This window comes from Priestia flexa NBRC 15715 (assembly GCF_001591565.1).
GTDB classification, from domain to species: domain Bacteria; phylum Bacillota; class Bacilli; order Bacillales; family Bacillaceae_H; genus Priestia; species Priestia flexa.
The window spans coordinates 1-57,671 of the sequence record NZ_BCVD01000003.1 but is presented as its reverse complement, the minus strand read 5'-3'; the positions used below and the strand labels follow the sequence as shown (position 1 = coordinate 57,671).

The following is a 57,671-nucleotide window of genomic DNA, read 5'->3' as shown; positions in this document are numbered from 1 at the left end:
AGGAATGGTTTGTACTTTTTCAAGGAGTGGTTTAAGCATCTGAGTAGCTTTTTCACTGTTTTCGTCCTCTTGGCGTTCAAGCATGCTTTTTAAGGTCATAAATACTGCTTCGCGACTGCTACAAGCTTCGCGCTGCAATGTTAAAATTGCAAAGGAACTGCTGGGTAAATTTGAATGTTGCTTAAATGAAGTGATTTGATCATACAACTCTCGTTCTTCAGATGAAAACTCAACAGGAACGGTTTGAACAATTCGTTTTGTCCATTCAATACCTGTGTCTTGCCTGCGGTTTCGAATCATCACTTTGTTAACGAGTTCCTTTAAATACTCATCATTTTGAACAGAACGTTTCTTAGCAGAAAATAAATCAGCAAAATAATCTTTGTTTCCTAGGTGGCCTGGTTTTAATAACGAAACTAAGTTGAAAATCTCTTCTACTCGATTTTGAATTGGTGTCGCTGTTAATAATAAGCAGAACTTTTTCTTTAAGCTTTGAACAAACTCATAGTTTTTTGTTTTATTATTTTTTAGTTTATGAGCTTCATCGATGATGATAAGGTCATAATCTTGTTCTAATACAATTTCGCGATGAGGAGAGCGCTTGGCTGTATCAATGGATGATACTACTACGTCGCATTGCTCCCACACGTATGTTTTCTTTTGTGGAACAGCAGGAATAAAAAATTTATGGTTAAGTTCCATTGCCCATTGGGATACAAGTGATGCTGGTACAAGAATAAGGGCTTTTTTCACAAGACCACGAATCATATATTCTTTTAAAATGAGTCCTGCTTCAATTGTCTTTCCAAGCCCCACTTCGTCAGCTAAAATCGCTTTTCCATTCATTTCTTCTACCACTTTTTTAGCTACTTCTAACTGGTGTGGATGCGGGGTTAGGTCTGTTAAATGGCGAGGTGCTTGCAGACCTTCAAATTCAGTAATTAACGTTTGCTCCTCGATTTCATATGCTAATTTATACATTTCCCAATCAGACCAAGAGCCGTCTTGCTCAAGTTTATTTAAAAAAGTAGATTCCCATGCTTCATCTTTCTTCATACTGATGTTCATCGTTAGTTTTGCTCCTTTCTGAAAGTTTTTATTGAACTGCTGAACAGAATCATGTAGGATAAAAATATATTTTAGAAAATTTAAAATAGAAAATAGATTGTCACTAAATGAACTATTTTGTTATTGATGTGTGTAAGTAATAGTTTCTTAGTAGTATGCCCAAAATTACAAACTTTATAGAGGCGAATGATGACAAGGGGAGAGACTGCTTTAAAGTGGCGCCGAAGGAGCAAACAACATGTGAATCTCTCAGGCAAAAAGACTCTTGTTGGACGCAACTCTGGAGAGCGTCTATTTCGAATAGACCACCCACGAGGCAAACCTATTTAACGGGTAAACTTTCAGGTGAAAAGGACAGAGACTTCCTGCTATACAGCAGGGAGTTCTCTGTCCTTTTTTATGTGTAAAAAAGATACGATGATTCCCCGAAACCAAAGCAAATGGCCTTATATGAGGAGGATGTTAAATGACTGAGCTAAACAAAACACCACTTTACGATGTCTATCAACAGTACGGTGGAAAGATTATTGATTTTGGAGGTTGGGCTCTTCCAGTTCAATTCTCATCTATTAAAGAAGAACATCATGCGGTTCGTACAAAAGCTGGCCTGTTCGATGTTTCTCACATGGGAGAGTTTGATGTAAAAGGGACAAATAGCTTGGCATTTTTACAAAAAGTTATGACGAATGATGTTTCAGTATTACGTCCAGGTAAAGTACTATATACCGCAATGTGCTATGAAGATGGGGGCACAGTGGATGATCTCCTTGTTTATCAAAAAGGAGAAGATGACTACCTGCTTGTTGTAAACGCAGCAAATATTGAAAAAGACTTCGAATGGCTACAGCAGCATAAGCCAGAGGATATTGAGCTTGTAAATCGTTCAAGTGAGTTTGCTTTACTAGCTTTGCAAGGTCCAGCAGCACAAGGTGTTTTGCAGAAATTAACATATGAATCATTATCTGACTTGAAACCATTTACATTTAAAGATGATGTAGAAGTAGCAGGTGTGAGAGCGCTTGTTTCACGTACAGGCTATACAGGCGAGGATGGTTTTGAACTGTACTGTTCTGCATCAGATGTAGTAACGCTTTGGACTGAGCTTTTAAAAAATGAAGAGGTAGTTCCATGTGGATTAGGAGCACGAGATACGCTTCGTTTTGAAGCAACTTTAGCTTTATATGGTCAAGAGCTTTCAAAAGATATTACGCCAATTGAAGCACGTATCGGATTCGCAGTGAAAACGAATAAAGAAGATTTTATCGGCAAAGAGGTATTAAAGCGTCAGCGTGAAGAAGGACCAAACCGCAAGCTTGTTGGGCTTGAAATGATTGATAAAGGAATTCCACGACATGGATATGAAGTGTTTAGTGAGGAAGAAGAGATTGGCTTTGTTACAACAGGCACACAATCGCCAACTTTAAATAAAAACATTGGTCTTGCACTTATCGATGCTAAACATGCTGAGCTAGGTACAGAAGTGTATGTGCAAGTGCGAAAAAGACGTTTAAAAGCAAAAGTCGTGAAGACACCTTTTTATAAGCGTTCAAAATAATGTTGGGTAATTAAAGAGAGGGGACAAAAGAATGGTACATCGTTATTTACCAATGACATCAGAAGATCAGCAGCAAATGTTAAAGGCAATTGGCGTGTCTTCAGTGGATGAGTTGTTTTCAGATATCCCAGAAAGCGTTCGTTTCCAAGGGGAATACAATATAAAAAAAGCGGCATCAGAATCTGAGCTAGTAAAAGAGTTAACAAACTTAGCTACTAAAAATAAGAACGTAAAGGAATACGCTTCATTTTTAGGAGCAGGTGTTTATGATCACTATATGCCAATTATTGTTGATCACGTTATTTCGCGTTCAGAGTTTTACACAGCTTATACACCATATCAGCCTGAAATTTCGCAAGGAGAGCTGCAGGCTATCTTTGAATTTCAAACGATGATTTGTGAGCTAACAGGAATGGATGTTGCCAATTCATCCATGTACGATGGTGGTACAGCACTTGCTGAGGCAGCCATGTTAAGTGCAGGTCAAACGAGAAAGAAAAAAGTGTTAGTTTCAGAAACAGTTCACCCTGAATCACGAGCTGTGTTAGAAACGTACGCAGCAGGTCAGTACATTGAAGTAGTAGAAGTACCAAGCAAAGACGGCGTAACGGATCTGACGGTGCTGAAGGAGCGCATGGATGATGATGTAGCGGCTGTCATCGTTCAGTATCCAAACTTCTTTGGTCAAGTAGAACCTTTAAGAGAAATTGAAGCCATTGCTCATCAAGGAAAAGGAATGTTTGTTGTATCAAGCAATCCACTATCTCTTGGATTGTTAACTCCTCCGGGTCAGTTTGGTGCTGATATTGTTGTAGGAGATGCACAACCTTTTGGTATTCCAACACAGTTCGGTGGTCCTCACTGCGGCTACTTTGCTACAACGACAAAGTTAATGCGTAAAATTCCAGGACGCTTAGTTGGTCAAACGATTGATGAAAATGGTAAGCGCGGCTTTGTCTTAACGCTTCAAGCACGTGAGCAACATATTCGCCGTGATAAAGCAACTTCAAACATTTGTTCAAATCAAGCGTTAAATGCACTTGCAGCTTCAGTAGCGATGACTGCCTTAGGAAAGCAAGGGGTAAAGGAAATGGCTACGCAAAATTTATCAAAAACGCATTATGCATATAACGCATTAAAAGCAAGCGAAGTAGATGTTGTTTTTAATGGGGCATTTTTCAATGAGTTGGTTGTAAAACTACCTCAACCCAGTAAGGAAGTAAATCAAAAGTTATTAGCGAAGCATATCATTGGTGGCTATGATTTAGGCCGAGACTATCATGAGCTTAAGGATCACATGCTACTTGCTTTTACTGAACTCCGTACAAAAGAAGAAATCGACCAACTTGTGAAGGAATTGGGGGATCTTTATGCATAATCAACATCAATCGCTTATTTTTGAAATGAGTAAAGAAGGACGCGTTGGCTATTCATTACCAGAACTAGACGTGCCGGAAGTAACCAGTACAGAAGTGTTGCCAGCAGAATATGTACGTACCGAAGCACCAGAACTTCCAGAAGTGTCTGAGCTAGACATTATGCGTCACTATACTGCTCTTTCAAAACGTAACCATGGAGTAGACTCTGGCTTTTATCCGCTTGGTTCTTGTACAATGAAATATAATCCAAAAATTAATGAATATACAGCCCGTATTCCAGGCTTCGCTAATATTCATCCACTTCAGGATGAAGAAACGGTTCAAGGTGCTCTTGAGCTCATGTATGATTTGCAGGAGCACTTAACAGAGATTACAGGCATGGATGAAGTTACGCTTCAGCCAGCAGCAGGTGCTCATGGTGAGTGGACGGGGTTAATGATGATTCGTGCCTATCATGAAGCAAACGGTGATACGAAGCGTACGAAAGTAATCGTTCCTGATTCAGCTCATGGTACAAATCCAGCCTCGGCAACAGTAGCTGGATTTGAAACAGTTACTGTAAAATCTAATGAGCATGGTTTGGTAGACTTAGATGATCTTCGTAAAGTAGTAAACGAAGAAACAGCAGCTCTTATGTTAACAAACCCAAATACGTTAGGTCTTTTTGAAGAAGATATTTTGGAAATGGCAGAAATCGTTCATGCAGCTGGTGGTAAGCTTTATTATGACGGAGCGAACTTAAATGCTGTATTAAGTAAAGCACGACCAGGCGATATGGGCTTTGACGTTGTACATTTAAACCTTCATAAAACATTCACAGGTCCACACGGTGGTGGTGGTCCAGGTTCTGGTCCAGTTGGTGTAAAAGCAGATTTAATTCCATTTTTACCAAAACCGGTACTAGTCAAAACGGAAAGCGGCTTTACTTTCGACTACAATCGCCCACAGTCCATTGGCCGAGTTAAACCGTTTTACGGCAACTTTGGTATTAACGTACGTGCTTATACGTACATCCGCTCTATGGGTCCAGATGGTTTAAAAGCGGTAACGGAAAATGCGGTATTAAACGCAAACTACATGATGAGACGATTGTCAGAGCATTATGATTTACCGTTTGATCGTCATTGTAAGCATGAATTTGTTTTATCAGGGAAGCGGCAAAAGAAACTCGGTGTTCGCACGCTGGATATTGCGAAGCGACTGCTTGATTTTGGGTATCATCCACCGACAATTTACTTCCCTCTTATTGTCGAAGAGTGCATGATGATTGAACCAACTGAAACGGAATCAAAAGAGACGCTTGATGCGTTTATTGATGCAATGATTCAAATTGCAAAAGAAGTGGAAGAAAATCCGGAAATCGTTCAAGAAGCACCTCATACGACGGTTGTGAAGCGATTGGATGAAACGCTTGCAGCAAGAAAGCCTGTACTCCGCTATCAAAAAGAAAGTTAAAAACAGCCCCTTCATCTAAGAAGGGGCTGTTTTTGTGGTTTATTTTTTTGTTTTAATTTTGCCGTTCCAAGCTTTGAATCCGCCTTTTAGGTCATGAATCTCTTTCACACCATGCTTGCGCAAGAGCTGAGCAGCACGACCAGTTCGCATGCCACTTTGGCAGTAAATATAAACAGGTTGATCAGTACGGAACTCCTTTATACGCATACGGAACTGTGAAAGAGGAATATTTCTTGCTCCTAAAATATGTCCGTTTTCAAATTCATTTGGTTCGCGAATATCAACTAGCTGTGCTTTACGATAACCGCTGCGGAATTCTTCTTCCGTTAACGTTTTCATAATGCGACGTTGGTAAAAAAACATTACGACAGAATAAATAATAATTGCCGCAAGTACAATGATTAGTGTCCACATGTTGTTTCTTCCTTTCTTCGACAAAATACATAGTCTTATTATATAAGTGAATGAAATTAGAAGTAAAGGGATTCTTCTTGAAGTCACGATAGTTTTTACGAAAGAAAAGTAAAAAATTACTGCTTCACTTTTCTTTTCCTTCTGCTTATCTTTTGGTAGACTAAAAAACGGATTAAGTTTATTACATATGTAAATGTCTACTATACTAGTTAGGGATGAGAAAAATGAAGCAAAAATGGAGATTCATTGATTCAAAAGAACGTTCGCCATATTACAATATGGCACTTGATGAAGCGCTTTTAGAGTGGCATAGCACTGGTCAAATACCACCAACGATTCGATTTTACGGCTGGAATCCTCCAACATTATCAATTGGTTACTTTCAAAAAGCTGAAAAAGAAATCAATTTTGAACAGGTAGATAAATTAGGATTAGGATTTGTGCGTCGACCAACAGGGGGACGAGGCGTTTTGCACGACGAGGAGCTTACTTACAGCGTCATTGTATCGGAAGACTATCCAAACATGCCTAAGACGGTGACAGAGGCGTATCGTGTCATTTCAGAAGGGTTATTAGAGGGATTTCGTTCGCTGGGTCTGGAAGCATATTTTGCAATCCCTCGCACAGAAGAAGAAAAAAATAGTTTGAAAAATCCACGTTCATCTGTTTGTTTTGATGCACCTTCATGGTATGAGCTTGTGGTAGAAGGGCGTAAAATTGCTGGAAGTGCACAAACTCGTCAAAAAGGTGTAATTTTACAGCACGGTTCTATTTTATTAGAGATTGACGAAGATAAATTATTTAGCGTATTTAATTATCCAAATGATCGTGTGAAAGAGCGAATGCAGCGTGCGTTTCGTTCAAAAGCTGTTGCAATCAATGCTATTGCAGGCCGTAAAATCCAAATGGAAGAAGCGAAGGAAGCATTTTATAAAGGCTTTGCTAGCGCTTTAGATATTGACTTAGAACCTTATGAATTAACAGAACAAGAAGAGCGTTACGTAGAAGAATTAGCACAAAAGAAATATGCTTCTGTTGAATGGAATTTTAGAAGATAACGATTGCTTAGGAGCACACTATTTAAGCTGTGCCCCTAAGTATTTTATCTAGCTGAAGAAAGTAATTGATGTAAAAGTCAAATACTTTTTTTAATGTAAAAAAAATATTTTTCTTGACATCTATCTATATGTAGGTGTTTGGGTTTTGATTGAATACTACATGTTGAATTTGTCCAATCCGTGTGGTAAGTTATTGATAGTTGAAATTTTGCTTTTTCCAAAATGAGGTAAATGATTGGTAAAATAGAGCACGATTGGTAAGGGAGTTGTCAGAATGACTGTTATAGTTAATCAAAAAGTAAATATGAATATTGAAAAGCTTAATCAAGATATTGAACGCTTTCCACAAGTACACCCAATTACACCAGATATGAAAATTACTCATAAAGGCGTATCTCGACTCGTAATGTTAGACCGTTATGCGTTTAAAGACACGGAAAAACTTACGTTATCAAAAGGAGACTTTGTTGTTTTAACCGTAAAGGAAGACCCTAAGTTTCCAGCTCGAGGACTTGGCTATGTGGAAAGCATTAATTTTGACCAAAAGATGGCAGTCGTAAAGGTTGAAGATGAGTTTCGTGGAGCGTTAGCACCTGAAGAAGCAGAAAGTGGACTTATTACTCGTTCATTAGACGTAATTGAAAAACCACTTGAAATCTTCTATGAGCAAATTGCAAAGCGTAACGCTACTGGGTTAGCTTCCGCTGAACAAACGGAAGAGAAGCGAAAAGAATGGTTTGAAAAATTCTATCAAGAGCTTGTTCAAATGAACTTTGTACCAGCTGGACGCGTTCTGTACGGAGCGGGAGCTGAAACGGATGTTACATACTTTAACTGCTATGTAATGCCGTACGTAAAAGATTCTCGCGAAGGAATCTCCGAACACCGTAAGCAAGTCATGGAAATCATGAGTCGAGGTGGAGGAGTTGGAACAAACGGTTCAACCCTGCGTCCACGCAACACACTAGCGCGTGGTGTAAACGGTAAATCATCAGGATCTGTCTCTTGGTTAGATGATATTGCGAAACTTACGCACCTTGTAGAGCAAGGCGGTTCTCGTCGCGGTGCTCAAATGATTATGTTAGCGGATTAAAAAAACAAATAAACTTTTCTGGGTGATTTCATGGATATTTCTAAAGAGCTTCTAAGAAAGTTATATCTTGAAGAAAATCACAGCATGTCTCAAATCGGAGAGATTTTAAACGTTTCTAAGAATGTTGTTAAAAGAAAACTTAGAAAGTATGGTTTGAGAAAGACTCAATTAAAGCTAGGTAATGAGCATTATGACAATAAAGAATGGTTATATAATGAATACGTTGTAAAGAAAAAAGGATATACGATAATTGCAAGAGAGTTAGGGGTTAGCTCTACAGTTATTAGAAATCGAATTCTGTACTTTGGATGGCCTGTTCGTGGCCATGCTGAGATAGATAAAGGAGCTCCTAGACGTGGAGTAACTCATAGCAGTGAAGCTATCGATAAGATAAAGAATAGCCGGCAAAAAAAGCGAATAACCTGTGTTTGTAATTATTGTAGTAGTCAGCTTGAAGTGGTCCATTCTAAATTTAAATACAATAATAAAAATTATTGTAATGCATATTGTTTTCGTGAGTTTTTAAAAGAAAACAGAGTGGAGTGTATGGACATAACGAATTCTGCTGAATACAAAGAGTGGAGAAAATTGGTCTATATTCGCGACGGTTATCGGTGTAAAATGCCAGGCTGTAACTCTACGTCGAGACAGATAGCTGCACATCATATATATCCTAAGAAAAAGTATCCTGATAAACAATTCGACTTGTCTAATGGAATTACTCTTTGTCGTCAATGTCATGAAAAAACTTATGGAAAAGAACAACAGTTTATAGATATGTTAGTCCGCGTTATTCAGAAATGAATAACTAGAAAATTGGGTGAATTGCGGGGAAATCCTTAGAGTCAATCAAGCTACAACGTGATTGGAAACGATGAGCGTGAATGCTTAAAAATTGATTGAATTGGACAATCCGCAGCCAAGCACCGTTTAAGGTGAAGGTTCAACGACTATCGAAAATTTGCTAGTGCAAAGAAGTAGAGTAGGGATAACTCCCGAAGTGCCCAACCCCTAACAGGATATGCTGAGGGTGATGATATAGTCTAGTCCGTCTGCTATAAGCAGAGTTTAAGTATCTCGAAAGGGACGGTATTTACGTGGCATCCAGATATTGTTGAGTTTATTATCTCTAAAATGCAAAATCCACGCATTTTACGATTCTTAATTGAAAACACAAATGATGAAATGATTAAAAAACATGCCCAAGATAAGCTGAAATTTACGCCGCTTACGGAATCTGAAAAGGACATGTACCAAGGAATTATCAATTATAAGCAAATTCCAGGTCTTGGTGGATTCAGCGAGAAAATTATTGCAGATGCTGAAGAAAAACTACAAACTGGTGGAACGTATAGCGTTCATAATTCTGAATTTTTAACAGGAGCAAACATTTCTGTTTGTTTAACAAAAGAGTTTATGGATGCAGTTGAAAACGACGGTGAATACGAGCTTCGCTTCCCAGATGTAGAAAGCTATTCGAAAGAAGAAATGGCACACTACAACGAAAACTGGCATGAGGTAGGAGATGTTCGCGAGTGGGAAAAACAAGGTAATAAGGTTCGTACGTATCGTAAAATTCGTGCAAAAGAGCTTTGGAACTTAGTTAATATTTGCGCAACGTACTCAGCAGAGCCTGGTATCTTCTTCTTTGATAATGCAAACGACATGACAAATGCACAAGCATACGGTCAGCATGTTGTAGCGACAAATCCATGTGGAGAACAACCACTTGCACCGTTTTCAGTTTGTAATTTAGCAGCTGTAAATTTAGCGCAAATGGCAGATAAAGAAAAGAAAACAGTAGACTTTGAAAAACTTCGTCAAACGGTTGAAACGGGTGTGCGCATGCAGGATAACGTTATTGATGCAACGCCTTACTTCTTAGAAGAAAATCAAAAGCAAGCTCTTGGTGAGCGTCGTGTAGGTCTTGGTGTAATGGGTCTTCATGATTTGCTTATCTACTGTGAAACAGAGTACGGTTCTGAAAAAGGAAACGAACTTGTTGATCAAGTATTTGAAACAATTGCAACAACAGCATATCGTGCGTCTGTAGAGCTTGGGAAAGAAAAAGGAAGCTTCCCATTCTTAATTGGTGATACTAAGGAAGAAACGGATCGTTTACGTGAAGCTTTCACAAACACAGGGTTTATGAAAAAGATGCCTGAAGACATTCGCGAAAGCATCAAAGAGCACGGTATTCGTAACTCACACTTACTAACAGTAGCACCTACTGGTAGTACAGGAACAATGGTTGGTGTGTCAACAGGTCTTGAGCCATACTTCTCATTCTCTTACTTCAGAAGCGGTCGGTTAGGGAAATTTATTGAAGTAAAGGCAGATATCGTTCAAGAATATTTAGACCAACATCCAGAAGCGGATCCAAACAACCTTCCAGAATGGTTTATCTCAGCAATGGAATTGGCTCCAGAAGCTCATGCTGATGTTCAGTGTGTCATTCAACGTTGGATTGATAGTTCAATTAGTAAAACGGTAAATGCACCTCGTGGCTATACAGTTGAACAAGTTCAAAAAGTGTACGAGCGTTTATATAAAGGCGGTGCAAAAGGCGGTACGGTTTATGTAGACGGTAGCCGTGATGCTCAGGTATTAACGCTAAAAGCAGAAGAAAATACATTTGATGAAGAAGTAAAAGAAACAAAAGCAGAAAAACCACACGTTGTATTAGTCGATACAATCAACGAAGTAGGATCAACCGATGTAACGATTGGTTCTGAAATTGGAAATACGTGTCCGGTTTGTCGCCAAGGAACTGTTGAAGAAATGGGTGGCTGCAACACATGTACAAATTGTGGCGCTCAGTTAAAGTGTGGTTTATAAGAAAGTCATAAAAAGGCTGATGTAGTTTTGAAATAAAGTTGCGATGTTTATAAAAAAGTCGCGAAGAAATGCCTCTTTGGATATTATTGTCTAAAGGGGTGTTTTTTTATGTCTAAAAGAACAAGAACATCTAAAATCGATAAATGGATTAAAGAAGGTCGTGGCTCTGGAATTGGCGCAGATTATAAACCGTGGTTAAATATTCAAGATGTCTCTTCGGTAGGTCGCTCTACTCGATTAAAAGGAATCAAAACAGGAAGGCAACACGAATTCTTGTCCGATTTGGAACGAAATTACTTTTATTTAACTGAATACTCGGATTTTGTTATTGATATAAGAGAACAATTTCCTTTATTTCCGTTGGAAGACACAATTGTCATTGCAGATGAGTTAGGTATTAAACATCCTACAGATCCTTACCCTGATGAATTGATCTATTCGGCTATCAGCCGATTTCATTTTTATAGTGGTAATACAAGTTTTGTAGAAACATTAGAGGAATTATTCCAAAGTCGAAGTCTTGTACCGAGTATAGAGTTTGGGAGTCATTTCTCTACATTGGTGCAAAATTTAGGAAGTAACTATTCAGTTGAGAGCTTATTAGCTCAAAATACCATATATCCGTATTTCGCTCCATTTATTACGATTGAGCGTCAAAAGAAATTGTTTGAAGATGTTAGTACAAATGGACAAGGTATACATGGGAGATTGGGAATTTCAGGTGGTAAAATTAGTAGAAAACAAGGATTATTTTATTGTTCAAAGTGCGCTAACAACGATATTAATATATTCGGTGAACCATATGTTCACCGTGAGCATCAGCTTCAAGGAATTGAATATTGTCCACACCATGAATTGACACTGAAAATGTATCCTGTTGATTACAGAGAATTTAGCAGAAATGGGTACATAAGATTTGATAGAAGACAAATGGATTTATCTGAATTACAAGAGATTGAATCGTGTGAATTCAAAGAGGTACAAGTTAAGTTAGCCAAAATGGCTTATCGATTACTGCAAATACCAATCAACCAATTTAGCATCGAAAAAGTCTTTAAAAAGTATAGAACGCTCTTGAGAGAAAATAATTGGTTAATGACAAATACTAGACTAAAAAGAGAAGAACTTTTCAGAGCCTTTATATCAAAGTTTCCACAAGGTTTTTTTAGAAAAATATGAGTCGCTAGTAACAGTTAATGGACAAAACCAATGGTTGCAAATAATGCTTACTAACTATTTAAGAAGTAGTGTACATCCATTTCGTCATTTGCTTTTACTGTATTTCTTTGATCAAGATATAGACTCGTTTTTAGAAATAAAAGAAGATGATGGTCCATTCGGGCGAGGTCCGTGGCCTTGTTTGAATAAAGCAGCCAAGCATTATAAAGATTTGGTTATATCAGAGGTAGAAATAAACACTAGAGATAAAGTCCTGATTGGAAAATTTTCATGTTCGTGTGGTTTTGAATATACAAGGGTAGGCCCAGATAAGAGCGAAGATGATAAGTGGAGTAAAAGTCGTATAGCAGCTTACGGTAAAGTATGGGGAGAGAAGTTTGAAAAGTTAGTATCTTTAAATGTAAGTCGTGAAAAAATTGCATTAGAGCTAGATGTAAGTCTAAAGACAATTTATAATCAAATTGCTATTAAAGAAACATCCCCAGAACTAACAGAAAAATATCGTGCAGAATTATTAGATTGGCGAGAGAAATTCCCGAATGCTAACCGAAAGCAATTTCAAACGGAGTTAAAAAAAACTTTTACTTATTTATATAATCACGATAGAGAATGGCTTGATGCCAATTTCCCTTCAAAACGTGATACCCTGCATACACCGAATAATCCAAATATTACTTTAAAAAATAATACTGAAAATCGTATTGAATACTATCGATCCTTGTTATTAGATGCAATAAAGGAATGCCCTGATGTTACAAGAACACAGCTAAGTCAAAAATTCCAAAGAGCATATAAGTACCTATCTGAAAATGATAAAGAATGGTTCGATGCTAATTTACCTCAGAAACGTCAGGCAACAACGATAACAAATGCAACTGACTGGAATAAGCGCGATCAAGAATATTATCAAAAGATAAAGGTAGTTTATCCCGAATTAATGGCATTAGAAAAGCCAGTTAGAATTACAGGTACATTATTTAGCAAACGATTAAATATATTCAACCTCGCAATAAAAAGTTATGTAGAAAAATTGCCAAAGACTAACAAGTTACTTAATGAAATTACAGAAACAGTTCAAGAATTTCGAATTCGGCGTTGTTGCCTAGTGATAGATCAAATGTTGGAAGAAGATAATTGTGTAAGATTTGAGAAATTGAGGGAATCTTGTGCAATAGAAACCAAGAATTTTTAAAAAATTAAACCTTACTTAGAGGAATATATAAGTAAGAAGCAGACAAGTAAATAAAAAGGATATGTGATGTTATGGTGTCTGCCCTAATCTTTATTTTGCAAACGGAACGGACCATTATCCAGAATAATACAAAAATACATTAGATTTTTATAATAAAATATAGATAAAAATTTGAATTACTGGTACTTATGCCAAAAGGCACTCAGTATAGTGCAAGAAGTTATATATACTTAATTAACTTGACTTTTTTTTGTTGAAAACATATAATCAACAATGTATTTTATAAACTATAAGGAGGATTATTAAAAAATGACACATTCTATGAGACTACGTTCCCTAACTTTGAACAAGTAATTAAATACGTTCAAAGGCTCTGTTTGTGTATACAGAGTAAACGGGATTAGTCTGTCTTTTTTTAATAATCTTCATTTCATATTTGTAAAAGTCACCCACTCCATATTTGCAGTTAGTCTACCTATTTAGATGGAGGCTCTTTACTGCTTGATTTATGTTGGGATGAAAGTATGTCATGTTGAGAAAGGCGGCTTGTTCTGCCTTTCTTTATTTTTATCTTCATTCACCTTCTTAGCTATGCTAAGTTAGGTTTATTTAGTGAAGGCTTTCTACTAGCTACAAAAAAATAAGGATGGGTATCTTTCCCTTTACTCTAAAGTCACAGGCAGATGCTTGTGATTTTTTTATTATTTGGAGGTAGGGAAAATGGAAAATAAGAATTGGAAACGGAAATTTTTAGCGATTTTTACAGGGCAGTTCTTTTCATTATTAAGTAGTGCTGCTGTTCAATTTAGTATCATTTGGTGGTTAACAGATACAACAGGAGGTTCGCCACTGATTTTAACGCTGGCAGGTCTGGCTGGATTTATGCCACAAGCCTTGTTAGGTCCGTTTGCAGGAACTATTACGGATCGGTATTCACGAAAATGGATCATGATCTCTGCAGACATGATGGTTGCACTTGGAAGTTTCGCTTTATTTGTATCGATGTATTTTTTTAAACCAAGTATTCTTTTGGTCATACTTGTGTTAATCATTCGTTCCATAGCAACTGCATTCCATATGCCGGCCATGCAAGCGTCCATGCCACTAATGGCCCCAGAAGAGCATTTGACAAAAGTTTCTGGATGGGGGCAGACAGTGGCTTCTATATCAAATATTGCTGGTCCAGCAGTGGGGATGTCATTACTAGCGATAAGCTCCATTGAGTGGGTTCTATTACTAGATGTCTTTGGGGCAGTAATTGCTAGTAGTATTTTGCTATTTATTCACATTCCAAATGTGCAGAGATCAGAAACTGTTGATTCCTCTAGTTTTATAAGCGAAATGAAAGAAGGATATTACGCACTTGTAAAACATCCTGTTTTATTAAGGTTAACAGTCACGATTACGATTGTTTCGGTGCTGTATATTCCGCTAGGCACTTACTTTCCGCTTATGACACGAAATCATTTCGAGAAGGGCGTAGTTGAAGCAGGAATAATCGAAATTGTTTTTGCTGTTGGCCTCATCTTTGGTGGTATATTAATGGGGGTTTTCGGTGATCGATTTGAAAAATTGAAACTCATTGTTATCGGAATGATACTGGTGGGGATTGCCTTATTCATTTCTGGCACACTTCCATCAACTTTATTCTATGGATTTATCGTAATGGCTGGTCTAGTGGGATTGTCTGGCCCATTATTTTCAGCACCGTTTTATGCTCTTATCCAAACCGAAATTGAACCTCATTTACTTGGGAGAGTGTTTAGTTTTGTTGGAAGTTTGGCATTACTTGCAACACCGATTGGGTACGCATTTGCTGGGGTTCTGATCCAATTAACAAATGTGGCCGTATTATTTTTGATTACAGGTATTTTAATTGTATTAAATGCTGTTATCGCAAGGAAAGCAAAATAGGAGGGGAATTCCATGCAATTTTTACTATTCTTTTGATACGAGCTTGGTTTTGAGAAAGAGGCTCGTATCGATTCTAGCTATCGATACGAAATAAAAATATTTCGGAGGTAGTGAAAGATGGAACAAATCTGTTTTGAATTAGAAAATGTAGAAGTGACATATTTAGATAAAGAGGTTTTAAAGATTGAAAGATTAGCTGTACACCAATTTGACCGTATCGGCATAGTCGGTAAAAATGGTGCAGGTAAAAGCACGTTACTAAAATTACTGGCGGGTATCATTCAACCAACAACGGGAAAGGTGAATCGCCTTGTTGAGAATGGTTATTTTGAGCAACTTGAAACTCCATCAGTACGTGATGCTGATCCAGCGTTACTTGGAAAATTAGACGTACCAAGAGACTCTAATCAGTTAAGTGGTGGGGAACAAACAAGGTTGAAGCTCGCTCAATTGTTTACTCATTATTATGAAGCTTTATTAATTGATGAGCCGACTACTCACTTAGACCAAGAGGGTATTTCGTTTTTGCTCGATGAACTTAGGTATTACTACGGAGCGCTTGTATTAATTAGTCATGACCGTTCTGTATTAGATGAACTTGTTACGACAATTTGGGAAGTTCATGAAGGCAAAGTACGAATCTATTCAGGAAATTACAGCGAATACTTGGCACAAAAGAAGTTAGAACGTGAACAGCAGAGTCAAGCACATGAACAATTCATAAAAGAAAAGAGCCGGCTAGAAAAAGCGGCACAAGAAAAAATGAAGAAAGCTGAAAAAGTTGCACAAGCAGGTCGATTGTCAAAAAAAGAAGCAAATGCAAAACCGGATAAGTCCTTTATGACAAAATCCAAAGGTACAAGCCAAAAAGCTATGCAGCGTGCAGCAAAGGCTATTGAACAACGAATGGAAAAACTTCAGGAAGTCGATGCTGTAAAAGAGGATAGATCCATAATCTTCCATCGATCGAGAAGTTTAGAGTTGCATAATAAATTTCCTATAATGGCAGACCGATTTACTCTTCAAGTGGATAACAAAGTATTATTAAATGAAGTAAGTTTTCAGCTGCCACTTGGTAAAAAAATAGCGATTACGGGTAAAAATGGTAGTGGTAAAAGTACTTTACTCCACCATATTGCAATCAAAGCACCCGGATTAACTATTTCACCAAAAGCAAAAATTGGCTACTTTCGTCAAATGAGCTATCAATTTACAAAGGATGAAACCGTATTAGAATTTTTGAAAAATCGTTCTCAATATGATGAGGGATTTTTACGAAGTGTTCTACATTCCATGTTGTTTGTCAGCACAGATATTTTAAAAAGTGTAAAATCATTAAGTGGTGGTGAAGCGATTCGTCTACAATTATGTCAATTGTTTTTAGGAGAGTATAATATTTTATTGTTAGATGAGCCAACCAATTTTTTAGATATCCATGCAATTGAAGCATTAGAAAGATTTGTTAAAGCATATGAAGGCACTATTATCTTCGTATCACATGATCGCAGGTTTATTGATTGTGTAGCAGATTGTATATACGTCATTGAACATCAACAGCTAAAATTAAGAGGTTGATTAATGAAGAAGGAGAAATAATGGGGCTTATTATCAAAATAAGATCTTCCGTAATCGGGTACTTTTTTGAAGAATACAGTAGAGAATTATCAAACTTTTTTATAAAAATAGTGTAATACTTCACAAAGAAAGAACCCGTTTTGATCAAACTTTTTTTCAAAACGGGTTCTTTAAAGTTAACGTAAGATGTGGGTTTGTGAGATGTTTTTGATCAAACTTTATTTCAAAGCTACAGCTGACAATATGTCAGCCTTTTTATATGTTGAGATAAATGCATACTAGATTTCCTTGTATTTGCTTATACTATATAGTATGATTTTACATGAATGTCTTTTGGTATATCGTTAGTTTTCGTCTTTTTGAGCAGTATATTACTAAAAGTTTACAGAAGCGTGTTTCGTTAGTTTATACATAATAATTATTTTATTGGGGGAGATTTCATGCCTACGCCAAGTATGGAAGATTATATTGAACAAATATATATGCTGATTGAAGATAAAGGATATGCTAGGGTTTCGGATATCGCTGATGCTTTAACAGTTCATCCCTCATCAGTCACAAAAATGGTGCAGAAGCTTGATAAAGATGAATATTTAATCTATGAAAAATACCGCGGTCTTGTTTTAACTCCGAAAGGACAAAAGATTGGTAAGCGTCTTGTTTATCGCCATGAACTATTGGAGCAACTGCTGCATATTATCGGTGTAGATGAAGAAAATATTTATGAAGATGTTGAAGGTATTGAGCATCATCTAAGCTGGAACTCAATTGACAGAATCGGTGATTTAGTACAATATTTTGAGGAAGATCCAGAGCGTGTGCAAGGTTTGCGAAGTGTCCAAAAGAAAAATGAAGAAGAGCAACAGCTATAACGCATATTGGAAAAGCCGTTCTAATTTAGATTAGAACGGCTCTTTTTTATTTTTAGCATAATTTAATAAAAGAGGTACTAAAGTGTAGATAGGAGGCAGACTGAAGGAGTTGAGAACTTCTGTATATTGATGGCGTTTTTTCAGGTGGTGGCCTTAAAGGCTTTGCATTAATTGGGGCCTTACAAGCTTTAGAGGAGCGAGACTTTATTTTCAGGCGTCTAGCAGGTACAAGTGCTGGCTCAATTGTATGCGCTCTTATTGTGGCAGGTTATACAAGTGACGAAATGATGGAGATGATGGATGAAATGAATGTGAAGTCTTTGCTAGATCAACGCGTTTCTTTTCTTCCATCCGCCTTAACAAAGTGGCTTCTTCTCTATTGGAACTTAGGATTATATAAAGGTGAAAAATTAGAAAAATGGATAGCGAGTAAATTAAAAGCAAGAGGCATTGTTACATTTGGTGATTTGCCAGCGGGATCGCTGCGCATCATTGCTTCTGATTTAACAAATAGTAAGCTCGTTATACTACCCGATGATTTGCCTAGGTATGGAATAGATCCAAAGAAATTTCCTGTAGCAAAAGCTGTGCGGATGAGCTGTAGCATTCCCTACTTTTTTGAGCCAGTTAGGCTGCGGACAAATCCCGTAAGCCTCATTGTGGACGGTGGGGTATTAAGTAACTTTCCTATTTTTTTATTTGACGATGATCAAAAGCGTAAACAAAGGCCTGTTTTGGGTATTAAGCTTAGCCCCCGTGAAAAAGAAGAAGATAAAAAAAATATTAAAAATGCAATCGCGATGTTTTCAGCTTTATTTGATACAATGAAAGACGCTCATGATGCAAGGCATATATCAAAACGTCACGAGCGAAATATTATCTTTTTACCAGTTAGTGAAGTGTTCGCTACGGAATTTTCCTTACCAGACGAACAGAAACATCAGCTTTTTCACTATGGCAAGAATAAAGCGGAGCTATTCTTAAAAAGATGGTGCTATTAAATAGAAAAAACTGCGTCTTTGTAAGGCGCAGTTTTTCATTAAAAGAAGGCACGGTTTTTCTTTTTTCCTTTTTTGCCTTCAATGACTGTTAAATGTGTATTGCTTTTCTTCTTCTTTAACGGTTTGTTAACTTTAGCAGATGGACGTTTTTGGACGTTTCGATAAGCGTTCATATCCACTTTATTACCGCTGCGTTCTTTTTCTTTTTGGCGTATTTTTGATTGTTTTACAGCTCGATGATAGCCTTTGTCTTGTCCTTTGGTTTGGGCAGGACGGATAATAAACCGATAAACTAAGTAAAACAAAATGATAAATAAAAAGATATAGCCTGCTTGGCGCAATAGGCTTGTTGGATTTGTTGCAAGTGTGTAAATAAACCCAATGATTCCTAAAGCAATTAATGAATTAACAAGTGGTTTAACGAATGGACGCCTCATTTTGTTCACCTCCTAAAATGATAAAAGAAAGCAAAACAGTCTTAACTTACTTGTTCGCCACCGGTTACAGATTTTCCCTCATTTTCAATGCGTAAAAGCTCTTGAAACGAAGCGATTGCAACTTCGACTTGGTCATCCTTAGGTTCCTTTGTAGTAAGAAGCTGTAGCCATAGCCCAGGGTAACCTAAGAATCGTAAAACAGGTACATGGCGAACTTTATTGGTCAATTGTAGTACTTCAAAAGATAAACCCAACACGACGGGAATCAAAGCAAGTCGGTTTACGACTCTAAGCCAAAGCGGGTCCGTAGGGACAAGGAGATAGACAAACATTCCAACGACAACTGTAAATAGAATGAAGCTACTTCCGCAGCGATAGTGTAGCCGAGACTGAGCTTGAACTGATTCTACCGTAAGTTCCTGATTGTTTTCATACGCATTAATGACTTTATGTTCTGCTCCGTGATATTGAAAGACGCGTTTAATAAGCGGAGTTTGTGAAATCGCGTAAATATAACCGAGCAATAATAAAAGCTTAAAGAAGCTTTCAATCACTACTTGTGCTAAATCGGAAGCGAAAATAGGACGAGTCAAATTTGCTAAAAACACTGGGATTAGAGTGAAAAGCACTTTTCCAAATAGAAAAGAAAGTACACCAATTGTTGCAACACCCAATATTAAGGATAGTTTTGATTCTTTTTTTTCTTCTTTAATTACATCGTCTTCGTTAGGATGTACATCGTAACGTTCAGATGAAAAATTTAAATGTTGTGTACCGTTTGCACTTGCTTCAATAATCGCTGCAATTCCTCTTAAAAACGGAATTTTTTTCAGCGCTGTTAGTACACGATTCGATCTCCGAGAAGATTGAAAATACTCAATAGATTGATCTTTGCGACGAATGGCAGTGACCATCATTTTCTTGCCGCCAAACATGACTCCTTCAATGACAGCCTGCCCACCGTATGCGGTTTTTTGTAATTTAGACATTTCAGACACCAACCTAACTCAGACTAATTGCCCCTTAATAATTTATATTCTACAGCAATTTCGAATAAACCTCTAGGTCGATGTATGTTATCTAGTTTAGACAAAACTTTTCTATATCACACATGAAATGATAAAATTTTCCTGTTGTTTTCATTAAGAAACGTTCAACTTTATAATAGAACAGTAAAGATCAGCTCATACTATTCAGTAGAGGTGATGAAGATGACAGCTAAACAAGATAATAAGTCGACACATCAACAAATACAATCAAAGGAAGGCTCATTCTTAGCTAAAGTGGTAGTTATTGGTTTTGTAGGAGGAGTGTTTTGGAGCTTAATGGGATACATTACGTATTTATTTAGCTTTAGTGAAATTCATCCCAATACGATTTTACAGCCGTGGGCTTTTGGTAGCTGGAAAGATCGCTGGCCAGGGCTTATTGTTAGCGTTTTGATAATTGGTATTATATCAATTGGTGTAGCGCTTCTTTACTATGTGCTCTTAAAAAAGTTTAAATCAATATGGTTTGGTATTGCATATGGGGCAGTGCTTTGGGCGCTCGTTTTCCTTTTACTCAACCCGTTGTTTCCAAGTATGAAAATGATAGGAGAATTAACGTCTAATACCATTATTACAACTATTTGTTTATACATCTTATACGGGGTATTTGTCGGATATTCCATTTCCTTTGAGGCAGCAGAGCTAAACAGCAGTTCTAGACATAACCCAGAACTTGTAAATGAGTAGTGTGAATGTTTTGATTTATGATAAACTAAAAAGAGAAAACGTAAGGTTTATTTTAATGATAAAAATAGCTGTGTAAGCAAGGGAGAGTGTCCATGAGAAAGTTTTTGGTAATTAATGGTCCGAACTTAAATAGGCTCGGTGTTCGAGAACCAGCAGTTTATGGGAGAGAGAATTTAAAAACGTTAGAGCACAACCTCCAGCAGCTTGCTGAGCAACAGGGTGTGCATATTGAATGTGTTCAGTCTAATCATGAAGGAGTTATTATTGATTGGATTCATGGAGCAGACGAGAACTTTGATGGAATTGTCATTAACCCAGGGGCATTCACCCACTATAGCTACGCAATCCGCGATGCGATTGCAAGCATTTCAGTTCCTGTGCTTGAAGTTCATATTTCAAACGTACATAAGCGAGAAGCATTTCGTCACGAATCAGTGACGGCGCCTGTCACAGCAGGACAAATTGTAGGTTTGGGTATTTATGGATATGAGTTAGCGGTTCTTGCTCTGTTGCAAAAGAAAGGGGAATGAAGGATGAAAATAGAGAAATTACGCAAACAGTTTCATACGTTAAATGTTGACGGTATGGTTATTACAAGTGAATATAACCGTCGCTATATGACTAACTTTACTGGTTCGGCAGGTATAGCAGTAATCTCTAACGATAAAGCTGTATTTATCACAGATTTTCGTTATGTAAAGCAGGCCGCTGAACAAACAGAGGGATTTGAAATTGTGCAACATAAAGGCCCAATCTTAGAAGAAGTAGGGCAGGTTATTACGAAGCTTGGAATGAAAAGCGTTGGCTTTGAAGAGAATCATGTTTCATATGCTCAGTTTCAACAGCTTGAAAAGCAAGTCAAAGCAGAGCTTATTCCAGTTTCCACTGCCGTTGAAAACTTACGCTTGATAAAGAGTGACTCAGAGATTAAGATATTAAAGGAAGCTGCAAAAATTGCAGATGCAGCATATGAGCATATTTTGACCTTCGTTAAGCCTGGTGTAACAGAGCTTCAAGTGTCTAATGAGCTGGAGTTCTTTATGCGAAAGCAAGGTGCAATTTCGTCCTCGTTTGATACAATTGTGGCGTCAGGTCATCGTTCGGCATTACCGCACGGCGTTGCTTCTGAAAAAGTCATTGAAGCAGGAGAATTTGTTACGCTTGATTTTGGTGCGTATTATAAAGGCTATTGTTCTGACATTACCCGTACATTTGCGGTAGGGAAAGTCAGTGAAGGACTAAAGGGAATTTATGATACAGTATTAGAGGCGCAGTTAAGAGGCATGAAAGGAATTAAAGCGGGTATTACGGGTAAGGAAGCCGATGCCTTAACAAGAGACTATATTGTAGAAAAAGGATATGGACAGTATTTTGGTCATTCTACAGGTCATGGTGTGGGGTTAGAGGTTCATGAAGGCCCGTCGCTTTCTGTGAAGTCTCAGGATACGCTGCAGCCAGGAATGGTTGTAACGGTTGAACCAGGTATTTACATACCAAACCTTGGTGGCGTTCGTATTGAAGACGATACCGTGGTAACAGAAGAAGGAAATGAGTCATTAACATACTCACCGAAAGAACTTATTATTTTATAAGATGTAGGAGGATTTTTTCATGATTTCAGTAAACGATTTTCGCACAGGTCTAACAGTAGAAGTAGACGGAGGTATTTGGCGCGTAATGGACTTTCAACACGTAAAGCCAGGTAAAGGAGCAGCGTTTGTTCGCTCAAAGCTTCGTAACTTACGTACTGGAGCTGTTCAAGAGAAAACATTCCGTGCAGGTGAAAAGGTAGCAAAAGCACAAATTGATAACCGTAAAATGCAGTATTTATATGCAAGTGGTGATCAGCACGTATTTATGGATAACCAATCATATGAGCAATTAGAACTTCCAGCATCAGCAATTGAATATGAGCTAAAGTTCTTAAAAGAAAACATGGAAGTAGCCATCATGATGTATCAAGGTGAAACGCTAGGTGTTGAGCTTCCAAATACAGTTGAATTAAAAGTTACTGAAACAGAACCAGGTATTAAAGGTGATACAGCATCAGGTGGTACGAAGCCAGCTACGGTTGAAACAGGCCTAATTGTACAAGTTCCATTCTTCGTGAATGAAGGCGATGTATTAATTATCAACACAGCAGATAGCAGCTATGTATCACGTGCATAATAAAGCATAAAAAAGAAGAGATGATTATCTCTTCTTTTTTTATGCTTTTCTTTTTCGTAAGTGATAAGTTGTCTACGGACTGCATAGGTTGTACTAAATGATGTAATACGTGGGAGGAAGTTATGAAGCATTGGTTTGATCACATAAACGGAACTGTTTTGACGATGGCTTGCTTACGGTTTGTCTCATCTTTTATTGAATTCATCGCAGCCATTTTAATTTTTACGAATAATGATGTCAAAAAAGCATTAATGATTAATGGAATGCTGGCGCTGGTAGGGCCAATTGTGATGATCACGTCATTTAGCCTTGGATTAGTATCAGTTGCTGACCAACTATCTTTTGGCAAGCTTGTGCTCATCGGTACAGGCGTCCTTTTAATTTTAATTGGGGTATTTAAGTGAAGTTTCTGACATAACAAGTAAAAGCTTGCCATACATTGAAATGAGTATAAAGGTGAGGGGATTTCAATGCTAGATGAAATTGTGGCTATTTTTCCAGAAGGCATTAAGCGCAATGTACAGCCATATATACAGCGCTATATAGATACTTTAGAGGAAGTGCGCATTCGAATTGGAAGGCCAATTGAGCTAACAATTGACAGTCAGCCAGTCTTTTTGTCCTATGTGGTAACGGCAGAAGATACGCTATTTATTTTAAACAAGCTCAGTCATTTCTCTATTTATATGATTGAAGAAGAATTGAAAAAAGGGTATGTCACGATTGAAGGGGGTCATCGAGTAGGACTTGCAGGTAAAGTTATTACTGAAAATGGACATGTTCGTGTAATCCGTGATGTGACGTCGTTCAACATTCGAGTGGCAAAAGAACAGATTGGCATAGCGGAACCACTAATTCCTCTTCTCTACCAATCCCGATGGCTTAGCACCATTTTGATTGGTCCCCCACAAACGGGAAAAACAACAATGATAAGAGACTTAGCAAGAATGATGAGCACAGGGAATAGGCAACGAAAGATTGAAGCGGTTAAAGTGGGTATCGTAGATGAACGCTCGGAAATCGCAGGCTGTGTCAAAGGTGTTCCACAACATACTTTTGGAACACGAATAGATGTTTTAGATAGCTGTCCGAAAGCTGAAGGAATGATGATGATGATTCGATCGATGAGTCCAAACGTATTAATTGTGGATGAGGTAGGAAGTGAAGAAGATTGTCAAGCTGTGTTAGAGGCTGTCAATGCGGGTGTACAAGTGTTTATGACGGTGCATGGTTATGATCTATTTGATTTAAATAAACGTCCCTCCTTGAAACAATTAATAGAACTTGAAGTATTCGAACGCTATATCGTATTAACCAATGAGAATGGTCCAGGAACTGTAAAAACCATCTATGACCGAGGAAGAAAGCCACTTTCGTTGAAGTCGAATTATTCTTTGAAATAAAAAGGGTGACGAAGAAATGAAAATTTTAGGAGCTATTTTTATTTTGCTTGCTTCTACGTTCACGGGTTTTGAAGTTGCCAAGCAGCTTAGCGAAAGGCCGAGGCAACTTCGGCAATTGAAAACAGCGCTACGATCGTTAGAGTCAGAAATTATGTACAGTAATCGCCCACTTCATGAAATTTCACATATGCTTTCAAAACAATTTCCTGATCCGTTATCGCTTTTTTTTAAGGAGTTTGAACAGCGTTTAACACAAGGAATGACCACTGCCAAAGAAGCGTGGGAGCACGCTCTTCAAACTCATAAAAAAGCGCTTGCCTTTAAAGAGGGAGAACTTGAAGTGTTGAAGCAGTTTGGTGAAACGTTAGGACAACATGATCGGTATTCCCAACAAAAACATATATTATTAGCTATTAACCATTTGGATCGGGAAGAACAGGACGCACTTGAACAGCAAAATCGGTATGAAAAAATGATAAAAAGTCTGGGCTTTTTATCAGGATTGCTACTCGTCATTTTATTGATGTAGTGATTGGGGGAATTAGGGATGAACATTGATATGAATACAATTTTTCAAATAGCAGGAATCGGTATTGTTGTAGCATTTCTCGTTACGGTGTTAGAGCAAATGGGGAAGAAAGATTACGCGAACTGGGTAACGCTTATAGGGTTTATTTATATCTTGTTTATGGTTGCATCGATTGTTGAAGATTTATTTCAAAAAATTAAAGCCGTTTTTTTATTTCAAAGCTAAGGGAGTGATTAGCCATTGAAATGATACAAATTGTGGGCTTAGGCTTAGTGGCTACCTTTTTAGCACTCATTTTAAAAGAACATAAATCGCCCATTGCCTTTTTACTTGTTGTCTTTGTAGGCTGCGTGATCTTTTTATTTTTAATCGATCAGATATACGAGATTATTAAAATGATTGAAAAACTTTCTGTGAATGCACATGTGAATATGATTTATGTGGAAACAATCTTAAAGATTATAGGGATTGCTTACATTGCAGAGTTTGGTGCTCAGATTACGAAGGACGCTGGGCAAGGTGCGATTGCTTCTAAAATTGAACTGGGCGGTAAAATTTTAATTTTATCAATGGCTATTCCAATTTTAACAGTAATTATTGAAACAATTATTTCCATGCTACCGTCCTAAATTATTAAGCTTATGAGGTGACGAGATGAAGTGGTGTATGAGTAAACGAAAATTGCTCGCATTCCTTTTGCTCCTCTTCTTTTTCTTTCCAAATAATGTACAAGCCTCTCAGTCTGCGCCTCAAGAAGAAATAGTAGATGAACAAATAGACCAGCTCGATATCGACGAAGTGAAGCAATTTTGGGATGATATCTTGACTCAGTATGGCGGCTTTTTACCAGAAAGTCAAAAAGGTAGTTTAGTTGACTTCTTAAAAGGTGACAAAGAGTTTTCACTTCAAGAATGGCTGAACGGGTTGGTGAAATTTTTACTTCATGAAATTATTTCAAATGGAAAACTGCTGGGAACGCTCATTATGTTAACCGTATTCAGCGTCTTTTTACAAACGTTACAAAGTGCATTCAATCAGCAAGCTGTTAGTAAAGTGGCATATGCACTTGTTTATATGGTGTTAATTATCATTGCTTTAAATAGTTTTCAAGTAGCCATTGCATACGCAACCGGCGCAATTGAAACAATGTCTAAGTTCATTTTAGCCTTAGTGCCATTATTATTGGCGTTAATGGCTTCATCAGGCGGGGTAATATCGGCTGCTTTCTTTCATCCAGTCATTTTATTTTTAATGAACATTAGCGGGATGCTCATCCAGTATATAGTCATGCCACTATTATTTTTATCAGCACTATTAAGCATTGTGAGCACTATTTCAGATCAGTACAAGGTTACACAGTTAGCTCAGCTACTTCGAAACGTCAGCATTGGTATTCTAGGAATCTTTTTAACAGTCTTTTTAGGAGTCATTTCAGTACAAGGTGCTACTTCTGCTGTGGCGGATGGAATTACTATTCGGACCGCTAAATTTGTTACGGGAAACTTTATTCCAGTTGTGGGACGAGTGTTTACGGACGCGGCAGATACCGTTATCACAGCTTCACTTCTTTTAAAGAATACAGTTGGAATAGCAGGAGTGGTGGTTTTACTTCTAATTGTTGCTTTTCCAGCTATTAAAGTATTAGCCCTAGCACTTATTTATAAGCTAGCAGCAGCACTTTTACAGCCGATTGGCGGTGGTCCTGTTATTTCGTGTTTAAGCATTATTAGTAAAAGTGTTGTTTACATTTTTGCTGCATTGGCAATTGTCTCACTGATGTTTTTCCTATGTTTAACAGTCATCATTACGGCCAGCAACGTTACGATGATGGTGAGATAGGAGGGAAAGAAATGCAAGCACTAACAAGTTGGATTACGAATATTATTCTATTTATTTTACTAGCAACCGTTATAAATTTACTGCTTCCTAGTTCAGGCTTTCAAAAGTATACGAAGCTCGTCATCGGCTTGCTTTTAATGTTAATTATTGTTACGCCAGTCTTTCAAATTTTAAAAGTAGACGTGAACAAAATGTTTAATTCTATTCGATTGTCAGCGGCTAGTGACGATGCAGGAGTAGAAAATTTAATAGAAAGTAAGAAAAAAGAAATACAAGCTTCACAACGTGCATATATTTTAGAACAAATGGCTGTCCAAATGGAGACAGAGGTAAAAGAGGAGCTGATGGAACAGTATGGTGTAGCAATTGATCAGATGCACATTGAAACGAAAAACGAAGAAGCAGATCCCGAAGCCGACAATATAAAAACGATTACAGTTGTGATGAGTGCAGAAGAGCCTGAGGATGAACAGGCCGTGGCAGTTGTGAAAGAAATCTCCATTGACACCTCCACACCAATTGAAAAGGAACCTTCAAAAGAAGCGACGGATATTACTACGTATCTAGCAGCTAAATGGGGCATAGATGAAAAACAAATGATTGTAAACTTGGAGGAGGAGTGAACGTGACATGAATGATAAAAAAGAAGGATCATCATTTTTAAAAAGACTTTTCTCCTTGACAAAAAAATCAGATGATAAGAAGCCGTCTAAGCTTGTCTACATGGGTATTTTATTAGCAGCAGGCATGGTGTTTATGCTCATGAACGGTTCAAAGGGTATGTTGCAATCAACAGTAGATGAAGCAAAACCAGCTTCTTCTACTGTACAGGACCAAGAGGATGTCCCGGCATTTGGTTCAAAAAAAAATACAGCGATTACTGATTATGAAAAAAAATATGAAGAACAGTTACAAGACGTATTAGAACAGATTGATGGTGTAAGCAAGGTGGAAGTAATCGTAAACCTCGATGCAACAGAGGCAAAAGTTTATGAAAAAAACACGGTGACCCAAAAGCAGTCGACAGACGAAACAGATCGTGAGGGTGGAAAACGAAAAGTAGAAGACATGTCTACGGATGAAAAGTTAGTTATCGTCAGAAGTGGTGACCAGGAAAAGCCTGTTGTAGTGAAAACAGAAAAGCCGAAAATACGAGGTATCCTCGTCGTTGCGAAAGGGGCTGATAATATCGAAGTGAAAAAATGGATTATTGAAGCAGTCACGCGCTCCTTAGATGTGCCTAGTCATAGAGTTGCTGTATTACCTAAAAAAGGTTAAGGGGGAAATCCAAATGTTATTAAAAAAGCAAACAGTTTGGTTATTAACAATGTTAAGTTTAGTAGTGGTTTTATCAGTGTATTATATGACAACGCCAGAAAGCCCTCAGTCAAACGTAGCGGTTGTGGATCAACAAGAAGAAAATACGAACAAAGAAGCTGTAAAAGAAGATGCTAAAGAGCCAGCAAAAGAAGATACAAAAAAGGAAAATGCTAAGTCTACTACAGAGAGCAAAACGACTGTATCAAATGTAGAAAGTGATGAATTATTTACGGCGCTTCGCTTAGAGCTAATTGATGAGAGAAGCAAGCTGAAAGAAGAGTTACAGGAAGTAGCTGCTTCTAAAAACGTATCAGCTACTGAAGTAAGTAAAGCAATGGATAAAATCGACCAGCTATCGGAGCTAGCAGAGAAAGAGGCTGTCATTGAAACTTTAATTAAGTCTAAAGGTTATGAAGATGCACTGGTAAGAGCTGATGGTAGCGAGGTTAACATTACTGTGAAAACTGAAAAGCATTCTAAAGCAAAAGCAAATGAAATTATTCAATTAGTGAAAAAAGAGCTTGGGCAAAAAGAGGTAGCAGTTGAGTTTCAACCAACAAAATAAATCAATTCAAAAAGCGATGAAGCCTATTGTCATCGCTTTTTTTATGATTCTTACTAGGCTGATAGCTGAATTTTAACGTGGATTTATCCAGGTGATTGGGTTATAATTATCATTATAGCCTTATATTAGTACTAGGTTATAATGTTTTTCTGCAATTGTAATTTCTCTATCGATACAATTATAATTGGAAATAATAGTAAGTTCTAAAACCCATTTTGAGTAGATTATTCTTTTACATGCGCACAAAGCAAATTGAATGAAGATTGCAATTTGTCGTATCATAGCAAAGTAGTAGAAAGATTTCTATTTCATGAAGTAGGAGTGTTTAATATGTTGAAAATTCAAGAAATCCGTGAATTAATTAAATTAGTTGATCAATCATCCATTGAAGAATTTGTATATGAGCATGAAGGGGCAAAAGTAAAAATGAAAAAGAAAGGTGCAATTGTTTCAAAGAACGCTGCACCTGTACAAGTTGTTTCATCAACTCCTGAAGTAGTAGCACCACAACCTGCTGCTCAGCCACAAGCGGCAGCCGTAAGTGAAACAAAAACAGCTGAGCCAGTAGAAGCAGCACCAGCAAAAGATGAGAATCTACATAAAATTACGTCTCCAATGGTTGGAACGTTTTATGCATCATCTTCTCCAGACGACGATGCGTATGTTGCAGTGGGTGACAAAGTTCAAAAAGATTCCATTGTGTGCATCGTTGAAGCAATGAAATTATTTAATGAAATTGAAGCAGAGGTTAAAGGTGAGATTGTGGAAATTTTAGCTGAGAATGGTCAGCTTGTAGAATATGGTCAACCTCTGTTCTTAGTGAAGCCTGAATAAGGAGCGGTAAAACATGATTAAAAAGCTTTTAGTTGCAAATAGAGGAGAAATTGCAGTTCGTATTATTCGTGCCTGCAAAGAATTAGGCGTAGAGTCAGTTGCAGTTTATTCCCAAGCCGATCGCAACGCTCTTCATGTACAGCTTGCAGATGAAGCTTATTGCATCGGACCTACGGCATCAAAAGATAGTTATTTAAACTTTACAAATATCATGAGCGTTGCAACATCGACAGGTTGTGATGCAATCCATCCTGGATATGGATTCTTAGCGGAGAACTCTGATTTTGCAGAGCTTTGTCGCGAATGCAATATTACATTTGTGGGACCTACTCCTGAAGCTATTACAAAAATGGGAACAAAAGACATTGCGCGAGAAACAATGCGTGAAGCAGGTGTGCCAATTGTTCCAGGCTCAACGGGTATCGTAGAGTCTGTTGAAGATGGCATGTCAATTGCTAAAGATATTGGGTACCCTGTTATTATTAAAGCAACAGCCGGCGGTGGAGGAAAAGGAATTCGCGTTGCGAGAACGGAGCAAGAGCTCGTAAAAGGAATTACGATTACGCAACAAGAAGCTGCTACGGCATTTGGTAACCCTGGTGTATATATTGAAAAGTACATCGAGGACTTCCGTCATGTTGAAATTCAAGTATTAGCAGATACACATGGTAACGTGATTCATTTAGGAGAGCGTGACTGTAGTATTCAGCGCCGACTTCAAAAATTAATTGAAGAAACGCCTTCTCCAGCATTAAATGAAGAAACACGTACTAAAATGGGAGACGCAGCTGTAAAAGCGGCTCAAGCAGTTGGCTATACAGGGGCTGGTACAGTAGAGTTTATCTTTGATTATCGCGAAAATAAATTCTATTTTATGGAAATGAATACGCGGATTCAAGTAGAGCATCCTGTAACAGAAATGGTAACAGGTGTTGACTTGATTCAGGAACAAATTAAAGTAGCAAATGGCGAACATCTTCCTTTAAAACAAGAGGAAGTAACATTTAATGGGTGGGCAATTGAATGTCGTATTAACGCAGAAAACCCTGAGAAAAACTTCATGCCATCTGCTGGAACAATCGAAATGTATTTACCACCAGGGGGCTACGGAGTACGCGTTGATTCAGCCGCATACCCAGGCTATACAATCCCGCCATATTATGATTCTATGATTGCGAAGCTAATTGTTCATGCACCAACTCGCGAAGAGGCAATCGAGCGAATGAAGCGTGCTTTAAGTGAGTTTGTTATTGAAGGAGTTGCAACAACGATTCCGTTCCACTTGAAATTATTAAATCACGAACAGTTTGTAGGTGGAGAATTCAATACAAAATTTCTTGAGCTACATGATGTAATGAATTCGTAGTATAGTATAAATAATAGGAGGTGCTGTACATGAACGAAAATCATGTATTAGAAATGGAAGAACATCCAAATTCCTTAGGTAAAGTTGAAATTGCTCCTGAAGTCATTGAAGTAATTGCAGGGATTGCGGCTTCAGAAGTAGATGGTGTTACGGCTATGCGTGGCAATTTTGCAGCAGGTGTCGTTGAAAAGTTAGGGAAGAAAAACCATGGAAAAGGCGTTAAAGTTGATTTAACTGAAAATGGTATTAAAGTTGATGTATTCTGCATGATGAAGTTTGGTGTATCTATTCCGGTTGTGGCGCAAAAGGTACAAGATAATATCCGCCAAGCGTTAAAAAATATGACAGCAATTGAAATAGATGAAGTAAATATTCATATTGTAGGTGTTCAATTTGATACGCAAAAGCAAGAAGTTGAAGAAGAGGAGTAACTCCTAATTTTAGTTATTTCTTTTCCAGACAAGCTATGGTAAAGTGAAAAAGACTGTCTCGTCACATAGACGGTCTTTTTCGTGTTTATGAGTTGGTCTAGAAGGTGTAACATGGCGGAAAAGCACTTAATGAAGAAGGACGCCATGTTACGCTTTCTAGTGTTGGATGATTAAAAGCCGCGTAAAAATGAGATAGTAATGACGGGTGAAATTCCTTCTTTGATTTACAATAAATTGTGCTATTATCTAGGTATACTAGTGAAAGTAGATAAATAAAGGAGTCAAAATAATGAAAAGACATACAGCAAGACAAAAAGCATTACAGGCCTTATTTCAACACGATCTTGGGCAAATTGAGCCACTAGAAGCGATGGAAAATGTGTTGCAAGAGGGAAAAGGTGACGATTTCTTAGAAAAATTAGTGTTAGGCGTGGCAAACAATCAGAAAGAGATTGATGGCATTCTACGCGACCACTTAGAAAAATGGACGTTAGATCGAGTTGCAACGGTAGACCGTACTATTTTACGTATGGCGGTATATGAAATGAAATACGAAGAAGAAATTCCCGGAAATGTTACAATAAATGAAGCAATTGAGTTAGCAAAAGTATTTGGTGATGATCAATCTGGTCGCTTTATTAATGGCGTATTATCGAAGGTAGCTGTTACTCTATCTCGTTAACCGAGTACAATCTAATAGGGTACTTCTCTCCTTTATCTAAAAAGGAGAGGGGAAGAACCTTTTAGAAACAAGGAGGTTATATTATGAGTGAAGTTCGTTATTTAACTGTGTCAGCATTAACACGCTATATTAAGCGGAAATTTGATGTCGATCCTCATCTACAAGATATTTGGATTAAAGGTGAAATATCTAACTTTAAAAAGCATAGTAGAGGTCATATGTATTTTACTTTAAAAGATGAAAATGCTCGCATTGCAGCGGTCATGTTTGCTGGTCATAACAGCAAATTAGCCTTTCAGCCTGAAGAAGGAATGAAAGTGTTAATTCGCAGCGAAATATCTGTATACGAGCCGAGTGGAAACTACCAAATGTATGTAAAGGAAATGCAGCCTGATGGCGTTGGTAATCTCTACTTAGCTTATGAACAGTTAAAGAAAAAGCTTGAAAAAGAAGGGTTATTTCATGCTTCCCACAAACAAAATCTCCCTAAATACCCGAGTACAATCGGTGTAATTACATCCCCGACAGGAGCCGCAGTGCGCGACATTATTACAACGCTAAAGAGGCGCTATCCAATCGCTAAAATCATTGTTATACCAGCTCTCGTTCAAGGTGTGAACGCTGCTCCTTCAATCGTAAAAGCAATTAACGAAGCAAACAAGCGAGACGAAGCTGATGTGCTAATTGTTGGGCGAGGAGGAGGGTCAATTGAAGAGCTATGGGCATTTAATGAAGAAGTGGTTGCACGCGCGATTTATCATTCCGCGCTGCCTATTATTTCAGCTGTTGGCCATGAGACGGACTTTACAATCGCAGATTTTGTAGCAGATTTAAGAGCACCTACTCCAACAGGAGCTGCAGAACTGGCGGTACCAAGTATTGCTGAGATTTCAGAGCGTATTTCACAGCGGAATATTCGTTTACTTCGCGCGATGAATGAAAAAATTCAGCACAGTAAAAGAAGATTAGAAAAGTCTCAAAAATCGTATGCGTTTCGTTATCCACAAAAACTAATCGAACAAAAAGAGCAACAACTTGACCGCGTTATCGATACATTATATCGTGAAAGCAAGAGATTTTTTGAAAGAAAGCAAAATCAGTATGAACAACTTGCTATGAACTTGCAGCGTAACCACCCTCAGCAAAAAGTTAAGCAAGCACGTGAACAGCACATGCAGCTAGCAAAAGTATTGCAAAGAGAAATGCAACAGATTATGAAACAGCAACACCTTTTATTTGCAACTACAGCTTCTAAGCTACATGCATTGAGCCCGTTAAAAACAATGGAGCGAGGTTATAGCCTGGTGTACGATGATGATCAGACGCTAATAAAGTCCACAAAACAATTGGCAAAAGGTGATACCATTCAAGTTCGATTAACAGATGGACAATTACAGTGTGAAGTGTCAGATATAAAGGAGCGATAAAAATGGCGAACAAAACAGAGCAGACGTTTGAAGACGCAATGGACCAGCTAGAGAAAATTGTGAATAAGTTAGAAGAAGGCGACATTCCGTTAGAAGAAGCGATTGAAAAATTTCAGCAAGGGATGTCTTTATCAAAATTCTGTCATGATCGCCTTCAGCAAATTGAAAAACAAATGGAGAGCATTTTGCAAGAAGACGGCACGTTAGCACCTTTTACTGTTCAGGAGGAAGAATAGACGTGAGCGAACAGCAGCTACAGGAGTACATTCAGTTTACAAAAGGTAAAGTAGAGACATTTCTACATGGATATGTAACGAATCTGCAAGCGCCTTCGCTATTAAAAGAATCGATGTTGTATTCATTAACGGCTGGAGGAAAGCGTCTGCGACCAATGTTGGTCTTTGCGACGCTAAAAGCATTAGGGCATGATGAAGAAAAAGGGCTCGCAGCTGCAAGCGCAGTTGAAATGATTCATACATATTCACTCATTCACGATGACTTACCAAGCATGGATGACGATGATTTACGAAGAGGTAAGCCAACAAATCATAAGGTGTATGGCGAAGCGACGGCGATTTTAGCTGGTGATGCGCTATTAACCAACAGTTTTCAGGTAATTATAAACGCCTCAGAAATAAAAGATGAAGTAAAAGTGAAGCTTCTAAGTGAGCTTGTGAAAGCAGCTGGAGCAGAAGGTATGATTAAAGGACAGGTTGCTGATATGCAAGGAGAACAGCAGCATGAACATTTAACTCTTCAGCAGCTAGAAGATATTCATATACATAAAACAGGAAAGCTTTTAAGTTTTTGTGTGAAAGCAGGTGCAATCTTAGGTGAAGCTACTGAGGAACAATTAGAGCTTCTAGAGAAGTTCAGCTTTAACTTAGGGCTTGCTTTTCAAATTCAAGATGACATTTTAGATATTGAAGGGTCCGAAGAAGCAATTGGTAAACCTGTTGGAAGCGATACGGAGAATGAAAAGACGACGTATCCTCTTCTACTTGGGATGGAAGCAGCAAAGCAAAAGCTTCATCATCATATTCAATCTAGCTTAGATGCGCTTAAAACAACCAAGTTGGATACGGGGTTGCTTGAAGAAATTTGTCTATACGTGGCGAAGCGTGATCGTTAAGTAATGGCCCTGTTTTTTATATAAATGAGATAAAATAAGATTGAGTCCCAATATTGCCTATGCTATAATAGCCTTACTACTATGTCAAAGACGTAGTGCATAGGTTTGCAAGACATATACAATATTTTGGTGGCCGTTATCACATTTGTGTTAGCGGCTATTTTTTCACGGTTTTCTTTTAAAGAGAGGTATGTTTACTTATAACCTGACAAAGGTATTATAAGTAGTAACTGTGTTAATAATTGACTATTAGTATAAAACCATACAAAATGTATTAAGGTAACTTTATAACAAGTACGAAAGTGAGTGATCCAGATTGGATCTTACAACGATAAAAAGTCCTGATTTTTTAAAAAAGATGTCAATAACAGAATTAGAAGCATTGAGTGAAGACATTCGTCGCTTTTTAATTACAAAACTCTCTGCAACAGGAGGCCACATTGGGCCAAACCTAGGAGTAGTTGAGCTGACGGTTGCGCTTCATAAAGTATTTAACAGCCCAAAGGATAAATTTTTATGGGATGTTGGACATCAGTCCTATGTTCATAAAATTTTAACGGGGCGAGCATGCGAATTCGATACGATTCGCCAGTACAAAGGTCTTTGTGGCTTTCCTAAGCGGGATGAAAGTGAACATGATGTGTGGGAAACAGGACACAGCTCTACGTCATTATCTGCTGCAATGGGAATGGCAATTGCGCGTGATTTGCAAAAAACAAAATCTTATGTTGTCCCAATTATTGGTGACGGAGCATTAACAGGCGGAATGGCCTTGGAAGCGCTAAACCATATTGGACATGAAAAAACAGATATGACGGTTATTTTAAACGATAACGAAATGTCAATTGCCCCAAATGTAGGTGCTCTTCACAGCGTACTAGGACGACTTCGTACAGCAGGGAAATACAACTGGGTAAAAGATGAGCTAGAAGTATTTCTGAAAAAAGTGCCAGCCGTTGGAGGGAAGTTAGCAGCCACAGCGGAGCGAGTTAAAGATGGCCTGAAGTATATGGTTGTGTCCGGTATGTTTTTTGAAGACCTTGGGTTTACATATCTAGGTCCGGTGGATGGTCATAATTACGAAGAGCTTTTAGAAACTCTTCAGTATGCCAAGAAAACAAAAGGTCCAGTTGTCGTTCATGTTATTACGAAAAAAGGTAAAGGTTACTTGCCAGCGGAAAGTGATACTAGCGGTGCGTGGCACGGTCCAGGCCCTTATAAAATTGAGTCTGGTGACTTTATTAAAGATAAGAATGTACCGGTAGGATGGAGCGCATTAGTGAGTAATACTGTTTTAAAGATGGCTCGTAAAGACGACCGTATTGTAGCAGTGACTCCTGCTATGCCGGTTGGTTCGAAGCTAGAAGCATTTCAACAAGAATTTCCTGATCGTATGTTTGATGTTGGAATTGCAGAGCAGCATGCGACAACGATGGCAGCTGGCTTAGCTACTCAAAATATGAAGCCATTTTTAGCTATTTATTCAACGTTCTTGCAGCGTGCTTACGATCAAGTTGTGCATGATATTTGTCGTCAAAAGCTAAATGTATTTATCGGAATTGATCGAGCTGGTTTAGTAGGAGCAGATGGTGAAACACATCAAGGTGTATTCGATATTGCGTTTTTACGTCATTTACCAAACTTGGTGTTGATGATGCCGAAAGATGAAAACGAAGGTCAGCACATGGTTCATACAGCCTTAACATATGAAGCAGGACCGATTGCTATGCGTTACCCTAGAGGGAATGGTTTAGGCATACCATTAGATGACGAGCTAAAATCGATTGATATTGGGACATGGGAAGTGCTAAAAGAAGGTACAGATGCAACGATCTTAACGTTTGGTACAACCATTCCAATGGCTATGGAAGCGGCGGAAGCATTAAGTAAAAAAGGTATTCAAGTTGAGGTTGTAAATGCACGTTTTATTAAGCCAATGGACGAAGAGATGCTGCATAACATTTTAAAATCAAATCGTCCTGTTTTAACAGTTGAAGAAGCCGTATTGCAAGGTGGGTTTGGAAGTGCAGTACTAGAGTTTTCTTCAGAGCATGGCTATTATTCCGCCATCGATCGTATGGGGATTCCAGATAAATTTATTGAGCATGGAAGCGTAACAAAGTTATTAGAAGAAATCAACTTAACAACCGAAGAAGTAATTAATCGAGTAAATAAACTCGTAAGACCAATACAAAAGAGGCTTGAAGTGAAGTGACGAAAAAAGAACGAGTAGACGTTTTACTAGTCGAAAGAGGCTTGGTAGAAACGAGAGAGAAAGCGAAGCGAACAGTTATGGCTGGTCTTGTATACGCGAACGAACAGCGGTTAGATAAGCCTGGGGAAAAGATTGACCGAGATACACCGTTGACTGTAAAGGGAGCAGTAATGCCGTATGTGAGTAGAGGTGGCTTTAAGCTTGAAAAAGCACTGAAAGAGTTTGATGTACAAGTAAAAGATCGTATTATGATTGACATCGGCTCATCAACGGGTGGATTTACTGACTGTGCTTTGCAAAACGGAGCAAAAATGTCATATGCATTAGATGTTGGGTACAACCAACTAGCTTGGAAGCTACGACAGGATGAGCGAGTGGTTGTAATGGAACGTACGAACTTTCGTTATGTTACGCCAGCTGACCTAGCAGCAGGATTACCTGAATTTGCGTCAATTGATGTTTCATTCATTTCCTTAAAGCTAATTCTACCCGTGTTAAAACAGCTCCTTGTATCAGGTAGTGATGTGGTAGCACTTGTGAAGCCGCAGTTTGAAGCCGGTCGTGAGCAAGTTGGAAAAAAAGGGATTGTACGAGATGCAAAGGTTCATGAAGAAGTTGTTGAAAACATGATGAACTTTGCACTCAAGGAAGGGTATGATGTACGAAACGTATCGTACTCACCGATTACGGGTGGAGATGGAAACATTGAATTTTTACTTCACCTACATTGGAAAGGGCAAAGAGAACAAGGAGAGAACCTTGCTGGTCTGACAGCTCAAGAAGTTGTTGAACAAGCGCATTCTGTACTTAAAGAGAAAAAGTCTTAACGCTCTTTTCTCTTTTCAAGCATCAAAAGCCAATGCTAGTAATTCTAGCATTGGCAATTTGATTATACACCTTTATACGCAAAGGTGTATAATCAAATTGAATGTCAGCATGATGTGGAAGAGAATCATAACATTTCGTCTATACTATAAGAAATAAGATAATACATATTAGTGTGAGGTGCCAGTATGAACAAAGGGCAAAGACATATTAAAATTCGTGATATTATTACAAACAATGATATTGAAACGCAAGATGAGTTAGTAGATATTTTAAAAAATCAAGGATTTAACGTAACGCAAGCAACCATCTCTCGCGACATTAAAGAGCTTCACTTAGTAAAAGTTCCGTTAATGGATGGTCGCTACAAATACAGTCTCCCTGCAGATCAGCGCTTTAACCCTTTACAAAAGCTAAAGCGTTCATTAATGGATGCTTTTGTGAAAATTGATTCAGCTGGACATATGCTGGTAATGAAGACCTTGCCGGGTAATGCCAACGCCATTGGAGCATTGATTGATCATTTAGATTGGGAAGAAATTTTAGGTACAATTTGTGGTGATGATACGTGTTTGATTATTTGTCGAACGCCTGAAGACACCCAAAAGATTTCGGATCGATTCTTAGAAATGTTGTAAAGGTGTGTGAAACAGATTGTTAGCAGAACTATCAATCAAAAACTTTGCCATCATTGATGAGCTTTCAGTATCGTTTGAAAAAGGCTTAACAGTTTTAACAGGTGAAACAGGAGCTGGTAAGTCAATTATTATTGATGCCATTCATCTGCTTGTTGGTGGACGCGGTTCATCCGAGTTTGTAAGGCATGGAACAAATCGAGCGGAAATCGAAGGGTTATTTCTAATTGAAGACGAGCACCCTTGCTATGAAAAAGCGAAGCAGGTGGGAGTTGAAGTTGAAGATGGCATGGTGGTACTCAGACGAGATATTACCATGAATGGTAAGAGTATTTGTCGTATTAATGGAAAGCTAGTCACGCTTGGCATTTTACGTGAAGTGGGTCAAACACTGATGGATATTCATGGTCAGCATGAGCATCAGGACTTAATGAACCAAGATCGACATCTAATTCTTCTTGACCAGTATGGAGGTCAGAAGGTTGAAGAAGCACTATCAGAATATCGAGAAGTGTTTGCTACATATACAACGCTAAAGAAACAATTAGAACAATTAACAGAAAACGAACAGCAAATGGCCCACCGCTTAGATTTAATTCAATTTCAGCTTGATGAAATAAAAGCAGCCGACCTTCAACCAAATGAAGATGAGCAACTGATGGATGAGCGCCTTAAAATTTCTAACTTTGAAAAGATTTATACGTCCTTAACGGATGCATATAACGCTCTTCATGGTGAGCAAAGAGGACTAGATTGGCTAGGTGTAGCTATGAACCATGCAGAAGAAATTTCGAATTTAGAAGACACCTATGGCGAAATTTCAGAAGTCATATCATCAAGCTTTTATCAAATTGAAGATGTGTCTTATCGTATTCGCCAGCAGCTCGATTTATTAGAGTATGATCCAAAGCGTCTCAATTTTATTGAATCACGGCTAAATGAAATTAGTCATTTAAAGCGTAAATATGGTCAAAGCGTTGATGAAATTCTAGAGTATGCAGCTCAAATTGAAGATGAAATTGATCGAATTGAGAACCGAGATACTCATGTTGAAAAAATTAAACAAAAACTGTCGAGCGTAGCAGAGGACTTGCTTGTTGAAGCGAAAAATGTTTCTGAGGTTAGAAAGCAGTTAGCTGCGGAATTAACGGATAGTATTCATCAAGAGCTACAGGAGCTTTATATGGCTAAAACTATCTTTAATATCGTATTTGAAAAGCTACCGCCAAACCAAGCTGATAGCGAACTGAGCGGTGGTTCTGTTAAGTTTACTAAGGATGGTATTGATTCAGTGGAGTTTTATATTTCGACAAACCCAGGAGAGCCGCTAAAGCCACTTGCTAAAGTAGCTTCTGGTGGAGAGTTATCTCGTATTATGCTTGCACTAAAAAGTATTTTCTCTAAGCATCAAGGTGTTACGTCCATTATTTTTGATGAAGTAGATACAGGAGTGAGCGGTCGTGTCGCACAATCCATTGGTGAAAAAATTCACGCCATCTCTGTAGATTCCCAGGTGCTTTGTATTTCGCATCTTCCACAGGTCGCTGCTATGGCGGATACACATTTGTTTATTTCAAAGCAAATCAAAGATGATCGCACTACAACATCTGTTTTACCGTTAAACGAAGAAGAGAAAACAAAAGAAATTGCTCGCATGATTGCAGGAGCCGAAATAACCGATTTAACGCAGCAGCATGCCCAAGAACTGTTAGGTCTAGCAGCAAAAATTAAACAATAATTATTTAAAAAGCGCTTCTGGTGGATTGTTATGTGCCAAAAGCGCTTTTTTTATGTAGTAAACATCGGTTAAAAATCTTTCCTGCGGTTCTTTTTATTTTTCTTTGAACTTCGGTTATAAATGGGCTATAAGAAGGCAAAAGTAAAAGTGTAGCCATTTAGGCGAGGAAGCGAGGAGAGTGAAAAGATGAACAATCGACTTAGATATATAATTGGTGCAATTCTCCTTGTTTCGTTTATTTTTGTAGGCTTTATCCCTGTTGTGCAGCAATACCTTACTATCCCAAAACAAATGAAACTGTTTAAAAGTGATGAAGTAAAATTTTCCACATCGTTAGCAGTTAGCACTCATAGTAATGATGTTATTGAAACGATGAAACAAGATGCTAAGCTTAGCATAGCTGGCAAAGAAGTAGGCAAAGAAGAAATGATGCTTCATCTTGCAGGAGTACCGGTCAAAAGAGTAGATGTTCAAGTATTATCTGACTTTAAAGTCATTCCTGGAGGCCAATCAATTGGCGTCAAGTTGAACTCTAAAGGTGTTTTGGTTGTTGGTTATCATCAAGTTGATACGAAAGATGGAAAGAAATCTCCTGGTGAAATTGCAGGCATCCAAGTAGGCGACATGATTACAAAAATCAATGGCAAAACGATTGAAAAAATGAGTGATATTACGCCATTTATTCAGCAAGCAGGAAAAACTGGAGAGCCTTTAAAATTACAAGTAATGAGAGAAAAAGAACAATTACAAACAAAGTTATATCCCTTAAAAGACAAAGAAGATTACGCGTATCGAATTGGTCTATATATTAGAGATTCTGCTGCGGGCATTGGTACGATGACTTTCTATGATCCCAAATCAAAAAAATATGGAGCGTTAGGTCACGTAATTTCCGATATGGATACCAAAAAGCCAATTGTTGTAGAAGATGGGCAAATCGTACGCTCTACCGTCACATCAATTGAAAAAGGTGAAAACGGTGTTCCAGGTGAGAAGCTAGCGCGTTTCTCAGAAAATAAAGAAATTATCGGTAATATTAAAACAAATAGCCCATTTGGTATCTTTGGAAAGCTATCTGAAACGATGGAAAATGGCATTTTAGATAAGCCGATGCCGATTTCACTATCTCATCAAGTAAAAGAAGGACCAGCTAAAATCTTAACGGTGGTCGAAAACGATAAAGTGGAAGAATTTGATGTGGAAGTTGTTAGTAGTGTTCCGCAAAAGTTTCCTGCTACTAAAGGAATGGTCATTAAAATTACAGACAAAAAGTTATTAGAAAAAACAGGCGGTATTGTGCAAGGAATGAGCGGAAGTCCAATTATTCAAGATGGCAAAGTAATTGGAGCCGTTACTCATGTGTTTGTGAATGACCCAACTTCAGGATATGGTGTTCATATCGAATGGATGTTAAATGAAGCGGGCATTAATATTTATAAAAAAGAATCAAAAAGAGCGAGCTAATGATAAATAGTTCGCTCTTTTTGTTATGAAAAGACTGTCGTATTTTTGTTAGAAAAACGTCGAAAAAACCAGAAAACAAAAGGAATTTATGGGATAATGATAAAAAAGACTTTTTTATAAAAAAATAAAGGAAATAATGTTGCATTGTCGAATTTGTCCTTTAGAATAAAGAGTAGAGACATGCGGGACTGGCGTATAAGTTAAGGGAATGAGGAGGAAGATACTTTGAAAAAAATTAAAGTATGTTTAGTCGATGATAATAGAGAATTAATTGGACTGCTTGAGGATTACATTTCTGAACAAGGTGATATGGAAGTAATCGGGGTTGCGTATAACGGGCAGGAATGTTTGTCTATTTTAAAAGATAAAGACCCGGACGTGCTTGTACTAGATATCATCATGCCTCATTTAGACGGGCTTGCAGTATTGAGTCAATTAAAAGAAATGAAAAAAGAAAACTATCCTAATGTAATTATGTTAACCGCTTTTGGTCAAGAAGATGTGACGAAAAAGGCAGTCGATTTAGGTGCTGCTTATTTTATATTAAAGCCATTTGATATGGAAAACTTAGTAAATCATATTCGCCAGGTAAGTGGTCAAGCATCATCTTTTACAAACCGTTCATCCTCATCAGCAATGCGCTTACAGCGTGATAATAAACCTGCAAACTTAGATGCGAGCATTACAAGCATTATTCATGAAATTGGTGTGCCTGCCCATATTAAAGGTTACTTATATTTACGTGAAGCGATCTCCATGGTTTATAAAGATATTGAATTACTTGGTTCGATTACAAAGGTTCTTTATCCGGATATTGCAAAAAAATATAATACCACAGCAAGTCGTGTGGAACGTGCCATTCGCCACGCAATTGAAGTAGCCTGGAGCAGAGGAAACATTGATTCAATTTCGTCTTTATTTGGCTATACTGTCAGCATGACAAAAGCAAAGCCTACAAATTCGGAGTTTATTGCAATGGTTGCGGATAAATTACGCCTTGAACATAAAGCTTCTTGAGAGGGGAAGAAGTAAACGAATGCTTATTAGTGTCCTTGAATAGTAAGATATATTTAGATAAATGAAAAAACATCATTCTTTACGAGGACGCTGATCCTACAAAGAATGATGTTTTTTATTGTACTAGTTTTTTCAAAAGCTATTCATAACTTTAGGCACTAAGTACAATAAAGATGATAAATATCTGTACGGTTAGATTTGAAAATAGTTAATTTATTAAAATAAGTATAGATGATACCATATACACTTGTAAAAGTGTTGATTTGTAAATAAGCGGAACGAACTGCTATGCATACTTGTTATGGTTTTCACATATTGAATAAGTAACATAACATCCACTCCCACTTTTAATTTATTTGTTAAAAAAGAAGGTGACATTTAAAATTGAGGATTCATATGAAATATAAGCGTATTATTTTTGCATTTTGTATGGCATTAAGTATTTCTTGTTTTGTTTCATTTACCTTGGTATCCATTAACTTTGGTTACAATGATACATTTATGTCAACGTGGTTAAAAATCTGGTCTGAAGCTTTTGTATGTGCTTTTTTTGGTTCGTATTTCTTTCCAATCGGAATCAATAAACTAATGAACAAAATTCAGTTTGTGGAAGAGTCTCTGAATCGTAGTGGAAAAGAAATGTAAAAAGATCCTCGGCTTGAAAAGCCGAGGATCTTTTTATTGAAGAAGGGATAAGATAAAAGTCCAAATACAAACAAATAAAAGTAAAGCGAGGCTGTAGCGAAGCGTCATCTTGGTTAACTCAGCTTCTTTTCCTGTTTGACCAACTGCTGCTGTTGCAATAGCAATTGACTGCGGGGATACGAGCTTTGCCATGACTCCTCCAGCTGTGTTGCTAGCAACTAGCATAGAAGGGTTTGTTCCAATTAAAGATGCGGCCGTTGTTTGGATTGGAGCAAACAGCGTGTTGTTATTCACAACAGATCCCGTCATAAAAACACCAATCCAGCCGAGAACAGGGGAGAACAAAGGAAAAATTTGACCTGCTTCGGCTACGGCATTCCCAAGTGCCATTGTTAAGCCACCATATGTCATTAGTTTAGCGATGCTGATAACAGCACAGATCATCCCAATAGGAATGATAAATTCTTTGATTGTCTTTCCTAGAAGTGCTATGCTCCGAGAACGGTTAATGTTTTTCGTTGTTAAAACAGTCGTTATAGCAGCAAAAAGGATGGCCGTTCCTGTTGCTCCAATGAAATCAATTGAAAGTACAATAGGTGTTCCAGGAGCATTAAAAGTGAAAACAAAAGGTGATAACAGGTTTCCTGGTTGGAAAAGAGATTTGAAAACAGGAAGGCTCCAGATTAGTACAAATCCTGTTAACAAATAAAAAGGTGACCAAGAAAGAATAACTTCTTTTACTGGATATTTTCTCACAGTAGGGGCTTGTCCATTTAGCAAGAAAATACGCTTTGGCTGCCATTTACGTAAGAAAAGAGCAAGTGCTCCCATTGCTAAAAGCGCAGGAATAATATCAGCAAGCTCTGGCCCAATTAGGATGGTCATAGCGGCTTGTGCACTAGTATAAACAAAAGATGTGACCAAAATAGCAGGGAGCGTTTCTTTAACTCCTCGCCATCCATCAATTAAAAAGATAAGTAAAAAAGGAATCGTAAAGTTAATGAAAGGGAGAGTTAAAGCCGTTTGCACCGATACATCCATGGCACTTACGTTCTCTAACTGAAAAGTATCAACAATCGCTACTGGAATCCCAATGGCGCCAAATGCACCAGATGCTCCGTTCGCGATTAGGCAAAGCATAGCTGCTTGAAGTGGCTTAAAACCGAGTGAAACAAGTAGTACGGCGCAAATTGCAATTGGCACACCAAAGCCTGCAGCTCCTTCTAAAAAGGCATTAAAGCAAAAGCCGATGAGCAATAGCTGAAGTCGCTGATCACTGGAAATGTTAATAATACTACCTCTTAAAACATCAAATTTTCCGGTTTCAACGGCAATTTTATAAAGCCACACAGCCATAATAATAATATAGCCAATAGGCCAGATACCTTGAACGAACCCTTGAATAACGCTGCCCAATGCATGCGTAGGTGAAAGGTCAAAAAAGTAAATAACAAGAAAGAGCGTAATACCCAAGTTTAACAGTGCTGCATAAATTCCTTTCATTTTAAAAAGGGTCAAACATATTAAAAATGAGATAATGGGAATAGCTGCAATAAGTGCTGAAAGCGTAAGGTTTTGAAATGGATTATACGTATCAACAAGCATATGAATGGCTCCTTTAGAAAGCGAGAAAGCGAACTTCCTCGCTTCCTGCTTAGTTTGTTAAAGAGAAAAATGGCTGCTGAATTGCTTTTAACGTTTGAATAGATTTTGAGAATTTTTCATGTTCGGACTTATCTAACGGAAGTTCTAAGACTTTCTTTACACCTCCACGGTGAATGATACTTGGAACACCTACATAAATATCATGTTCACCATATTCTCCGTCTAGATAGGCTCCTACTGGAAGGACAACCTGCTCATTTCTCAAGATGGCTCTCGTAATTCTAGCTAATCCCATTGCGATACCATAATAAGTAGCACCTTTGGATTTGATAATTTCATAAGCCGCATTTCGTACTTGAACAGCAATTTCTTCTTTTCGTTCTGATGATAGCTGATCTGCGATTGGTGTTCCAGAAATGTTAGCGCCACTCCAAACGGCAAGCTGAGAATCTCCGTGTTCTCCAATGATATAACCGTGGACGCTCGTTGGAGCTGCGCCAAGCTCTTCACTGAGGAGATGACGGAAACGAGCTGAGTCAAGGATGGTGCCTGAACCAATCACGCGTTCCTTTGGAAGTCCTGAAAATTTCCATGTGGCATAAGTAAGGATATCAACTGGGTTTGTCGCTACTAAAAAAATACCATTAAATCCAGAGGACATGACTCCATTCACGATGTGTTCAAAGATTTTGACATTTTTATGAACAAGGTCAAGTCTTGTTTCTCCTGGCTTTTGAGCTGCTCCTGCACAAATTACGACAATAGCAGCATCTTTGCAATCATCGTACGTTCCAAAAGAAATGCGCATAGAGCTTGGAGCATATACGATACCGTGAGCTAAATCCATTACATCACCGCGTGCTTTTTCTTCGTTTAAGTCAACTAACACTAACTCATCGCAAATACCTTGGTTCATTAATGAATAGGCATAGCTTGCTCCAACTGCACCTGTACCTACTAACACAACTTTGTTTCCTAATGTCATTTCCATAAGAATGCCTCCTCAAGCAAATAGTATGTGAAATATTTCACATAGTTAGATAAATAAAAAACAAATCATCTTTAATTTTTTGTAATCATTTCGGCGAATTAGATATTGTGAAGTATTTCACAATTAGATAATAACACTTACTTTTTCATTTTGCAATAATAAAATATCATTTTTGTTAAAAGTTAATTAAATAAAAAAAAGACCTTCTTAAAAGGCCTTTCTTATCTTGGATCGCTCCATAATACCAGTGATCTATCATTAGCTCTTGTCGTCTTCTTTATCCAGCTGAGCAAGCTTTTGCAATAGGATATGCTGGGGCATGTGCATAAGTTGTTCTAAAGGAACGTTTAGTTTTTCAGCTAGTTTGACAGCCGTATCAGGTGAGATTTGTAATGGTCTCATACATATCAACTCCTATTCTCTTGTAAAATATATGTGTAAGCATTATGATAAATTGCAACTACCTTGTTAATCATAAGTCATAATGAAGGGATTGAGCAAGTATGCGTATTATGGGTCACAGAGGAGCAGCAGGGACGTTTCCTGAAAATACAATGATTTCGTTTGAAGAAGCAATCAGAGTAGGAGCAGATGGAATTGAGCTTGATGTTCATATGTCCAAAGACGATGAGCTCATGGTTATTCATGATGAAAAAGTTGATCGTACAACAAATGGTAAAGGGTATATAAGGGACTTTAATTATAAAGAATTAAGAAGCCTTGATGCGAGCTATAAATTTAAAAAGAAATACGGCGCGTGTCAAATACCTACGTTAAAAGAAGTACTAGCTTGGGCTTCTAATCAACAGTTTTCTGTTAATATTGAATTGAAAAACAACTTGTTTGACTATCCTTATTTAGAAATGAAAGTACTGGACCTTATTTACTATTATAAAATGAAAGACCGTATCATCATATCTTCATTCAATCATAATAGCTTAGCGAGAGTAACATCTTTTGATTCAACCATTGAAACCGCTATTTTATACTCATACCCAATGTTTGAGCCTTGGATTTATGCTCAACACCTTGGTGCTAGAGCACTTCATCCAAATTATCGTACGGTTAATCAAGTAAACGTAGCTGCTTCCAAAGACTATCGTATCCCTGTGCGTCCATATACGGTGAATGATGTGAAGCTAGCGAAACAGCTATACGGATATGGCTGTGAATCCATCATCACTGATTATCCTGAGAAGATGGTTAATGAATTTGCTAATAAACGTATGTAAAAAAAGAAGCATCTCTATTTTTTTGATAGAGATGCTTCTTTTTTTTGCTGAAAGCGAGGTTGAACCTTTTGACGCTTTCGATCTCGATGAAGAATAAAACCTGCTACAAATCCTAAACCAATTACAAAAAATAGCAACCCTACAGTGAACTGAAGCATTAAGGATGAAAAAGGCGGCTGTAAAATGCCAAACACCATATCTCTCATTAATTTAATGCCATAACCTGCTAAAACTCCGGGAATTAATAAAATGAGCAATGCAATAATCCTCATCATAGTTAGGAAATCCTTTCCTGGTTTGTCTTACTTAAATGATAAAACAGCAAAAAAAATTGTCAAGACTGTTTAAAGTTTTATATGATAAAGTGGTGCAAGAAGTTGCAGAGTATTTTTCCATTTTAAATGAAAAAGGTGAAAAAATATGCAAACTGTGTTGATTATTGGTGCTAACACGGGTGGGTTGGCCGTATTAAAGATGATTGAAGAAGCGGAAGGCGTAAAGGTAGCTGGAGTAGTAGATGTTAACTCTGAGGCGCCAGCGATGAAGTATGCAGAGCAATTAGGGATAAAAGTGTCCACAAGCTGGTCATCTTTTCTTCACCAAGGTGTGGATGTGATTGTAGATGCGACTGGAAGTGAACGTGTCTTTCAGGAATTACATAAGCAAAAACAAAGTAATACGCTGTTGATTCCAGGATCAGTTGCTAAAATGATGGCTAGCTTAATGGAGCAAAAAGAAGAATTAATTGAGCGGTTAACGCATGAATCAGATAAATATAACCTGATCTTTAACTCTACGCATGATGCAATGATTGTTGTAGATAAAGAGGCAAAAATAACCCTCTTTAATAAAAGTGCTGAACGAATTACAAACTTAAAAAGTGAAAACGTCATTGGAAAGCATATTCATGAATCCATTCCAGCGAGTGAGTTACCAACGACTTTACTGACAAAACGGACGGATTATAATCAAGAGTTTACCATTACGAACAGTCATAAAGTAATTACGTCACGCATTCCTATGATTAATGAAAAAGGAGAATTATTTGGAGCGTTTTCTGTTTTTAAAGATATTACAGAAGTGGTGAATTTAGCTGAGGAAGTAACTAATTTAAAGGATATTCAAACAATGCTTGAAGCAATCATTCAGTCATCAGAAGAAGCCATTTCAGTTGTGGATGAAGAAGGTGTTGGGTTATTAATAAACCCTGCTTATACAAAAATCACGGGACTTCAGCGCTCAGATATTATTGGGAAGCCGGCAACCACAGATATTTCTGAAGGAGAAAGCATGCACATGCAGGTGTTAAAAACAAGAAGAGCTGTGCGCGGTGTCAGCATGAAAGTGGGACCCAACAAAAAAGATGTTGTTGTAAACGTTGCTCCGGTTATCGTGGATGGTAAGTTAAAAGGGAGCGTAGGCGTTATTCACGATATCTCAGAGATACAGCAGCTTACGACGGAATTAAACAGAGCGCGCCAAATTATTCGTACGCTAGAAGCGAAGTATTCATTTGCTGACATTATTGGTGAATCTGAAGAATTTTTGTTAGCCATTGAACAAGCAAAACTAGCAGCTAAAACGCCTGCAACAGTTTTACTGCGCGGAGAGTCTGGAACTGGAAAAGAGCTGTTTGCCCATGCTATTCATAATGCAAGTGAACGAAAGTATAACAAATTTGTACGCGTAAACTGCGCTGCGTTATCGGAATCTCTTTTAGAAAGCGAGCTCTTTGGTTATGAAGAAGGAGCGTTTTCAGGTGCTAAGCGGGGTGGCAAGCGCGGGTTGTTTGAAGAAGCGAATAACGGAAGTATTTTCTTAGATGAAATCGGTGAATTATCAGCACATATGCAAGCAAAACTATTACGAGTACTACAAGAAAAGGAGCTAGTACGAGTGGGGGGGACCAGCTCTATTCCTGTAAACGTGCGAGTGATTGCGGCAACGAATGTGAACTTGGAACAAGGGATTGCCGACGGAACAATTAGACAAGATCTCTACTATCGATTGAATAAAATTCCAATTCAAATTCCACCTCTTCGACAGCGAAAAGAAGACATCGAGACCTTGGCGCTACACTTAATTACGAAAATTAACCAAGACTATGGCAGAAGTGTAGAAGGTCTATCAGAGGATGCATTAAAATTGCTTGTCCACTATGACTGGCCAGGAAACGTCAGAGAGCTTGAGAACATTTTAGGAAGAGCTGTTATTTATATGCATTATAGTGAGGTAATCATTACTGCAAAACATCTTCCAACTCTAAATGATGTAAGTGAACACACTGAACCAACATCTGTTGATTTTACTATACAAAGCGGTGAGACCCTTTCAATGTTAGTGGAACAATATGAAAAAGATGTTATACTGCACGTTTTAAAAGAACATGATTATAATAAAACCAAAACTGCAAAACGTCTAAATATATCAATTCGCGCTCTTTACTACAAGCTTGAAAAATACGGAATTGCAAATATAGGCATGCAATAATATGCACAACATGCAAAATGTTGCACGTGATTTAATGAGCTCATTAATCGATTGTATATCCTAAAAAATAATAAAGCGTATTGTTTTCAGCCTTAATCAAGGGAACTTGTTAGAAAACGAGGAATTCTTCAATGTTCTCAACATTTGGCATGGTTCTTGCAAATATAAAAAGTGGTGAAGCTACTAGCTTCTTTCTTACCAAACTCTAACATGAAAGGTCGAGCATTTCATGATACTTAAACAGTTAATGCGTAAAAGTGTAACAAATAAACAGGTTACAGTTGCCGTTGCTGCTGCTGAGGATGCAGAAACTCTCGAAGCGGTTAACCAGGCATGTGAGCACCAACTAGCTCGTTTTGTTTTATATGGAAACGAAGCTAAAATTAAATCAATTTTAGAGCGAGAGACTGAAAAACGCTTGGAAACGGGCGAAGTTACGATTGTGCATACTAATTCACCTCAACAATCTGCGCAAGAAGCAGTGCATGCCGTAGCAATGAATGAAGCGCATATTGTTATGAAAGGTCACCTCTCAACTTCAACCATTCTTAAAGCTGTTTTACATAAAGAGAACGGTTTGCGAACTGGAAACGTCCTATCACACGTAGCTGCTTTTGAAGTTCCGGGGTATGACAGACCTATTATTGTCACTGATGCAGCAATGAATATTGCACCAAGTATTCAAGAGAAAGTTCAAATTATTGAAAATGCGGTTGGTGTTGCAAAAGCAATGGGGATAACAACACCAAAAGTAGCGCCAATCGCAGCTGTTGAAGTGGTCAATCCAGCAATGGAAGCTACCACAGATGCTGCATTATTAACACAGATGAACAAGCGTGGTCAAATAAAAGGCTGTGTTGTCGATGGACCTCTTGCTTTGGATAATGCCATCAGTCACGTAGCTGCTGAGCAAAAAGGAATCCAAAGTGAAGTTGCTGGAGCAGCTGATATTTTAGTAGTACCTACGATTGAATCAGGAAACATTTTATATAAATCACTTATTTATTTTGCACAAGCAAAGGTTGGAGCTGTTATTGCCGGAGCGAAAGCGCCAATCGTACTTACGTCAAGAGCAGATTCTGCTGAAAGTAAACTTTATTCGTTAGCGTTAGCAATCAACGTAGCGACACATAATTGATAGGAGGAAACAACAATGAAAATTTTTAGCTATATGGAACAGTATGATTACGAACAATTAGTTTTTTGCCAAGATGAGCAATCGGGGTTAAAAGCAATTATTGCAATTCATGATACAACAATTGGGCCGGCTTTAGGTGGAACGAGAATGTGGACGTATGAGTCTGAGGAAGCAGCGATTGAAGATGCGCTGCGTCTTGCAAAAGGCATGACGTACAAGAACGCAGCAGCAGGGCTTAACTTGGGAGGCGGTAAAACAGTTATTATCGGTGATCCTAAGAAGGATAAAAACGAAGAAATGTTCCGTGCATTTGGACGCTATATTCAAGGGCTAAACGGACGCTATATTACGGCTGAAGATGTAGGGACAACAGTTGAAGATATGGACCTTGTATACCAAGAAACTGATTACGTAACAGGAGTTTCACCTGCATTTGGTTCATCAGGAAATCCTTCACCAGTTACGGCTTATGGAGTTTATCGCGGGATTAAAGCAGCAGCAAAAGAAGCTTTTGGTACGGATATTTTAGAAGGGAAAATAATCGCAGTTCAGGGAATCGGAAACGTTGCATATAACCTGTGTCGTCATCTTCATGAAGAAGGCGCACAGCTCATTGTGACAGACATCAACAAAGAATCTGTACAGCGTGCAGTTGAAGAATTCGGTGCAAAAGCAGTAGACCCACAGGATATTTATGGAGTAGAATGTGATATCTATGCGCCTTGTGCACTAGGCGCAACAATTAACGATGAAACAATTCCACAATTAAAAGCAAAGGTAATTGCTGGAGCAGCAAACAATCAGCTAAAAGAAGCGCGTCATGGCGATATGATTCATGAGATGGGAATCATTTATGCTCCGGATTATGTAATCAATGCTGGAGGAGTAATTAACGTAGCGGACGAATTAATTGGTTATAACCGCGAACGCGCATTGAAAAAGGTTGAAACGATTTATGATAATATTGAAAAAGTAATTGAAATTTCAAAGCGAGACGGAATTCCAACATATGTAGCAGCAGATCGCCTAGCAGAAGAGCGTATTGAGAAGCTAAGACGCTCTCGTAGTCAATTTTTACAAAACGGACATCACCTTTTAAGTAGACGCTCTCGCTAACAGTCAACAGCTAGGGACTTGTAGGAATATGCTCCCTAGCTTCATTTAAGTAAACAATATTTTATCCCACTCTTAACGGACAGTAATCCTTCCTTTTAAGATGATGAGGCCAGAAAGAAAAGAAGTGGGAAATCAGCTGTCTGTAAAGGTCCGATAAGTTTAACTAATCACCAGTGGAGATGAAGAAAATTTTCACTGATGGAAGTTAAACTTTATACAGCTAGGAGGCTCTGGTTAATTATGCAAGATTATCGAATACTCACCATTAATCCAGGATCGACATCAACGAAAATCGGTGTATTCCACAATGACCAAATGATTTTTGATCGCACGATTCGCTATGAAGCAAAAGAACTGAGTGTATTTGAAACCATTTATAATCAATATGAATTTCGAAAAAAATCCATTTTAGAAGCGCTTGATGAAGAAGGGATTAATTTATCAAAGCTTAATGCCGTCTGCGGACGTGGGGGATTATTGCGTCCGATTGAAGGTGGTACGTATGAAGTGAATGAGTTAATGCTTAAAGATTTAAAAGAAGGATATGCAGGTCATCATGCATCAAACCTTGGTGGAATCTTAGCGTATGAAATTGGTTCTGGCTTGAATATTTCATCATTTATTGTTGACCCTGTGGTTGTTGATGAACTATTAGATGTGGCAAGGGTGTCAGGCAGCCCGCATATGGCGCGTAAAAGTATTTTTCATGCATTAAATCAAAAAGCTGTAGCCCGTAAAGTTGCAGCTCAGCTCGATAAAAAGTACGAAGAGTTGAATTTAATTGTGACGCATATGGGTGGCGGTATTACTGTTGGTGTTCATAACTATGGAAGAGTTATTGACGTGAATAACGGTTTACACGGTGACGGTCCTTTTAGTCCAGAGAGAGCGGGAAGCGTTCCGGTAGGAGAACTTGTCCGCTTATGCTTTTCGGGTGAGTATTATCGCGAAGATATTATGAAGATGCTTGTTGGTAAAGGTGGATTAGTTGGGTATTTAGGGACGTCTGATGTTCAAAAAGTTGAAAAGCTTATTGAACATGGAAATAAAAAAGCAAAATTAGTGTATGAAGCGATGGCTTACCAGATTGCAAAGGAGATTGGTGCAGCAAGTGCTGTGTTAGCGGGGAAAGTCGATGCAATTATTTTAACAGGTGGAATTGCTTATTCAAAAATGTTCGTGAGTTTAATTATTGAACGCGTAAAGTGGATTGCAGATGTTACGGTGTTTCCAGGAGAAAACGAACTTCAAGCACTGGCTGAAGGAGCACTGCGCGTCTTAAAACAAGAAGAGAAAGCGAAGCAATATCCTGGTGAGCATATTCACTCTTCTACACTTTAAAAGGAAAGGTGTGACAATATATGGCAAGGGAATATGATGTAGTAGTTCTAGGGGGAGGCACCGGCGGATACGTAGCGGCAATTCGTGCTTCCCAGCTTGGCCTAAGTGTTGCAATTGTAGAAAAAGAAAAGCTGGGTGGTACATGCCTTCATGCAGGTTGTATCCCAAGCAAAGCTTTATTACGAAGTGCAGAAGTGTATCAAACAGCAAAAAAAGCAGACTCTTTTGGCGTTTTAGCATCTGATGTAAAACTCGATTATGAGCGTGTACAAGAGCGAAAAGATTTGGTTGTTACACAGCTGTATAACGGCGTCAAAGGACTGATGAAAAAAGGCAAAATTGATGTGTATGAAGGCTTTGGCCGTATATTAGGGCCATCCATCTTTTCACCGATGCCAGGAACCATTTCAGTTGAGCTAAAGAGCGGTGAAGAAAATGAAATGCTTATACCAAATAACGTAATCATTTCAACAGGCTCGCGCCCAAGAACATTACCAGGGCTAACGATTGACGGTGAGTTTATCATTACATCGGATGAAGCATTACAAATGAAAAATCTTCCTCAATCTATTATGATTGTTGGTGGCGGTGTAATCGGTGTTGAATGGGCTTCAATGCTTGCTGACTTTGGAGTTGAGGTAACGATTATTGAATACAGTGATCGTATTCTACCAACCGAAGATCACGATATATCAACTGAAATGAAAAAACAGCTACAGCGAAAAGGAATTAAGGTAGTTACTTCTGCTAAAGTGTTAGCGGATACCGTTGAAGTAGATAAAAGTGTCAAAGTGAAAGCTGAAGTGAATGGTGAAACAAGTACATACGAAGCTGAAAAGATGCTTGTATCTGTTGGAAGACAAGCCAACGTTGAAGGCATTGGATTAGAAAACACAGACATTGTTGTTGAGAGCGGTTTTATTAAAACAAATGAATTTTATCAAACAAAAGAGTCGCATATCTATGCAATTGGTGACGTCATTGGTGGTCTTCAGCTGGCTCACGTGGCTTCTCGTGAAGGAATTGTAGCAGTCGAACATATAGGAGATAAAAAGCCGCTCCCAATTCAATATGAAAATATTTCAAAGTGCGTATATAGTAGCCCAGAAGTGGCAAGCGTGGGTTTAACAGAACAAGAAGCAAAAGAAAAAGGTCATGCTGTGAAAGTTGGCAAAATGCCGTTTAAAGCAATCGGTAAAGCACTTGTATATGGTGAAGCAGAAGGATTTGTGAAAGTTATTAAAGACGATGAAACAAATGACCTACTAGGAGTTCACATGATTGGTCCTCACGTAACAGACATGATTTCAGAAGCAGGTCTTGCAAAAGTGTTAGATGCGACGCCATGGGAAGTTGCTCATACTATTCATCCACACCCAAGCTTATCCGAAGCAATCGGTGAAGCAGCCCTTGCTGTTGATGGAAAAGCCATTCATTTTTAATTATTAAGGAGGTTATAACTGATGACAGAAAATCGTCATGAAGCACTAGGTTTAACAGATGAACAAGTAGTTGAAATGTATCGTACAATGCTTCTGGCTCGTAAAATTGACGAGCGTATGTGGTTATTAAATCGTGCTGGGAAGGTACCTTTTGTTATTTCGTGTCAAGGACAAGAGGCAGCGCAAGTCGGTGCAGCATTTGCGTTAAACCGTGAGAAAGACTACGCGTTGCCGTATTACCGAGACATGGGAGTAGTCCTTGCATTTGGGATGACGGCTCGTGATTTAATGCTATCAGGATTTGCAAAAGCGGAAGATCCAAACTCAGGTGGTCGTCAAATGCCTGGTCACTTCGGCTATAAAGAGAAGCGCATTGTAACAGGGTCTTCTCCGGTGACAACGCAGGTTCCTCATGCCGTTGGAATTGCTTTGGCCGGGAAAATGGAGAAAAAAGAGTTGGTGACATTTGTAACGTTCGGTGAAGGTTCATCAAACCAAGGTGATTTTCACGAAGGTGCTAATTTTGCAGGCGTTCACAAATTACCGGTTATTTTCATGTGTGAAAACAATAAGTATGCCATTTCGGTGCCGGTAGAAAAGCAACTTGGTTGTGAAAAGGTATCAGACCGTGCAATTGGCTATGGTATGCCTGGATACACAGTAGACGGAAATGATCCTTTAGAAGTGTATAAAGTTGTAAAAGAAGCAAGAGAAAGAGCAGTAAAAGGTGAAGGACCAACGCTTATTGAAACGGTTTCTAGCCGCTTGACTGCTCACTCAAGTGATGATGATGATCGCGCTTATCGCGAAGCAGACGAAATTTCAGAAGCGAAGAAAAATGATCCAATTATTCGCTTTGGTGCGTATTTAAAAGAAACTGGGACTCTAACAGATGCGAAAGAAGCTGAAATGCTTGAAGAAATCATGAAAATTGTGAATGAAGCAACAGACTATGCAGAAAATGCTGCATATGCAGACCCAGAATCAGCTTTAAAATACGTATACGGTGAGTGAGGAGGAAACTAAAATGCCAGTAATGTCATATATCGATGCCGTAACAATGGCTATGCGTGAAGAAATGGAGAGAGACCCACGTGTATTTGTGTTAGGAGAAGATGTGGGAAGAAAAGGCGGCGTATTCAAGGCAACGAACGGCTTATATGAGCAGTTTGGCGAAGAGCGCGTAATTGATACACCGCTGGCAGAATCAGCGATTGCTGGAGTTGGAATTGGAGCAGCAATGTACGGAATGCGCCCAATTGCTGAAATGCAGTTTGCTGATTTTATCATGCCTGCTGTGAACCAAATCGTTTCAGAGGCTGCAAAAATTCGCTATCGCTCGAACAATGATTGGAACTGTCCAATTACAATTCGTGCGCCTTACGGTGGAGGCGTGCACGGTGCTCTTTATCATTCGCAATCAGTTGAAGCGTTGTTTGCCAATCAGCCAGGTTTAAAAATCGTGATGCCATCTACGCCTTATGATGTGAAGGGGTTATTAAAAGCAGCCATCCGCGATGATGACCCAGTGCTATTCTTTGAACATAAGCGCGCGTATCGCTTAATTAAAGGTGAAGTGCCAGAAGATGATTATGTACTTCCAATCGGAAAAGCAGATGTGAAGCGCGAAGGTGATGATATTACTGTTATTACATATGGTCTTTGCGTCCATTTTGCACTCCAAGCAGCTGAAAAACTTGCGGCTGATGGAGTTTCAGCTCATGTATTAGATTTACGAACAGTTTATCCATTAGATAAAGAAGCGATTATTGAAGCTGCATCTAAAACAGGTAAGGTGCTTCTTGTAACAGAAGATAACAAAGAAGGAAGCATCATGAGTGAAGTAGCGGCTATTATTGCAGAACATTGTTTATTTGATTTGGATGCACCGATTCAACGTTTGGCTGGGCCAGATATTCCAGCTATGCCATATGCTCCAACGATGGAGAAGTATTTTATGGTAAATCCAGATAAAGTAGAAAAAGCAATGAGAGAATTAGCTGAATTTTAAAGGAGTTGTTTCCAGTGGCAATTGAAAAAATCAAAATGCCTCAGCTTGGAGAAAGCGTAACGGAAGGCACGATTAGCAAATGGCTAGTAGCTGTGGGAGACCAGGTTAATAAATATGATCCATTAGCAGAAGTGATGACCGATAAAGTGAATGCAGAAGTGCCATCTTCATTTACGGGTGTGATTAAAGAAATTATTGCAGCTGAAGACGAGACGCTGCCAGTTGGAGAAACGCTGTGTTTGATTGAAGTAGAAGGAGCTTCTTCAGCAGATACAGCTCAAAATGCGCCAAAAGAAACGAATGAAAAAGTTTCTTTACCAGATACAGCTGACCACTCTAATAAAAAGCGCTATTCACCAGCCGTTCTGCGTTTATCCCAAGAACATGGAATTAACCTTGAAACACTTACAGGGTCAGGTGGAGGTGGTCGAATTACAAGAAAAGACGTACTGGCTGCAATTGAAAAAGGTCCGCAAAGGGATTCAGCTGTTCATCAGGAGGCGCCAAAAACAGCACCGGCTTCATCAGCAGCGCCTTCACCAAAAGCAGAGATGAAAAGGTCGGAACCTATTCCAACGGCTTCTGGTGATAAAGCCATTCCTGTATCTGGTGTACGTAAAGCGATTGCCAGCAACATGTTACGAAGCAAGCACGAAATTCCTCATGCATGGACAATGGTTGAAGTGGATGTAACAAGCCTCGTAGCATATCGTGATTCTATTAAAACGGAATTTAAACAAAAAGAAGGATTTAACTTAACGTACTTTGCTTTCTTTGTCAAAGCGATTGCACAAGCCTTAACAGAATTCCCAGAAATCAATTCAATGTGGGCAGGCGATGAAATTATTCAAAAGAAAGACATTAATATTTCTATTGCTGTTGCAACAGAAGATGCATTGTTTGTACCTGTCATAAAAAATGCCGATGAAAAAACAATTAAAGGAATTGCACGCGAAATTAATGAATTAGCGCAAAAAGTACGAGCAGGTTCATTAAAAGCGGCAGACATGCAGGGTGGAACGTTTACTGTTAATAACACGGGATCATTTGGTTCCGTTCAATCGATGGGAATCATTAATTATCCACAAGCAGCAATTTTACAGGTGGAATCTATTGTTAAGCGTCCGGTTGTTATTAATAATATGATTGCCATTCGAGATATGGTCAATCTATGCTTATCTCTTGACCACCGTGTGCTTGATGGACTCGTATGTGGTCGATTCTTAAAACGCATTAAAGAAATTTTAGAATCGATGTCCAAGGAACATACATCTATTTACTAAAAGTGAAAGAGACTGAGACA

General features: G+C 38.3%; 55 protein-coding genes, 3 pseudogenes and 2 riboswitches (1 of these 60 running past the window's edge). Of the genes and pseudogenes, 50 read left to right on the top strand and 8 right to left on the bottom strand.

Annotation, left to right across the window (positions count from 1 at the left end):
• Positions 1 to 1,068, bottom strand: partial view of a DEAD/DEAH box helicase gene (locus BFL01S_RS01300; RefSeq protein WP_061784682.1) — the 5' portion only. The gene continues 609 nt to the left of window position 1, outside the view; 1,068 of the gene's 1,677 nt are visible here — the first part of the coding sequence; it begins with the start codon at positions 1,066 to 1,068; the stop codon falls past the left edge of the window.
• 186 nt (positions 1,069 to 1,254) lie between these two features.
• A riboswitch (glycine riboswitch) is annotated at positions 1,255 to 1,343 on the top strand.
• 3 nt (positions 1,344 to 1,346) lie between these two features.
• Positions 1,347 to 1,428: riboswitch (glycine riboswitch) on the top strand.
• 106 nt (positions 1,429 to 1,534) lie between these two features.
• Here BFL01S_RS01300 and gcvT point away from each other — a divergent pair.
• From gcvT to gcvPB, 3 genes are read left to right on the top strand one after another with little or no spacing between them, the layout of a single operon-like run.
• On the top strand, positions 1,535 to 2,623 hold the full coding sequence (gene gcvT / locus BFL01S_RS01295) for a glycine cleavage system aminomethyltransferase GcvT (protein WP_061784681.1): 1,089 nt from the start codon (positions 1,535 to 1,537) through the stop codon (positions 2,621 to 2,623).
• Between the two features lie 31 nt (positions 2,624 to 2,654).
• Complete coding sequence (gene gcvPA / locus BFL01S_RS01290; protein ID WP_061784680.1) at positions 2,655 to 4,001, top strand: aminomethyl-transferring glycine dehydrogenase subunit GcvPA; 1,347 nt, start codon at positions 2,655 to 2,657, stop codon at positions 3,999 to 4,001.
• Positions 3,994 to 5,457, top strand: a complete 1,464-nt coding sequence (gene gcvPB / locus BFL01S_RS01285; RefSeq protein ID WP_025911541.1) for an aminomethyl-transferring glycine dehydrogenase subunit GcvPB — start codon at positions 3,994 to 3,996, stop codon at positions 5,455 to 5,457. The genes gcvPA and gcvPB overlap by 8 nt, the downstream gene beginning before the upstream one ends.
• Positions 5,458 to 5,496: 39 nt before the next feature.
• Here the strand turns inward: gcvPB and BFL01S_RS01280 are convergent, their stop codons facing one another.
• On the bottom strand, positions 5,497 to 5,871 hold the full coding sequence (locus BFL01S_RS01280) for a rhodanese-like domain-containing protein (protein WP_061784679.1): 375 nt from the start codon (positions 5,869 to 5,871) through the stop codon (positions 5,497 to 5,499).
• Positions 5,872 to 6,095: 224 nt separating this feature from the next.
• On the opposite strand from BFL01S_RS01280, the gene lipM reads away from it, so the two are divergent.
• The 11 genes and pseudogenes from lipM to BFL01S_RS01240 all read left to right on the top strand — a co-directional run bounded on the left by lipM (position 6,096) and on the right by BFL01S_RS01240 (position 18,593).
• On the top strand, positions 6,096 to 6,929 hold the full coding sequence (gene lipM, locus BFL01S_RS01275; protein ID WP_025911538.1) for a lipoate--protein ligase family protein: 834 nt from the start codon (positions 6,096 to 6,098) through the stop codon (positions 6,927 to 6,929).
• Between the two features lie 274 nt (positions 6,930 to 7,203).
• A pseudogene (locus tag BFL01S_RS01270) lies at positions 7,204 to 8,019 on the top strand (ribonucleotide reductase barrel domain-containing protein); the annotation flags it as partial.
• A 33-nt stretch (positions 8,020 to 8,052) separates the two neighbouring features.
• On the top strand, positions 8,053 to 8,826 hold the full coding sequence (locus BFL01S_RS19795) for an HNH endonuclease (RefSeq protein ID WP_082802676.1): 774 nt from the start codon (positions 8,053 to 8,055) through the stop codon (positions 8,824 to 8,826).
• Positions 8,827 to 9,120: 294 nt separating this feature from the next.
• A pseudogene (locus tag BFL01S_RS01265) lies at positions 9,121 to 10,860 on the top strand (vitamin B12-dependent ribonucleotide reductase); the annotation flags it as partial.
• Between the two features lie 108 nt (positions 10,861 to 10,968).
• A complete protein-coding gene (locus BFL01S_RS19790) occupies positions 10,969 to 12,039 on the top strand; it encodes a TniQ family protein (protein ID WP_082802674.1) in 1,071 nt (356 codons plus the stop codon).
• Positions 12,038 to 12,637: pseudogene (locus tag BFL01S_RS20945) on the top strand (TnsD family Tn7-like transposition protein); the annotation flags it as partial. The gene BFL01S_RS19790 and the pseudogene BFL01S_RS20945, both read left to right, overlap by 2 nt.
• A 120-nt stretch (positions 12,638 to 12,757) precedes the next feature.
• The gene (locus BFL01S_RS20940; protein WP_235859190.1) at positions 12,758 to 13,231 is read left to right on the top strand and encodes a TnsD family Tn7-like transposition protein; all 474 of its coding nucleotides are present in this window, start codon (positions 12,758 to 12,760) and stop codon (positions 13,229 to 13,231) included.
• Between the two features lie 720 nt (positions 13,232 to 13,951).
• Positions 13,952 to 15,145 (top strand): macrolide efflux MFS transporter Mef(F), encoded by a 1,194-nt coding sequence (locus tag BFL01S_RS01255; RefSeq protein WP_061784678.1) that lies wholly within the window; start codon positions 13,952 to 13,954, stop codon positions 15,143 to 15,145.
• 117 nt (positions 15,146 to 15,262) lie between these two features.
• Positions 15,263 to 16,720 (top strand): ABC-F type ribosomal protection protein Msr(G), encoded by a 1,458-nt coding sequence (gene msr(G), locus BFL01S_RS01250; protein WP_061784677.1) that lies wholly within the window; start codon positions 15,263 to 15,265, stop codon positions 16,718 to 16,720.
• A 440-nt stretch (positions 16,721 to 17,160) separates the two neighbouring features.
• Positions 17,161 to 17,592, top strand: a complete 432-nt coding sequence (mntR, locus tag BFL01S_RS01245) for a transcriptional regulator MntR (protein ID WP_061784676.1) — start codon at positions 17,161 to 17,163, stop codon at positions 17,590 to 17,592.
• A 119-nt stretch (positions 17,593 to 17,711) separates the two neighbouring features.
• Positions 17,712 to 18,593, top strand: coding sequence for a patatin-like phospholipase family protein (locus BFL01S_RS01240; RefSeq protein WP_061784675.1), 882 nt, complete (start codon positions 17,712 to 17,714; stop codon positions 18,591 to 18,593).
• Positions 18,594 to 18,631: 38 nt separating this feature from the next.
• Here the strand turns inward: BFL01S_RS01240 and BFL01S_RS01235 are convergent, their stop codons facing one another.
• On the bottom strand, positions 18,632 to 19,030 hold the full coding sequence (locus tag BFL01S_RS01235) for an SA1362 family protein (protein WP_025911533.1): 399 nt from the start codon (positions 19,028 to 19,030) through the stop codon (positions 18,632 to 18,634).
• 41 nt (positions 19,031 to 19,071) lie between these two features.
• Positions 19,072 to 20,019, bottom strand: coding sequence for a DUF1385 domain-containing protein (locus BFL01S_RS01230; RefSeq protein WP_061784674.1), 948 nt, complete (start codon positions 20,017 to 20,019; stop codon positions 19,072 to 19,074).
• A gap of 222 nt (positions 20,020 to 20,241) precedes the next feature.
• Here BFL01S_RS01230 and BFL01S_RS01225 point away from each other — a divergent pair, with 222 nt between their 5' ends.
• The 27 genes from BFL01S_RS01225 (at position 20,242) to BFL01S_RS01095 (ending at position 43,002) form a co-directional block, all read left to right on the top strand.
• Complete coding sequence (locus BFL01S_RS01225; RefSeq protein WP_061784673.1) at positions 20,242 to 20,766, top strand: YqhR family membrane protein; 525 nt, start codon at positions 20,242 to 20,244, stop codon at positions 20,764 to 20,766.
• Positions 20,767 to 20,858: 92 nt separating this feature from the next.
• Positions 20,859 to 21,296 (top strand): type II 3-dehydroquinate dehydratase, encoded by a 438-nt coding sequence (gene aroQ / locus BFL01S_RS01220; protein WP_061784672.1) that lies wholly within the window; start codon positions 20,859 to 20,861, stop codon positions 21,294 to 21,296.
• 3 nt (positions 21,297 to 21,299) lie between these two features.
• A complete protein-coding gene (locus BFL01S_RS01215) occupies positions 21,300 to 22,358 on the top strand; it encodes a M24 family metallopeptidase (RefSeq protein WP_061784671.1) in 1,059 nt (352 codons plus the stop codon).
• A gap of 19 nt (positions 22,359 to 22,377) precedes the next feature.
• Positions 22,378 to 22,935 (top strand): elongation factor P, encoded by a 558-nt coding sequence (efp, locus tag BFL01S_RS01210; RefSeq protein ID WP_061784670.1) that lies wholly within the window; start codon positions 22,378 to 22,380, stop codon positions 22,933 to 22,935.
• Between the two features lie 122 nt (positions 22,936 to 23,057).
• A complete protein-coding gene (locus tag BFL01S_RS01205) occupies positions 23,058 to 23,339 on the top strand; it encodes a YqhV family protein (protein ID WP_025911524.1) in 282 nt (93 codons plus the stop codon).
• Between the two features lie 66 nt (positions 23,340 to 23,405).
• Positions 23,406 to 24,338 carry a stage III sporulation protein AA gene (spoIIIAA, locus tag BFL01S_RS01200; RefSeq protein WP_025911522.1) on the top strand — a complete coding sequence of 311 codons (933 nt, stop codon included), beginning with the start codon at positions 23,406 to 23,408 and terminating at the stop codon, positions 24,336 to 24,338.
• 16 nt (positions 24,339 to 24,354) lie between these two features.
• Positions 24,355 to 24,867 (top strand): stage III sporulation protein SpoIIIAB, encoded by a 513-nt coding sequence (gene spoIIIAB, locus BFL01S_RS01195; RefSeq protein WP_061784669.1) that lies wholly within the window; start codon positions 24,355 to 24,357, stop codon positions 24,865 to 24,867.
• A gap of 18 nt (positions 24,868 to 24,885) precedes the next feature.
• Positions 24,886 to 25,092: a stage III sporulation protein AC gene (gene spoIIIAC, locus BFL01S_RS01190; protein WP_025911519.1), complete on the top strand. Its 207-nt coding sequence runs from the start codon at positions 24,886 to 24,888 to the stop codon at positions 25,090 to 25,092.
• A gap of 20 nt (positions 25,093 to 25,112) precedes the next feature.
• Positions 25,113 to 25,496, top strand: a complete 384-nt coding sequence (gene spoIIIAD / locus BFL01S_RS01185; RefSeq protein ID WP_061784668.1) for a stage III sporulation protein AD — start codon at positions 25,113 to 25,115, stop codon at positions 25,494 to 25,496.
• 37 nt (positions 25,497 to 25,533) lie between these two features.
• On the top strand, positions 25,534 to 26,706 hold the full coding sequence (spoIIIAE, locus tag BFL01S_RS01180) for a stage III sporulation protein AE (RefSeq protein ID WP_090752760.1): 1,173 nt from the start codon (positions 25,534 to 25,536) through the stop codon (positions 26,704 to 26,706).
• Positions 26,707 to 26,717: 11 nt separating this feature from the next.
• A complete protein-coding gene (gene spoIIIAF / locus BFL01S_RS01175; protein ID WP_025911513.1) occupies positions 26,718 to 27,329 on the top strand; it encodes a stage III sporulation protein AF in 612 nt (203 codons plus the stop codon).
• A gap of 7 nt (positions 27,330 to 27,336) precedes the next feature.
• Complete coding sequence (spoIIIAG, locus tag BFL01S_RS01170) at positions 27,337 to 27,984, top strand: stage III sporulation protein AG (protein WP_061784667.1); 648 nt, start codon at positions 27,337 to 27,339, stop codon at positions 27,982 to 27,984.
• A 13-nt stretch (positions 27,985 to 27,997) separates the two neighbouring features.
• Positions 27,998 to 28,591 (top strand): SpoIIIAH-like family protein, encoded by a 594-nt coding sequence (locus BFL01S_RS01165; RefSeq protein ID WP_025911509.1) that lies wholly within the window; start codon positions 27,998 to 28,000, stop codon positions 28,589 to 28,591.
• Between the two features lie 330 nt (positions 28,592 to 28,921).
• Positions 28,922 to 29,425, top strand: coding sequence for an acetyl-CoA carboxylase biotin carboxyl carrier protein (gene accB / locus BFL01S_RS01160; protein WP_025911508.1), 504 nt, complete (start codon positions 28,922 to 28,924; stop codon positions 29,423 to 29,425).
• Between the two features lie 13 nt (positions 29,426 to 29,438).
• On the top strand, positions 29,439 to 30,791 hold the full coding sequence (gene accC / locus BFL01S_RS01155) for an acetyl-CoA carboxylase biotin carboxylase subunit (RefSeq protein WP_025911507.1): 1,353 nt from the start codon (positions 29,439 to 29,441) through the stop codon (positions 30,789 to 30,791).
• A 29-nt stretch (positions 30,792 to 30,820) separates the two neighbouring features.
• A complete protein-coding gene (locus BFL01S_RS01150; protein ID WP_025911505.1) occupies positions 30,821 to 31,222 on the top strand; it encodes an Asp23/Gls24 family envelope stress response protein in 402 nt (133 codons plus the stop codon).
• Between the two features lie 289 nt (positions 31,223 to 31,511).
• Positions 31,512 to 31,904: a transcription antitermination factor NusB gene (gene nusB / locus BFL01S_RS01145; protein ID WP_061784666.1), complete on the top strand. Its 393-nt coding sequence runs from the start codon at positions 31,512 to 31,514 to the stop codon at positions 31,902 to 31,904.
• A gap of 83 nt (positions 31,905 to 31,987) precedes the next feature.
• Positions 31,988 to 33,331 carry an exodeoxyribonuclease VII large subunit gene (gene xseA / locus BFL01S_RS01140; protein WP_025911501.1) on the top strand — a complete coding sequence of 448 codons (1,344 nt, stop codon included), beginning with the start codon at positions 31,988 to 31,990 and terminating at the stop codon, positions 33,329 to 33,331.
• A 2-nt stretch (positions 33,332 to 33,333) separates the two neighbouring features.
• Entirely contained in the window at positions 33,334 to 33,567 is a 234-nt protein-coding gene (locus tag BFL01S_RS01135) for an exodeoxyribonuclease VII small subunit (RefSeq protein ID WP_025911499.1), read from the top strand.
• 2 nt (positions 33,568 to 33,569) lie between these two features.
• Positions 33,570 to 34,463 (top strand): polyprenyl synthetase family protein, encoded by an 894-nt coding sequence (locus BFL01S_RS01130; protein WP_061784665.1) that lies wholly within the window; start codon positions 33,570 to 33,572, stop codon positions 34,461 to 34,463.
• Positions 34,464 to 34,779: 316 nt separating this feature from the next.
• Entirely contained in the window at positions 34,780 to 36,678 is a 1,899-nt protein-coding gene (gene dxs, locus BFL01S_RS01125) for a 1-deoxy-D-xylulose-5-phosphate synthase (RefSeq protein WP_061784664.1), read from the top strand.
• A complete protein-coding gene (locus tag BFL01S_RS01120; protein ID WP_025911493.1) occupies positions 36,675 to 37,505 on the top strand; it encodes a TlyA family RNA methyltransferase in 831 nt (276 codons plus the stop codon). The genes dxs and BFL01S_RS01120 overlap by 4 nt, the downstream gene beginning before the upstream one ends.
• Positions 37,506 to 37,691: 186 nt before the next feature.
• Positions 37,692 to 38,141 (top strand): transcriptional regulator AhrC/ArgR, encoded by a 450-nt coding sequence (gene ahrC / locus BFL01S_RS01115; protein WP_025911491.1) that lies wholly within the window; start codon positions 37,692 to 37,694, stop codon positions 38,139 to 38,141.
• A gap of 16 nt (positions 38,142 to 38,157) precedes the next feature.
• Positions 38,158 to 39,876, top strand: coding sequence for a DNA repair protein RecN (recN, locus tag BFL01S_RS01110; RefSeq protein ID WP_025911489.1), 1,719 nt, complete (start codon positions 38,158 to 38,160; stop codon positions 39,874 to 39,876).
• Between the two features lie 186 nt (positions 39,877 to 40,062).
• On the top strand, positions 40,063 to 41,340 hold the full coding sequence (gene spoIVB, locus BFL01S_RS01105) for a SpoIVB peptidase (protein ID WP_061784663.1): 1,278 nt from the start codon (positions 40,063 to 40,065) through the stop codon (positions 41,338 to 41,340).
• A gap of 225 nt (positions 41,341 to 41,565) precedes the next feature.
• A complete protein-coding gene (spo0A, locus tag BFL01S_RS01100) occupies positions 41,566 to 42,357 on the top strand; it encodes a sporulation transcription factor Spo0A (RefSeq protein ID WP_025911485.1) in 792 nt (263 codons plus the stop codon).
• A 396-nt stretch (positions 42,358 to 42,753) separates the two neighbouring features.
• Complete coding sequence (locus tag BFL01S_RS01095) at positions 42,754 to 43,002, top strand: DUF2798 domain-containing protein (RefSeq protein ID WP_235859188.1); 249 nt, start codon at positions 42,754 to 42,756, stop codon at positions 43,000 to 43,002.
• A gap of 33 nt (positions 43,003 to 43,035) precedes the next feature.
• Here BFL01S_RS01095 and BFL01S_RS01090 read toward each other — a convergent pair whose 3' ends face one another.
• From BFL01S_RS01090 to BFL01S_RS19780, 3 genes are all read right to left on the bottom strand, one after another.
• On the bottom strand, positions 43,036 to 44,607 hold the full coding sequence (locus tag BFL01S_RS01090) for an L-lactate permease (RefSeq protein WP_061784661.1): 1,572 nt from the start codon (positions 44,605 to 44,607) through the stop codon (positions 43,036 to 43,038).
• A gap of 49 nt (positions 44,608 to 44,656) precedes the next feature.
• On the bottom strand, positions 44,657 to 45,598 hold the full coding sequence (locus BFL01S_RS01085; RefSeq protein WP_061784660.1) for an L-lactate dehydrogenase: 942 nt from the start codon (positions 45,596 to 45,598) through the stop codon (positions 44,657 to 44,659).
• Positions 45,599 to 45,856: 258 nt separating this feature from the next.
• Positions 45,857 to 46,000, bottom strand: a complete 144-nt coding sequence (locus tag BFL01S_RS19780) for a YycC family protein (RefSeq protein WP_064484024.1) — start codon at positions 45,998 to 46,000, stop codon at positions 45,857 to 45,859.
• 101 nt (positions 46,001 to 46,101) lie between these two features.
• Between BFL01S_RS19780 and BFL01S_RS01080 the strand changes: the two genes are divergently transcribed.
• Positions 46,102 to 46,830: a glycerophosphodiester phosphodiesterase gene (locus BFL01S_RS01080; protein ID WP_025909233.1), complete on the top strand. Its 729-nt coding sequence runs from the start codon at positions 46,102 to 46,104 to the stop codon at positions 46,828 to 46,830.
• A gap of 14 nt (positions 46,831 to 46,844) precedes the next feature.
• Here BFL01S_RS01080 and BFL01S_RS01075 read toward each other — a convergent pair whose 3' ends face one another.
• Positions 46,845 to 47,105 carry a DUF2627 domain-containing protein gene (locus BFL01S_RS01075; RefSeq protein ID WP_061784659.1) on the bottom strand — a complete coding sequence of 87 codons (261 nt, stop codon included), beginning with the start codon at positions 47,103 to 47,105 and terminating at the stop codon, positions 46,845 to 46,847.
• A gap of 145 nt (positions 47,106 to 47,250) precedes the next feature.
• Here BFL01S_RS01075 and BFL01S_RS01070 point away from each other — a divergent pair, with 145 nt between their 5' ends.
• From BFL01S_RS01070 to BFL01S_RS01035, 8 genes are all read left to right on the top strand, one after another.
• The gene (locus BFL01S_RS01070) at positions 47,251 to 49,320 is read left to right on the top strand and encodes a sigma 54-interacting transcriptional regulator (RefSeq protein ID WP_025909231.1); all 2,070 of its coding nucleotides are present in this window, start codon (positions 47,251 to 47,253) and stop codon (positions 49,318 to 49,320) included.
• A gap of 229 nt (positions 49,321 to 49,549) precedes the next feature.
• A complete protein-coding gene (gene yqiS, locus BFL01S_RS01065; protein WP_061784658.1) occupies positions 49,550 to 50,458 on the top strand; it encodes a phosphate butyryltransferase in 909 nt (302 codons plus the stop codon).
• 15 nt (positions 50,459 to 50,473) lie between these two features.
• Positions 50,474 to 51,574: a branched-chain amino acid dehydrogenase gene (bcd, locus tag BFL01S_RS01060; protein ID WP_061784657.1), complete on the top strand. Its 1,101-nt coding sequence runs from the start codon at positions 50,474 to 50,476 to the stop codon at positions 51,572 to 51,574.
• Between the two features lie 240 nt (positions 51,575 to 51,814).
• The gene (gene buk / locus BFL01S_RS01055) at positions 51,815 to 52,915 is read left to right on the top strand and encodes a butyrate kinase (protein WP_035320423.1); all 1,101 of its coding nucleotides are present in this window, start codon (positions 51,815 to 51,817) and stop codon (positions 52,913 to 52,915) included.
• Positions 52,916 to 52,935: 20 nt separating this feature from the next.
• Positions 52,936 to 54,357 carry a dihydrolipoyl dehydrogenase gene (lpdA, locus tag BFL01S_RS01050; protein WP_061784656.1) on the top strand — a complete coding sequence of 474 codons (1,422 nt, stop codon included), beginning with the start codon at positions 52,936 to 52,938 and terminating at the stop codon, positions 54,355 to 54,357.
• Positions 54,358 to 54,378: 21 nt separating this feature from the next.
• On the top strand, positions 54,379 to 55,371 hold the full coding sequence (locus BFL01S_RS01045; RefSeq protein WP_061784655.1) for a thiamine pyrophosphate-dependent dehydrogenase E1 component subunit alpha: 993 nt from the start codon (positions 54,379 to 54,381) through the stop codon (positions 55,369 to 55,371).
• A 13-nt stretch (positions 55,372 to 55,384) separates the two neighbouring features.
• Positions 55,385 to 56,368, top strand: a complete 984-nt coding sequence (locus tag BFL01S_RS01040; RefSeq protein WP_061784654.1) for an alpha-ketoacid dehydrogenase subunit beta — start codon at positions 55,385 to 55,387, stop codon at positions 56,366 to 56,368.
• Positions 56,369 to 56,382: 14 nt separating this feature from the next.
• On the top strand, positions 56,383 to 57,651 hold the full coding sequence (locus tag BFL01S_RS01035) for a dihydrolipoamide acetyltransferase family protein (protein ID WP_061784653.1): 1,269 nt from the start codon (positions 56,383 to 56,385) through the stop codon (positions 57,649 to 57,651).
• The last annotated feature ends 20 nt before the right edge of the window (positions 57,652 to 57,671 follow it).

What these genes read in the sequence shown, in the direction of transcription:
- gcvT (WP_061784681.1), top strand. Translation starts at nt 1,535, where the DNA reads ATGACTGAGCTAAACAAAACACCACTTTACGATGTCTATCAACAGTAC.
- gcvPA (WP_061784680.1), top strand. Translation starts at nt 2,655, where the DNA reads ATGGTACATCGTTATTTACCAATGACATCAGAAGATCAGCAGCAAATG.
- gcvPB (WP_025911541.1), top strand. Translation starts at nt 3,994, where the DNA reads ATGCATAATCAACATCAATCGCTTATTTTTGAAATGAGTAAAGAAGGA.
- BFL01S_RS01280 (WP_061784679.1), bottom strand. Translation starts at nt 5,871, where the DNA reads ATGTGGACACTAATCATTGTACTTGCGGCAATTATTATTTATTCTGTC.
- lipM (WP_025911538.1), top strand. Translation starts at nt 6,096, where the DNA reads ATGAAGCAAAAATGGAGATTCATTGATTCAAAAGAACGTTCGCCATAT.
- BFL01S_RS19795 (WP_082802676.1), top strand. Translation starts at nt 8,053, where the DNA reads ATGGATATTTCTAAAGAGCTTCTAAGAAAGTTATATCTTGAAGAAAAT.
- BFL01S_RS19790 (WP_082802674.1), top strand. Translation starts at nt 10,969, where the DNA reads ATGTCTAAAAGAACAAGAACATCTAAAATCGATAAATGGATTAAAGAA.
- BFL01S_RS01255 (WP_061784678.1), top strand. Translation starts at nt 13,952, where the DNA reads ATGGAAAATAAGAATTGGAAACGGAAATTTTTAGCGATTTTTACAGGG.
- mntR (WP_061784676.1), top strand. Translation starts at nt 17,161, where the DNA reads ATGCCTACGCCAAGTATGGAAGATTATATTGAACAAATATATATGCTG.
- BFL01S_RS01235 (WP_025911533.1), bottom strand. Translation starts at nt 19,030, where the DNA reads ATGAGGCGTCCATTCGTTAAACCACTTGTTAATTCATTAATTGCTTTA.
- BFL01S_RS01230 (WP_061784674.1), bottom strand. Translation starts at nt 20,019, where the DNA reads ATGTCTAAATTACAAAAAACCGCATACGGTGGGCAGGCTGTCATTGAA.
- BFL01S_RS01225 (WP_061784673.1), top strand. Translation starts at nt 20,242, where the DNA reads ATGACAGCTAAACAAGATAATAAGTCGACACATCAACAAATACAATCA.
- aroQ (WP_061784672.1), top strand. Translation starts at nt 20,859, where the DNA reads ATGAGAAAGTTTTTGGTAATTAATGGTCCGAACTTAAATAGGCTCGGT.
- BFL01S_RS01215 (WP_061784671.1), top strand. Translation starts at nt 21,300, where the DNA reads ATGAAAATAGAGAAATTACGCAAACAGTTTCATACGTTAAATGTTGAC.
- efp (WP_061784670.1), top strand. Translation starts at nt 22,378, where the DNA reads ATGATTTCAGTAAACGATTTTCGCACAGGTCTAACAGTAGAAGTAGAC.
- BFL01S_RS01205 (WP_025911524.1), top strand. Translation starts at nt 23,058, where the DNA reads ATGAAGCATTGGTTTGATCACATAAACGGAACTGTTTTGACGATGGCT.
- spoIIIAA (WP_025911522.1), top strand. Translation starts at nt 23,406, where the DNA reads ATGCTAGATGAAATTGTGGCTATTTTTCCAGAAGGCATTAAGCGCAAT.
- spoIIIAB (WP_061784669.1), top strand. Translation starts at nt 24,355, where the DNA reads ATGAAAATTTTAGGAGCTATTTTTATTTTGCTTGCTTCTACGTTCACG.
- spoIIIAC (WP_025911519.1), top strand. Translation starts at nt 24,886, where the DNA reads ATGAACATTGATATGAATACAATTTTTCAAATAGCAGGAATCGGTATT.
- spoIIIAD (WP_061784668.1), top strand. Translation starts at nt 25,113, where the DNA reads ATGATACAAATTGTGGGCTTAGGCTTAGTGGCTACCTTTTTAGCACTC.
- spoIIIAE (WP_090752760.1), top strand. Translation starts at nt 25,534, where the DNA reads ATGAGTAAACGAAAATTGCTCGCATTCCTTTTGCTCCTCTTCTTTTTC.
- spoIIIAF (WP_025911513.1), top strand. Translation starts at nt 26,718, where the DNA reads ATGCAAGCACTAACAAGTTGGATTACGAATATTATTCTATTTATTTTA.
- spoIIIAG (WP_061784667.1), top strand. Translation starts at nt 27,337, where the DNA reads ATGAATGATAAAAAAGAAGGATCATCATTTTTAAAAAGACTTTTCTCC.
- BFL01S_RS01165 (WP_025911509.1), top strand. Translation starts at nt 27,998, where the DNA reads ATGTTATTAAAAAAGCAAACAGTTTGGTTATTAACAATGTTAAGTTTA.
- accB (WP_025911508.1), top strand. Translation starts at nt 28,922, where the DNA reads ATGTTGAAAATTCAAGAAATCCGTGAATTAATTAAATTAGTTGATCAA.
- accC (WP_025911507.1), top strand. Translation starts at nt 29,439, where the DNA reads ATGATTAAAAAGCTTTTAGTTGCAAATAGAGGAGAAATTGCAGTTCGT.
- BFL01S_RS01150 (WP_025911505.1), top strand. Translation starts at nt 30,821, where the DNA reads ATGAACGAAAATCATGTATTAGAAATGGAAGAACATCCAAATTCCTTA.
- nusB (WP_061784666.1), top strand. Translation starts at nt 31,512, where the DNA reads ATGAAAAGACATACAGCAAGACAAAAAGCATTACAGGCCTTATTTCAA.
- xseA (WP_025911501.1), top strand. Translation starts at nt 31,988, where the DNA reads ATGAGTGAAGTTCGTTATTTAACTGTGTCAGCATTAACACGCTATATT.
- BFL01S_RS01135 (WP_025911499.1), top strand. Translation starts at nt 33,334, where the DNA reads ATGGCGAACAAAACAGAGCAGACGTTTGAAGACGCAATGGACCAGCTA.
- ahrC (WP_025911491.1), top strand. Translation starts at nt 37,692, where the DNA reads ATGAACAAAGGGCAAAGACATATTAAAATTCGTGATATTATTACAAAC.
- spoIVB (WP_061784663.1), top strand. Translation starts at nt 40,063, where the DNA reads ATGAACAATCGACTTAGATATATAATTGGTGCAATTCTCCTTGTTTCG.
- BFL01S_RS01095 (WP_235859188.1), top strand. Translation starts at nt 42,754, where the DNA reads ATGAAATATAAGCGTATTATTTTTGCATTTTGTATGGCATTAAGTATT.
- BFL01S_RS01090 (WP_061784661.1), bottom strand. Translation starts at nt 44,607, where the DNA reads ATGCTTGTTGATACGTATAATCCATTTCAAAACCTTACGCTTTCAGCA.
- BFL01S_RS01085 (WP_061784660.1), bottom strand. Translation starts at nt 45,598, where the DNA reads ATGGAAATGACATTAGGAAACAAAGTTGTGTTAGTAGGTACAGGTGCA.
- BFL01S_RS19780 (WP_064484024.1), bottom strand. Translation starts at nt 46,000, where the DNA reads ATGAGACCATTACAAATCTCACCTGATACGGCTGTCAAACTAGCTGAA.
- BFL01S_RS01080 (WP_025909233.1), top strand. Translation starts at nt 46,102, where the DNA reads ATGCGTATTATGGGTCACAGAGGAGCAGCAGGGACGTTTCCTGAAAAT.
- BFL01S_RS01075 (WP_061784659.1), bottom strand. Translation starts at nt 47,105, where the DNA reads ATGATGAGGATTATTGCATTGCTCATTTTATTAATTCCCGGAGTTTTA.
- BFL01S_RS01070 (WP_025909231.1), top strand. Translation starts at nt 47,251, where the DNA reads ATGCAAACTGTGTTGATTATTGGTGCTAACACGGGTGGGTTGGCCGTA.
- yqiS (WP_061784658.1), top strand. Translation starts at nt 49,550, where the DNA reads ATGATACTTAAACAGTTAATGCGTAAAAGTGTAACAAATAAACAGGTT.
- bcd (WP_061784657.1), top strand. Translation starts at nt 50,474, where the DNA reads ATGAAAATTTTTAGCTATATGGAACAGTATGATTACGAACAATTAGTT.
- buk (WP_035320423.1), top strand. Translation starts at nt 51,815, where the DNA reads ATGCAAGATTATCGAATACTCACCATTAATCCAGGATCGACATCAACG.
- lpdA (WP_061784656.1), top strand. Translation starts at nt 52,936, where the DNA reads ATGGCAAGGGAATATGATGTAGTAGTTCTAGGGGGAGGCACCGGCGGA.
- BFL01S_RS01045 (WP_061784655.1), top strand. Translation starts at nt 54,379, where the DNA reads ATGACAGAAAATCGTCATGAAGCACTAGGTTTAACAGATGAACAAGTA.
- BFL01S_RS01040 (WP_061784654.1), top strand. Translation starts at nt 55,385, where the DNA reads ATGCCAGTAATGTCATATATCGATGCCGTAACAATGGCTATGCGTGAA.